At 47.2% G+C, this 57,671-nt stretch carries 52 protein-coding genes and 2 pseudogenes (2 of these 54 running past the window's edge); 20 read left to right on the forward strand and 34 right to left on the reverse strand.

Features of this window, described 5'->3' with window-relative positions; translation table 11 throughout:
- The 5 genes from RGU72_RS19370 to RGU72_RS19390 form a co-directional block, all read right to left on the reverse strand.
- A protein-coding gene (locus RGU72_RS19370; protein WP_322121302.1) for a phosphomannomutase/phosphoglucomutase crosses the window boundary here: on the reverse strand, positions 1-94 show its beginning. The gene continues 1,283 nt to the left of window position 1, outside the view; 94 of the gene's 1,377 nt are visible here — the first part of the coding sequence; its start codon is at positions 92-94; its stop codon lies off the left edge, out of view.
- Between the two features lie 30 nt (positions 95-124).
- Complete coding sequence (locus tag RGU72_RS19375) at positions 125-2,095, reverse strand: nucleoside-diphosphate sugar epimerase/dehydratase (protein WP_322121303.1); 1,971 nt, start codon at positions 2,093-2,095, stop codon at positions 125-127.
- A gap of 141 nt (positions 2,096-2,236) precedes the next feature.
- Entirely contained in the window at positions 2,237-2,797 is a 561-nt protein-coding gene (locus RGU72_RS19380; protein WP_322121304.1) for a sugar transferase, read from the reverse strand.
- A 3-nt stretch (positions 2,798-2,800) separates the two neighbouring features.
- On the reverse strand, positions 2,801-3,775 hold the full coding sequence (locus RGU72_RS19385; protein WP_322121305.1) for an SDR family oxidoreductase: 975 nt from the start codon (positions 3,773-3,775) through the stop codon (positions 2,801-2,803).
- 5 nt (positions 3,776-3,780) lie between these two features.
- Positions 3,781-4,590 carry a glycosyltransferase gene (locus RGU72_RS19390; RefSeq protein WP_322121306.1) on the reverse strand — a complete coding sequence of 270 codons (810 nt, stop codon included), beginning with the start codon at positions 4,588-4,590 and terminating at the stop codon, positions 3,781-3,783.
- A gap of 180 nt (positions 4,591-4,770) precedes the next feature.
- Between RGU72_RS19390 and RGU72_RS19395 the strand changes: the two genes are divergently transcribed.
- Positions 4,771-6,012: a flippase gene (locus RGU72_RS19395; RefSeq protein WP_322121307.1), complete on the forward strand. Its 1,242-nt coding sequence runs from the start codon at positions 4,771-4,773 to the stop codon at positions 6,010-6,012.
- Positions 6,013-6,054: 42 nt separating this feature from the next.
- The gene (locus tag RGU72_RS19400) at positions 6,055-7,014 is read left to right on the forward strand and encodes a glycosyltransferase family 2 protein (protein ID WP_322121308.1); all 960 of its coding nucleotides are present in this window, start codon (positions 6,055-6,057) and stop codon (positions 7,012-7,014) included.
- A 36-nt stretch (positions 7,015-7,050) separates the two neighbouring features.
- Here RGU72_RS19400 and rfbD read toward each other — a convergent pair.
- From rfbD to rfbB, 4 genes and pseudogenes are all read right to left on the reverse strand, one after another.
- Positions 7,051-7,973, reverse strand: a pseudogene (gene rfbD, locus RGU72_RS19405) (dTDP-4-dehydrorhamnose reductase).
- Positions 7,970-8,515, reverse strand: coding sequence for a dTDP-4-dehydrorhamnose 3,5-epimerase (gene rfbC, locus RGU72_RS19410; protein WP_322121309.1), 546 nt, complete (start codon positions 8,513-8,515; stop codon positions 7,970-7,972). The pseudogene rfbD and the gene rfbC overlap by 4 nt, the downstream one beginning before the upstream one ends.
- 25 nt (positions 8,516-8,540) lie before the next feature.
- A complete protein-coding gene (gene rfbA / locus RGU72_RS19415; protein WP_322121310.1) occupies positions 8,541-9,437 on the reverse strand; it encodes a glucose-1-phosphate thymidylyltransferase RfbA in 897 nt (298 codons plus the stop codon).
- Complete coding sequence (gene rfbB / locus RGU72_RS19420) at positions 9,434-10,507, reverse strand: dTDP-glucose 4,6-dehydratase (RefSeq protein WP_322121311.1); 1,074 nt, start codon at positions 10,505-10,507, stop codon at positions 9,434-9,436. Before rfbB ends, rfbA begins: the two co-directional genes overlap by 4 nt.
- 908 nt (positions 10,508-11,415) lie before the next feature.
- On the opposite strand from rfbB, the gene grpE reads away from it, so the two are divergent.
- The 5 genes from grpE (at position 11,416) to can (ending at position 17,177) form a co-directional block, all read left to right on the forward strand.
- Entirely contained in the window at positions 11,416-11,961 is a 546-nt protein-coding gene (gene grpE, locus RGU72_RS19425) for a nucleotide exchange factor GrpE (protein ID WP_322121312.1), read from the forward strand.
- A 142-nt stretch (positions 11,962-12,103) separates the two neighbouring features.
- Entirely contained in the window at positions 12,104-14,056 is a 1,953-nt protein-coding gene (gene dnaK, locus RGU72_RS19430) for a molecular chaperone DnaK (RefSeq protein ID WP_322121313.1), read from the forward strand.
- 110 nt (positions 14,057-14,166) lie between these two features.
- Positions 14,167-15,288: a molecular chaperone DnaJ gene (gene dnaJ, locus RGU72_RS19435; protein WP_322121314.1), complete on the forward strand. Its 1,122-nt coding sequence runs from the start codon at positions 14,167-14,169 to the stop codon at positions 15,286-15,288.
- 348 nt (positions 15,289-15,636) lie between these two features.
- A complete protein-coding gene (locus RGU72_RS19440) occupies positions 15,637-16,257 on the forward strand; it encodes a chalcone isomerase family protein (protein WP_322121315.1) in 621 nt (206 codons plus the stop codon).
- A gap of 251 nt (positions 16,258-16,508) precedes the next feature.
- Positions 16,509-17,177 carry a carbonate dehydratase gene (gene can / locus RGU72_RS19445; protein ID WP_322121316.1) on the forward strand — a complete coding sequence of 223 codons (669 nt, stop codon included), beginning with the start codon at positions 16,509-16,511 and terminating at the stop codon, positions 17,175-17,177.
- A 72-nt stretch (positions 17,178-17,249) separates the two neighbouring features.
- Here the strand turns inward: can and panB are convergent, their stop codons facing one another.
- From panB to RGU72_RS19475, 6 genes are all read right to left on the reverse strand, one after another.
- The gene (gene panB / locus RGU72_RS19450) at positions 17,250-18,062 is read right to left on the reverse strand and encodes a 3-methyl-2-oxobutanoate hydroxymethyltransferase (RefSeq protein WP_322121317.1); all 813 of its coding nucleotides are present in this window, start codon (positions 18,060-18,062) and stop codon (positions 17,250-17,252) included.
- A gap of 141 nt (positions 18,063-18,203) precedes the next feature.
- On the reverse strand, positions 18,204-18,686 hold the full coding sequence (gene folK, locus RGU72_RS19455) for a 2-amino-4-hydroxy-6-hydroxymethyldihydropteridine diphosphokinase (protein WP_322121318.1): 483 nt from the start codon (positions 18,684-18,686) through the stop codon (positions 18,204-18,206).
- A 22-nt stretch (positions 18,687-18,708) separates the two neighbouring features.
- Positions 18,709-20,055 (reverse strand): polynucleotide adenylyltransferase PcnB, encoded by a 1,347-nt coding sequence (gene pcnB, locus RGU72_RS19460; protein WP_322121319.1) that lies wholly within the window; start codon positions 20,053-20,055, stop codon positions 18,709-18,711.
- A complete protein-coding gene (locus RGU72_RS19465; protein WP_322121320.1) occupies positions 20,052-20,729 on the reverse strand; it encodes an HAD family hydrolase in 678 nt (225 codons plus the stop codon). The genes pcnB and RGU72_RS19465 overlap by 4 nt, the downstream gene beginning before the upstream one ends.
- 87 nt (positions 20,730-20,816) lie before the next feature.
- On the reverse strand, positions 20,817-21,500 hold the full coding sequence (gene hda / locus RGU72_RS19470; RefSeq protein ID WP_322121321.1) for a DnaA regulatory inactivator Hda: 684 nt from the start codon (positions 21,498-21,500) through the stop codon (positions 20,817-20,819).
- The gene (locus RGU72_RS19475) at positions 21,497-22,582 is read right to left on the reverse strand and encodes an AI-2E family transporter (RefSeq protein ID WP_322121322.1); all 1,086 of its coding nucleotides are present in this window, start codon (positions 22,580-22,582) and stop codon (positions 21,497-21,499) included. Before RGU72_RS19475 ends, hda begins: the two co-directional genes overlap by 4 nt.
- 210 nt (positions 22,583-22,792) lie before the next feature.
- Here RGU72_RS19475 and purM point away from each other — a divergent pair, with 210 nt between their 5' ends.
- Positions 22,793-23,836, forward strand: a complete 1,044-nt coding sequence (purM, locus tag RGU72_RS19480) for a phosphoribosylformylglycinamidine cyclo-ligase (protein WP_322121323.1) — start codon at positions 22,793-22,795, stop codon at positions 23,834-23,836.
- Between the two features lie 236 nt (positions 23,837-24,072).
- Complete coding sequence (locus RGU72_RS19485) at positions 24,073-24,882, forward strand: SAM-dependent methyltransferase (RefSeq protein ID WP_322121324.1); 810 nt, start codon at positions 24,073-24,075, stop codon at positions 24,880-24,882.
- 274 nt (positions 24,883-25,156) lie between these two features.
- Here RGU72_RS19485 and RGU72_RS19490 read toward each other — a convergent pair whose 3' ends face one another.
- Positions 25,157-25,414 (reverse strand): hypothetical protein, encoded by a 258-nt coding sequence (locus tag RGU72_RS19490; RefSeq protein WP_322121325.1) that lies wholly within the window; start codon positions 25,412-25,414, stop codon positions 25,157-25,159.
- A 292-nt stretch (positions 25,415-25,706) separates the two neighbouring features.
- On the opposite strand from RGU72_RS19490, the gene RGU72_RS19495 reads away from it, so the two are divergent.
- The 4 genes from RGU72_RS19495 (at position 25,707) to RGU72_RS19510 (ending at position 30,762) form a co-directional block, all read left to right on the forward strand.
- Complete coding sequence (locus RGU72_RS19495; RefSeq protein WP_322121326.1) at positions 25,707-27,281, forward strand: FAD-binding domain-containing protein; 1,575 nt, start codon at positions 25,707-25,709, stop codon at positions 27,279-27,281.
- Positions 27,282-27,637: 356 nt separating this feature from the next.
- A complete protein-coding gene (locus RGU72_RS19500; RefSeq protein WP_323503973.1) occupies positions 27,638-27,781 on the forward strand; it encodes a DUF2256 domain-containing protein in 144 nt (47 codons plus the stop codon).
- Positions 27,778-29,199, forward strand: a complete 1,422-nt coding sequence (locus RGU72_RS19505; RefSeq protein ID WP_322121328.1) for a DASH family cryptochrome — start codon at positions 27,778-27,780, stop codon at positions 29,197-29,199. Before RGU72_RS19500 ends, RGU72_RS19505 begins: the two co-directional genes overlap by 4 nt.
- 9 nt (positions 29,200-29,208) lie before the next feature.
- Positions 29,209-30,762 carry a cryptochrome/photolyase family protein gene (locus RGU72_RS19510; RefSeq protein WP_322121329.1) on the forward strand — a complete coding sequence of 518 codons (1,554 nt, stop codon included), beginning with the start codon at positions 29,209-29,211 and terminating at the stop codon, positions 30,760-30,762.
- A 106-nt stretch (positions 30,763-30,868) separates the two neighbouring features.
- On the opposite strand, the pseudogene RGU72_RS19515 reads toward RGU72_RS19510, so the two are convergent.
- From RGU72_RS19515 to rbsK, 11 genes and pseudogenes are all read right to left on the reverse strand, one after another.
- Positions 30,869-31,664: pseudogene (locus tag RGU72_RS19515) on the reverse strand (EAL domain-containing protein).
- 89 nt (positions 31,665-31,753) lie between these two features.
- Entirely contained in the window at positions 31,754-32,635 is an 882-nt protein-coding gene (locus RGU72_RS19520) for a dienelactone hydrolase family protein (RefSeq protein ID WP_322121330.1), read from the reverse strand.
- Positions 32,636-32,770: 135 nt separating this feature from the next.
- On the reverse strand, positions 32,771-33,499 hold the full coding sequence (locus RGU72_RS19525; RefSeq protein WP_322121331.1) for a Crp/Fnr family transcriptional regulator: 729 nt from the start codon (positions 33,497-33,499) through the stop codon (positions 32,771-32,773).
- Positions 33,500-33,917: 418 nt separating this feature from the next.
- The gene (locus tag RGU72_RS19530) at positions 33,918-34,334 is read right to left on the reverse strand and encodes a cytidine deaminase (protein ID WP_322121332.1); all 417 of its coding nucleotides are present in this window, start codon (positions 34,332-34,334) and stop codon (positions 33,918-33,920) included.
- Between the two features lie 165 nt (positions 34,335-34,499).
- Complete coding sequence (locus RGU72_RS19535) at positions 34,500-35,342, reverse strand: 2OG-Fe(II) oxygenase family protein (RefSeq protein WP_322121333.1); 843 nt, start codon at positions 35,340-35,342, stop codon at positions 34,500-34,502.
- 26 nt (positions 35,343-35,368) lie between these two features.
- Entirely contained in the window at positions 35,369-36,373 is a 1,005-nt protein-coding gene (locus RGU72_RS19540) for a nucleoside hydrolase (protein WP_322121334.1), read from the reverse strand.
- A gap of 137 nt (positions 36,374-36,510) precedes the next feature.
- Entirely contained in the window at positions 36,511-37,482 is a 972-nt protein-coding gene (locus tag RGU72_RS19545) for an ABC transporter permease (RefSeq protein ID WP_322121335.1), read from the reverse strand.
- 21 nt (positions 37,483-37,503) lie between these two features.
- Positions 37,504-38,580, reverse strand: a complete 1,077-nt coding sequence (locus RGU72_RS19550) for an ABC transporter permease (RefSeq protein ID WP_322121336.1) — start codon at positions 38,578-38,580, stop codon at positions 37,504-37,506.
- Positions 38,577-40,112 (reverse strand): ABC transporter ATP-binding protein, encoded by a 1,536-nt coding sequence (locus RGU72_RS19555; protein WP_322121337.1) that lies wholly within the window; start codon positions 40,110-40,112, stop codon positions 38,577-38,579. The genes RGU72_RS19550 and RGU72_RS19555 overlap by 4 nt, the downstream gene beginning before the upstream one ends.
- A gap of 241 nt (positions 40,113-40,353) precedes the next feature.
- Positions 40,354-41,358 (reverse strand): BMP family ABC transporter substrate-binding protein, encoded by a 1,005-nt coding sequence (locus RGU72_RS19560; protein ID WP_322121338.1) that lies wholly within the window; start codon positions 41,356-41,358, stop codon positions 40,354-40,356.
- Between the two features lie 245 nt (positions 41,359-41,603).
- Positions 41,604-42,533 carry a ribokinase gene (rbsK, locus tag RGU72_RS19565; protein ID WP_322121339.1) on the reverse strand — a complete coding sequence of 310 codons (930 nt, stop codon included), beginning with the start codon at positions 42,531-42,533 and terminating at the stop codon, positions 41,604-41,606.
- Positions 42,534-43,208: 675 nt separating this feature from the next.
- On the opposite strand from rbsK, the gene RGU72_RS19570 reads away from it, so the two are divergent.
- Together RGU72_RS19570 and RGU72_RS19575 are read left to right on the forward strand one after the other, a co-directional pair.
- The gene (locus RGU72_RS19570; protein ID WP_322121340.1) at positions 43,209-44,330 is read left to right on the forward strand and encodes a carbohydrate kinase family protein; all 1,122 of its coding nucleotides are present in this window, start codon (positions 43,209-43,211) and stop codon (positions 44,328-44,330) included.
- A gap of 52 nt (positions 44,331-44,382) precedes the next feature.
- Positions 44,383-45,294 carry a pseudouridine-5'-phosphate glycosidase gene (locus RGU72_RS19575; RefSeq protein ID WP_322121341.1) on the forward strand — a complete coding sequence of 304 codons (912 nt, stop codon included), beginning with the start codon at positions 44,383-44,385 and terminating at the stop codon, positions 45,292-45,294.
- A gap of 474 nt (positions 45,295-45,768) precedes the next feature.
- Here the strand turns inward: RGU72_RS19575 and RGU72_RS19580 are convergent, their stop codons facing one another.
- The 7 genes from RGU72_RS19580 to RGU72_RS19610 form a co-directional block, all read right to left on the reverse strand.
- On the reverse strand, positions 45,769-47,244 hold the full coding sequence (locus tag RGU72_RS19580; protein ID WP_322121342.1) for a DUF3426 domain-containing protein: 1,476 nt from the start codon (positions 47,242-47,244) through the stop codon (positions 45,769-45,771).
- A 46-nt stretch (positions 47,245-47,290) separates the two neighbouring features.
- The gene (gene prmA, locus RGU72_RS19585; protein ID WP_322121343.1) at positions 47,291-48,202 is read right to left on the reverse strand and encodes a 50S ribosomal protein L11 methyltransferase; all 912 of its coding nucleotides are present in this window, start codon (positions 48,200-48,202) and stop codon (positions 47,291-47,293) included.
- A 24-nt stretch (positions 48,203-48,226) separates the two neighbouring features.
- Positions 48,227-49,594, reverse strand: a complete 1,368-nt coding sequence (gene accC, locus RGU72_RS19590; RefSeq protein WP_322121344.1) for an acetyl-CoA carboxylase biotin carboxylase subunit — start codon at positions 49,592-49,594, stop codon at positions 48,227-48,229.
- Positions 49,595-49,782: 188 nt separating this feature from the next.
- Positions 49,783-50,241 carry an acetyl-CoA carboxylase biotin carboxyl carrier protein gene (gene accB / locus RGU72_RS19595; protein ID WP_322121345.1) on the reverse strand — a complete coding sequence of 153 codons (459 nt, stop codon included), beginning with the start codon at positions 50,239-50,241 and terminating at the stop codon, positions 49,783-49,785.
- Between the two features lie 167 nt (positions 50,242-50,408).
- The gene (gene aroQ, locus RGU72_RS19600) at positions 50,409-50,846 is read right to left on the reverse strand and encodes a type II 3-dehydroquinate dehydratase (protein WP_322121346.1); all 438 of its coding nucleotides are present in this window, start codon (positions 50,844-50,846) and stop codon (positions 50,409-50,411) included.
- A 66-nt stretch (positions 50,847-50,912) separates the two neighbouring features.
- A complete protein-coding gene (locus RGU72_RS19605) occupies positions 50,913-51,452 on the reverse strand; it encodes a TlpA disulfide reductase family protein (RefSeq protein WP_322121347.1) in 540 nt (179 codons plus the stop codon).
- The gene (locus RGU72_RS19610; RefSeq protein WP_322121348.1) at positions 51,449-52,048 is read right to left on the reverse strand and encodes a hypothetical protein; all 600 of its coding nucleotides are present in this window, start codon (positions 52,046-52,048) and stop codon (positions 51,449-51,451) included. The genes RGU72_RS19605 and RGU72_RS19610 overlap by 4 nt, the downstream gene beginning before the upstream one ends.
- 242 nt (positions 52,049-52,290) lie before the next feature.
- Between RGU72_RS19610 and mpl the strand changes: the two genes are divergently transcribed.
- The 5 genes from mpl to RGU72_RS19635 form a co-directional block, all read left to right on the forward strand.
- A complete protein-coding gene (gene mpl, locus RGU72_RS19615) occupies positions 52,291-53,700 on the forward strand; it encodes a UDP-N-acetylmuramate:L-alanyl-gamma-D-glutamyl-meso-diaminopimelate ligase (RefSeq protein WP_322121349.1) in 1,410 nt (469 codons plus the stop codon).
- On the forward strand, positions 53,697-54,269 hold the full coding sequence (locus tag RGU72_RS19620) for a YqiA/YcfP family alpha/beta fold hydrolase (protein ID WP_322121350.1): 573 nt from the start codon (positions 53,697-53,699) through the stop codon (positions 54,267-54,269). Before mpl ends, RGU72_RS19620 begins: the two co-directional genes overlap by 4 nt.
- Positions 54,270-54,281: 12 nt before the next feature.
- Entirely contained in the window at positions 54,282-54,920 is a 639-nt protein-coding gene (locus RGU72_RS19625) for a chorismate--pyruvate lyase family protein (RefSeq protein ID WP_322121351.1), read from the forward strand.
- Positions 54,921-55,022: 102 nt separating this feature from the next.
- Positions 55,023-57,149 carry a ribonuclease catalytic domain-containing protein gene (locus tag RGU72_RS19630; RefSeq protein ID WP_322121352.1) on the forward strand — a complete coding sequence of 709 codons (2,127 nt, stop codon included), beginning with the start codon at positions 55,023-55,025 and terminating at the stop codon, positions 57,147-57,149.
- A gap of 79 nt (positions 57,150-57,228) precedes the next feature.
- Positions 57,229-57,671 carry the start of a TonB family protein gene (locus RGU72_RS19635; protein WP_416200139.1) on the forward strand. 451 nt of this gene lie beyond the right edge of the window, so only the first 443 of its 894 coding nucleotides appear in the window; the start codon lies at positions 57,229-57,231; the stop codon falls past the right edge of the window.

The following is a 57,671-nucleotide window of genomic DNA, read 5'->3' on the forward strand; positions in this document are numbered from 1 at the left end:
GACCAATTAAATAGGCGACATCGGCATCCAAGGTTTTATCAATAATGCCGCGAATGTCGTAGGCTTTAAAAATGCTAGGGGAGAGTAGGGACATGTGGCTTCCTATTTATATTTATTGAGTCAGTTAATGAGTGATATTTGTTACGTTATTCATGTTCGTGATGGTGGCAACTGTAGCCACTGGATTGGCGGATTCGCTGGCTTGCTCTGCTTGCCATAGAAAATCTTCAATGCCGCATTGTGGCTCGTATTCTGCCACTGTTTTTAGCAATATAGTGCGTACTTTTTGGTAATCAAATGCATTGCATGCAACGTCCAGTTGTTGTAATAAAACCTGTAGTTCTGGCCACGGGATTTCTTTTTCTTGTGCCCGCATAATTAGCGGGTGACTCGTGCCTTCTACATTGTCTCCGATGAGCAATTCCTCAAATAATTTTTCGCCCGGACGTAAGCCCACGTGATGGATTTCTATGGTGCCATCTGGCGTCGCATCGCTTTTGATTTCTAGGCCGCTTAAGTGCACCATGCGTCTTGCCAGATCAATGATACGGACTGGTTCGCCCATATCCAGCACGAAGACGTCGCCACCACCGTCTGCTGTCATCGCACCTGCCTGCAACACCAATTGCGCTGCTTCCGGGATGGTCATGAAGTAGCGGGTGATCTCTGGATGTGTCAGCGTGATCGGCCCGCCTTGCATGATTTGCCGGCGAAACAGTGGAACTACCGAGCCAGAAGAGCCGAGTACATTGCCAAAGCGCACCATGCAAAAACGAGTCTGATTTTGTTCCCGGGCAAAGGCTTGCAAAATCAATTCTGCTAAGCGTTTAGACGCGCCCATCACGTTGGTCGGGCGCACTGCTTTGTCCGTAGAGATCAGCACAAAATTACTGACTTTGGCCTTGATTGCTGCGCTTGCCAGAGTTAAAGAGCCGAACACATTGTTACGAATACCTTCAATCGGGTTATGCTCAACTAAGGGCACATGTTTGTAAGCTGCTGCATGGTAGACCGTATCTATAGTGTAGGTTTGGAAAATTTTGTCCAGCTTGGCACTATCGTTGATCGATCCGAGAAATGGCAAGATCACACATGGAATATGTTCATTCACCTGTAAGTTGCTGAGTTCTTGCTCTATCGCATAGAGTGCGTACTCGGACATTTCTAACATCAGTAGTTGTGCTGGTTTTTGACGCAAGATTTGGCGGCATAATTCTGAGCCGATGGAGCCACCGGCGCCGCTGACTAAGACATTTTTATTCGTGATACAGGTAGCCAGTAAGCTTGGATTCGGTTCTACCGTGTCACGACCAAGCAAATCCTCAATCCCGACTTCGCGCACATCTTGTACCCGCAGCTCCCCATTGACCAAACTTTTTATCGAGGGCGTGACTTTAATTTTGAGTTTGTATTGTTCTAGCTCGTCGAGAATTTGCTTTTGTCTGGTTTTAGGAATGGAGGGCATTGCCAACAAAATTTCTTTGATCTGGTGTTGTGGAATGAGTTTGTGTAATTCACTTGAGCTACTCACTTTAATGCCGGCAATCAAAGACGCTTTTTTACTCGGATTATCATCAATAAAAGCGACACAGATATATTCGTCTCCTGAACGTAACGCGGTTGCCAGTTGCACACCTGCTTTGCCTGCACCATAGATTGCTACATTAATCGCATTCTCGTTGCGATTAAAACCCAATAAATATGAGCGTGCCAGTAAGCGACTGGCACCGACATATAAAATTGCTCCGGCCCAATAAATTCCGAATACCGCACGTGATAAAGCCATGATGTGCGTCATCACACTAATAAATGCCAGAACTAAAACCGACATCGTGACACCAAGTACGACGATGTAAATAATTTTTTGATCCAGATAGCGGATCACTGCACGATAGAGGCCAATACGGATAAAAATCGGGATAGAGATGAGCGGAACCGCAGTGATTAGTATGGCGTAATGGGACAGTACGTCAATAGTTAACCCGTCATAACGGAGCCAAATCGCCATCATAAACGTCAGCGGTAAGCAAATTGCATCTGCCAGCGCGGCAATAGCTTGTTTTTTTAAGCGGGGAAGTGCCAGAAGAAATTGCATATCGAGTTCTTTTATTTTTTTTGGATGTACCCAAAATTGACCCAGCAAGGCGTAGCGACGAAGACAATACTTTGGTTTGGCTAGACGCTGCAACGCAGCTGGAGCAGTTTTTCGTAAGTCCTTTTTTTCTTTTTAATTGATCTAATGTGTAACACCGTCCCGCTTGATGACTTTAAAAAAAGTCAAAAACAGGATCCGCATATCTAGGAGAAATGACCGGTGCCGCAGATAGTACACATCCAATTCTACTTTGTCAGGTATTGGTAATTCATCACGGCCATGAATTTGCGCCCAGCCAGTGAGTCCTGGCAAGATAGTGTCTACTTGTTTTGCCGATCGCAAGGCAATTAAATCGTCTTGATTATAAAGAGCGGGACGCGGACCAACAAAGCTCATATCGCCCTTGAGTATGCTCCACAATTGTGGCAATTCATCCAGACTCGATTTTCTGAGAAAAGAGCCAATCGGTGTCAAATACTGATCGGGGTTACCTAGCAAATGCGTTGCTACAGCAGGAGTATCAACGCGCATGCTGCGAAATTTGGGCATTTTAAAAATTTTATTGTACCGACCCACCCTGTCAGACCAATACACGATAGGTCCGGGTGAGGTCAGACTTACGCAAACGGCGACGATTACCACCGGAAGCAGCAAGATGCATGCCGCAATGAGAGCGAGGCTGAGATCAAATACACGTTTCAAAGCTTATCCTTTTGATTTACTATTTTTAATGGCATCCGCCGTTGCTTGCAAGCCCTGTTGCGTGGTGAACGGAGGAGTCCAGCCCAACAGTAGCCGTGCTTTCGAAATATCAACTTGAAGAGACTGACACAAGCGTTCTGCCACTGATTTTTTACCCGCTAAACTAGCGGCATAGAGTAGCAACTTAGGTGGAAAAGGCCAAAGTCTGGACTGTACGTGTAATGCTTGTGCACAGCATTGTAATAGCTGCGCAGTCGATAAATCCTGTCCATCAGAGACTAAAAATACTTGTTGCGCTGCTTTCGGGTGATCAATACACGCCAGAATCAGACTGACCAGATTATCTAAGTACACAAAGCTGCGTCGGTTGTCTATGCTGGCGAGCGGTAGTGGAACACCTTTCTGTACCCAATTCAGCATACTGAGGAAATTAGCTTTGACCCCGGGGCCATATACTAGTGGCGGGCGTATGATGGTAATTGCCATTCCAGTTTCACGCCCCAAAGCCAGCAGGGCAAGCTCTGCTTCATATTTCGACATGCCGTAAGCATCTTCTGGTTGGGGTTTGCTATCCTCGGTGAAGGCTTGGTTATTAATGGTATGTTCACCATTAACTTTGACTGAACTGATAAAGATAAACTGCTTTACTCCTGCTCTAGCTGCCTGACGTGCAAGATTGATAGTCGCATCTACATTGACTTGGCGAAACAGCGCCAACGGATTAGCTGCAGTTTCATTCATCACATGGACTCTCGCGGCACAATGGATAACATGCGTTAATCCTGATAACAGTTTTGTCCAGTCGGTCTCTGCACTTAAGTCAGGGATGCGTTCATAGCGAGTAAGCGTATTTGCGCTGGTAGTCGCTTGTGCTTGGCGACTAACGCAAATCAGTTCCTCACCATATTGTTGTAGTTGATCTGTGAGTCTCCGTCCCACGAAGCCAGTCGCACCAGTGAGCAAAATAGTTCTTCTCATATTGCTTATTTCGCCAAGGGTAAGCTGGCTACCGGATTTTGTCGGGAATAGACAAAGTAGCGTCTAGATAAAAATTTCAGGAAGCTAGAAATAAACCAATAGGCATGCTTAGAAATAAGCTGGCGATTTTTATGTGCTGCCAGATGAATCGCCTTAAATTGAGGGTAGTACAAGACGCCTTTACCTACTATTTTTTGAGACCGGTAGCAAATATCAACGTCTTCAAAATACATAAAGTAGGCTTGATTAAAACCATTTAATTGATTGTAATGCGCTGCGTCAAAAGCTAGAAACGCTCCTGATGCCCAGTCAACATAAGAAGCTTGCATGATGGAGTTTTTATCGTAATGCTGGGTCAGCGACTTTGCCATCATGATTTTTAGCAAGGACTTGTAAGTCGGAAAGTAGCGGATATTGGCATCCGTTAGCTTGTACTCAGCATCTTTGAACAAGTTAATGCTGGCGATTACGCAGGCATCCTTTTTCATTTGTGTCACCAGCGCGCGAATTGTTTTCGGCGTAGTACTTAGATCAGGATTCATCACAATAAAGTAGTCGCCTGGTTGAACGCCGAACTCTGCACTTACCTTTTTAAATAAGAAATTATTATTTTCGCCAAAACCCAAGTTCGGTTTTGAGTTTGTATAACTAATCCCATAATGCGAACAATAATTTTGTAGTTCTGCGTTCGGTCGGTTGTCTTTGATCCAAACCTTAATGTCATCGCCGCTGTGTACGCTATGAAGCAAACCGCCAAGTTGGCTGGCGATCAGTAATTTTTCGTGTCCGTGGCTGATAATGGCGACATGGATCATATGCTCTTGCATCCTTCGGGGAGTATTTTTTATCCGGCATTGCGAATCTTGATATTCGAACTTACTCAAAATTCGCTAGCATTCTCTTTGTAGTCCGTTGTACTGTGTTTCTTTATTGCCTTTCTTGGGTATTTTATGCAAGTCTGTACCAGAAAACCATTCCCACACAGTTTAAAATAAATGACTAGTATTACAAAAAACATATTTTATTTAATCTTAGTTCAAGCAGTGATTTATCTCGCTCCGCTCATTACACTGCCATATTTAACTAGAACTTTAAATGTGAACAATTATGCGGCACTTGGTTTTACGCAGTCAGTAATCCAATACTTCATTCTTATCACTGATTATGGCTTTGGGATTACAGCAACTCGACTGATTGCCATTAATAGTAGTGATAACAAAAATATTTCTTCGGTCATTGCAAACACTATTGCAATCAAACTGTTATTAGCTGGTGCTTCGGGTATTTTTTTACTTATTCTGATCGCTTTTTTTTACGATATTCGTCAAAATACAGCGTTGATATTTGCTTGTTTCATTGGAGTGATCGGAAATGCACTTTTCCCGACTTGGTTATTTCAGGGGCTAGAGCGAATGCGATCTTTGGCGCTCATTACAGGTGCGTCACGCATCCTTCCTTTGCCATTATTTTTCATCTTTGTAAAAAATGCAGATGATGTGGTTACAGCCGCAGTTTTGCAAAATATTCCCGGCATCATTGCAGCAGTACTCTCTTTTTATTATCTATCTTCCAAGAATATTTTCACCAAAACTCAAGTTAATATCAGCAGCATTAAGTTACTATTGAAAGAAGGTTGGCCAGTATTTTTATCTAATATCTCTACTAGCTTTTATACGACAATCAACATTATCCTGTTAAAGATTTTCGCAGGTGCAGATCAAGTGGCCTATTTTGCAGCAACTGACAAAATTCGCATTGCTGCGCAAGGTTTTATTCAGCCGATTGCGGCTGCTCTATTTCCAAGAATTGCGGCCTTGAGCCAAGCTGCTGATAAGGCAGAAGAGTCGAAATCGGTCATTAAGAAAGGTGCAATTTTACTGATCAGCCTAGAGTTTTTTTGCGGTTTAGTGATGTACTTTTTCGCAGAAACTATTGCAGAGCGCTATTTAGGTAAGGCCTTCTTACCTGCTGCGTTCTATCTGAAGTCATTGGCGTTTTTGCCTGTCATTATTGCTGTTGCGACGATTTTGTCTCAGTGGCGGTTTTTAGCTTTGGGCGAAAGCAAAGTTCTTAGCAAGATATATTTAATTGCGGGACCATTGCATGCTGTTTACGCGACTTTTCTTACTTATCAGTATCAGTCAAATGGTTTAATCTCAAGTCTGTACATTACTGAAATTTCTATTACTGTCGCCATGATCGTCGTTGCGAGAAAAAAGAATATTTCTCTGATGTAGAGCTTTTTAGCAGAATCCAGACCACTTTATATTTTTTGAAATATGCCAAAAATTGATATTGCGCTTGCTTCTTATAACGGAAAAAAATATATTTCCGATCAAATCGCTTCGATTTTGGCTAATGAAATTATGCTTAAGGATTTTTCCTTGGGTGACATTATTATCTCCGACAATATGTCAACAGATAGCACAGCGGCTATTGTCTCTGAGATCGCCCGGCAACATCCAAATGTAAGATTGCTTATCAATCAAGAGCGCGGTGTTATTAGTAATTTTAATCATGCAATCAAGAATTCGACCGCAGATTACATTATGTTGTCAGACCAAGACGATATTTGGTTTAGCAACAAAATACATAGAACAATTGAAAAATTGCTTGAGGTCGAGAGCGAAGGAGATCGATCAAGTCCTGCTTTAGTATTCACTGATCTGACCGTCACTGATAGTCAGTTAAACACAATCAGCACATCTTTTTTTCAGTCTCAAAAAATCAAACCAGATGGCTACAAAGCGGCTAAGAATATATTTTTTTCTAATGTTGCTCCAGGATGCACGATGGCGTTTAACCGACAGCTTGTAGAGTTGGCGTTGCCTGTGCCTGAGCAGGCAGTAATGCATGATTGGTGGTTGATTTTGGTAGCGAGCACTTTTGGCAAAGTGTCGCATATCAGCGATCCGACGATCTTCTATCGTCAACACGAAAACAATCAAGTTGGAGCGAAAAAGAGAAGATATCGAGATTTACTATTTTCCCCAAGGGTAAAGTATGCCCTTGCCAAAAACAGTCTTAACAACGCAGCGAAGCAAGCCGCAAGTTTCAAATACCGGTTTGGCTCAATACCAAAACACAGTATCGAGGCGATTGATTTTTTGGTTGAGTTTGGTGGTATGTCAAAGCTAAGACGATTAGCTGGGCTTAAAACAAAAAAAATTGAAAACCGAACTTTTCTCGGCACTGTCATTTTGTATTTATTAGCACTGACAATGCCGACTATAAAGTAAACTGAGTAAATATTCAGGACGTCAAATTCTGCGCGTCTAATTGTTATGAGGCTCTAGGCAAGCCGCCAGTGCATCTTGCCAAGCTGGTGGCAGTATGCCCAATTCATCCCTTAATTTATCACTTGATAAAATAGAGTTAAGCGGGCGTTTGGCTGGTGTTGGATAGTCTGTTGAAGGTATGCCCAATACAACCGGAGCATTTTTTTCAGCAATCTCTTAGCATCTGCTTGTCGCATGATCTCTTGAGCAAAACCACACCAGTTTGTAGTGCCATCTGAAGTAAAATTATATGTCCCTCCATGCTCCTTCCACCAATCCTGAGACCTGCCGGCAATTTGCCATTGACTGACAATATCCGTAGTCGCTTGAGCAATCCAGCCAGCCCACGTTGGCGCACCCCATTGATCACTGACGATTTTTAATTCTTCCCGTTCATTTGCTAAACGCAACATCGTGAGCAAGAAATTTTTACCGAACGTGGAGTAGACCCAGCTGGTACGCAAAATCAGATGATTGCAATTGCTGGCAATGATTGCTTGTTCGCCCGCAAGTTTGGTCTTGCCATAAACATTGATAGGCGCTGTCTGATCTTCCTCTGTATAGGCAATTAGACTGCCGTCTTCTGCATGCTTGCTTCCGTCAAATACATAATCAGTCGAATAGTGAATCAGCGCTCCACCTATTTTTTTGATTTCCTCTGCCATGATGCCCGGAATGTCACCATTAATCGTCTGCGCGAGATTAGCTTCAGCTTCTGCCTTATCCACCGCCGTATAGGCAGCAGGATTAATGATTAAATCAGGCTTAATATCTCGTATCAGTTGACGAACTTGATCTGGATTACTTAAATCCATTTGAGCCCGTTGCGGGGCAATGAGTTCAGTTTGATGCAAGTGTTGCAGAGTACTTAGTAAAGCATTTCCAACCTGGCCAGTGCTACCTGTCAGTAAAATTCTCATTCAAATACCTCTGCATCTGCGAGCAGTTTACCTATTTGATCTTTAGCAGACATCACTGGCTCGTTCTCTAATGGCCATTGAATACCAATTGCAGGATCATTCCATTGCAAGCAGCGTTCATGCTCTGGCGCCCAATAATCGCTTGTTTTGTAAAGAAATTCCGCTTTGTCGCTGGTTACTAAAAAACCATGAGCAAAGCCTGGAGGTATCCATAGTTGACGCTGATTAGAGGCTGATAAGCTAACGCCAGTCCATTGTCCAAAGCGCAGCGAGCTTTTACGTAAATCAACAGCAACATCAAAGACTTCGCCAGAGATGACCCGTACTAATTTGCCTTGAGCTTGCTGGATTTGATAGTGCATACCACGCAGTACGTTTTTTGCCGACATGGAGTGATTATCTTGTACGAAATTTGTTTCTACGCCAGTGAGTTCTGCAAATTTTTTGGCATTAAAGCTTTCGTAAAAAAAGCCGCGATCATCGCCAAACACGCGTGGCTCAATGATCATTACTTCAGGCAAATTAGTTGGGGTAACTTTCATAATCTCTTCTTAAGTTGAAATGTATTTAGTATGCTTTGTTATTGAGTAGTTGAAGAAGATAGCGACCATATTCATTCTTTTTAAGTGGCTGGGCCAACTTTTCTAATTGAGCATCGTCAATATAACCCCGACGGAAAGCAATTTCTTCAGGGCAAGCGACTTTAAGGCCCTGACGTTTTTCTATCGTCGAAATAAATTGACCTGCTTCTAACAGGGACTCATGCGTACCAGTATCTAGCCATGCCATGCCGCGTCCCATCAATTCTACTTTGAGCTGCGCTTGCTTTAAGTAAACATTATTGACATCGGTGATTTCTAGTTCGCCTCGGTGTGATGGTTGTATATTGCTTGCGATATCCACCACCTGTGTATCGTAGAAATATAGCCCGGTAACAGCGTAGTTAGATTTCGGCTTTTCTGGCTTTTCTTCTATGCTGATGGCTTGCCGATGTTGATCAAAATCGACTACGCCATAACGTTCCGGATCATGAACGTGGTAAGCAAAAACCGTCGCGCCATTGTGATTGCTATCGGCTTGTTTTAGCTGAGTTTCAAAATCATGGCCGTAATAAATATTGTCACCAAGGATGAGTGCGGATGGCGAGTTGCCGACAAATTCTTTGCCAATAATAAATGCTTGGGCCAATCCGTCGGGACTGGGTTGAATCGCGTATTGCAAGCTGATGCCCCATTGCGATCCGTCTCCCAATAACTCCTGGAAGCGCGGTGTATCTTGTGGCGTGGAGATAATCAAAATATCTTTAATACCCGCTAACATGAGAGTGGTCAGCGGATAGTAAATCATCGGTTTGTCGTACACAGGCAATAATTGCTTGGAGACCGCTTGGGTTACTGGATAAAGCCTAGTCCCTGAACCACCAGCCAGAATAATCCCTTTACGTTTAGTCATAGTTGAGCTCATGCGACCACCTCTTTGTCATTTTTATATTGCAAATCAACCCATTTTAAATACTCGCCTGACTGTACTTGGTTGACCCATTCGTCATTGGCTAAATACCATTCCACCGTTTTACGTAAACCCGTTTCAAAGGTTTCTGCTGGCTTCCAGCCCAGCTCTTTTTCTATCTTGCGCGCATCAATCGCGTAACGACGATCATGGCCAGGTCTGTCTTTGACGTGTTTGATCTGATCACGATAACTGCCATTGGCTTTTGGTTGCAATTGATCCAGTAAATCGCACAAGGTATGAACGACACTTAAATTGCTTTGTTCATTCCAGCCGCCAACGTTGTATGTTTCGCCCAGACGACCATCGGCCAATACGCGACGGATCGCTGCACAATGGTCGGTAACGTAGAGCCAGTCACGCACTTGCTGGCCGTCGCCATACACAGGCAGGTCTTTACCCGCACGGGCGTTGGTAATAATTAACGGGATGAGCTTCTCGGGGAAGTGATAAGCGCCGTAGTTGTTAGAGCAATTAGTAGTCAGCGTAGGCAAACCGTAAGTGTGATGATAAGCGCGTACTAAATGGTCTGACGCTGCTTTAGATGCCGAGTAGGGGCTATTGGGCGCGTAAGCAGTAGTTTCAGAGAACGGCGGATCTTCTGCACTTAAAGTGCCATAGACCTCATCGGTGGATACATGCAAAAAGCGGAAAGCAGCTTTTTCTGGTACTGCTAAATTTTGCCAATATGCACGAGTAGCTTCTAACAGACTGAAGGTGCCATTAATATTCGTTGTGACGAAAGCAGCAGGTCCGAGAATAGAGCGATCGACATGACTTTCTGCAGCAAAATGCAAAATAGCTCTTGGCTTATATTTTTCTAAAAGTGCCGTTAAAGTGGCACCATCATTAATATCACCCTGTACAAACAAGTGACGAGCATCTTGCCGCAAGTCCTTAAGATTGTTGAGATTGCCTGCGTAAGTCAATTTGTCGTAATTGATTACCGGCTCATCATGTTGCTTTAGCCAATCGAGTACAAAATTGGCACCAATAAACCCCGCTCCGCCTGTTACTAAAATCATGCTTGTATCCTTTTCCAAAAACCATGATTTTACGCGACTCGCTATCTATTTCGTAGTGCTAAGAATAATTTACATTTCAGTGAAATTAAATTATGGACTTTAAAGTTACTATTTGAGGCCAAATAGAGCAGTTTTATCGTCTGATAATACATTCTAAGAAGTTGATGCTAAAAACTCTATGTTTGCCTTGATTTAATATCAGGGCGAGAGAGGGGGCGTAAATGATGTTTTAGATAAGAACTATACAAAATCGCCCTAACTGGGCTGTGGCGGCTATTTGTGCTAAACCTTGTACTAAAGTACCGACTTTATTGTAAGGTATCGCGGGGAAATTTGTGTTAATTCTAAGGTAAGGATTAAATATACCCACTGTAAGTATATTTAAATCGCCAAATGAATATATGGGGAATGTGATGGTTTTTGGATGGATTATAGGGAGTATATGATTTGACAGTACTGAATTAGTATATAACCCAAATAATAGTGATGGAAACGCAGATCTACATTCCTATGTTGAATTCATGCAGTGACCAGCCTCCGGTCAAATCACATTAGTTTGTGAAGTGCAAATCCAAGCAACTATCACTAATGCGTAAGCAAAAACGATAATGGAAGCGATGGAGAGTTTCATGGTTATTTCCCTCAGATATAAAATGCGATACTTAAACGACATCGTAGAAAGTAATATTTTTTGCAATTGTCTATCGAATTCATAATAGGAGATGTTGCTGATTTTTTCAGCAACAAATTGTGTGGAAATTGTAACGAAATATATTTCAATATTAACTTTTTGGCAGCATAAACTGATGGCGATCGGGCTCCGCTTAAAAAGTTCGCTAATACCCCTTGAAATGACATGGATACCCCCCAAATCAATTGTCTATCTGTAATTGATTTGGAGATGAGCAATGCAAGAGCAAGAAAAACCGTCAGAAGTGACTAATCCTGAAGAAGCCGCTGTGTCAGAAATCCCTCAAGACGCACCAGCAGGACAAGAGTCAGTAGTTGATACCTTGGCTCAATTAGAAGCAAAAGTATCGGAGTTGCAAGATGCGTTTATGCGCGCAAAAGCAGAGGGCGAAAATATTCGTCGTCGTGCCCAAGAGGATATTGCGAAGGCGCATAAATTTGCGATTGAGAGCTTTGCTGAGGCAATGGTGCCAGTCAAAGATAGCTTGGAAATGGCGCTCAAAATTGAAACTCCTTCAATTGATTCATTAAAAGAAGGCGTGGAAATGACGTTGAAGCAATTAAGCTCCGCGTTTGAGAAAAACCGCCTGCTTGAGATTAGCCCTGTAACTGGTGACAAGTTAGACCCAAACAAGCATCAAGCAATCTCTATGGTTCTAGCTGAGCAAGACGCTAACACCGTCGTTACAGTGTTACAAAAAGGCTATACGATCGCAGATCGGTTATTGCGCCCAGCTCTGGTTACGGTCGCACAAGCTAAATAAGAAAAATAAGTAAAAACCCCTAAAAAATGCTTGAAATTAGGGTTTTTTGCCCGATATCCAAACCAATAGAGCGAAAATGCCGATGTAAAACTGAGGTATAGAGCTCAAAAATAGTGAATAAATAAACTCAAAGGGAAATATCATGGGAAAAATGATCGGTATTGATTTAGGAACAACTAATTCCTGCGTGGCCATTATGGAAAACGGCCAGCCAAAAGTAATCGAAAATGCAGAAGGTGCGCGTACTACACCGTCCATTATTGCTTACCAAGAAGATGGCGAAATTTTAGTCGGCGCATCCGCTAAACGTCAGGCTGTGACCAACCCGGTCAACACTTTGTACGCCGTTAAACGTTTGATTGGCCGTAAGTTTGAAGAAAAAGAAGTTCAAAAAGATATCGGTCTGATGCCTTACTCCATTTCTAAAGCAGACAATGGCGATGCATGGGTTAGCGTACGTGACAAAAAATTAGCGCCACCGCAAATCTCCGCAGAAGTTTTGCGTAAGATGAAAAAAACGGCTGAGGATTACCTCGGTGAAGAAGTGACAGAAGCCGTCATCACTGTGCCTGCTTACTTTAATGATGCACAACGTCAGGCAACTAAAGACGCTGGCCGTATCGCTGGTCTGGACGTAAAACGCATCATCAATGAACCAACTGCCGCTGCATTAGCATTTGGCTTGGATAAAATTGAAAAAGGCGATCGCAAGATTGCAGTCTACGATTTGGGTGGCGGTACCTTTGACGTTTCCATCATTGAAATCGCTGATGTCGATGGCGAAAAGCAATTCGAAGTATTGTCTACTAATGGTGATACTTTCCTCGGCGGTGAAGATTTTGATCAACGCATCATTGATTACATCATTGAAGAATTCAAAAAAATCAATGGCCTCGATCTGAAAAAAGACCCAATCGCATTGCAACGTATTAAGGCATCTGCAGAACGCGCCAAGATTGAATTATCCAGCGCGCAGCAAACAGAGATCAATGAGCCGTATATTGCGATGGCAAATGGCGCACCGGTGCATTTGAACTTGAAAATCACTCGCGCCAAATTAGAAGCCCTAGTTGAAGAATTGATCAAAAAAACGATAGAGCCTTGCCGTATCGCGATCAAAGATGCAGGCGTTAAAACCAGCGACATCGATGACATCATCTTGGTCGGTGGTATGACACGTATGCCTAAAGTACAAGAACTGGTGAAAGAATTCTTTGGTAAAGAGCCACGCAAAGACGTTAATCCAGATGAGGCAGTTGCCGTCGGTGCAGCGATCCAGGGTGCGGTATTGTCTGGCGAGCGTAAAGATCTGTTGTTGCTGGATGTAACACCTTTATCCTTGGGTATCGAAACTCTGGGTGGTGTAATGACCAAGATGATTCAAAAGAACACAACGATCCCGACTAAGTTCAGCCAAGTGTTCTCGACAGCGGATGACAATCAACCAGCGGTGACGATCAAAGTGTTCCAAGGTGAGCGTGAGATTGCCGCCGGTAATAAAGGTTTGGGCGAATTCAATCTGGAAGGTATTCCACCATCATCACGTGGCACGCCACAAATTGAAGTAACTTTTGATATCGATGCCAATGGTATTTTGCATGTAGGTGCGAAAGATAAAGCAACTGGCAAAGAAAACAAAATCACTATTAAAGCAAACTCCGGTTTGACGGAAGATGAAATCCAGAAGATGGTGAAAGATGCTGAGCTGAACGCTGACGAAGACAAAAAAGTCAAAGAATTGGCTGAGTCTCGTAATCAAGGCGACGCCTTAGTTCATTCAACCAAAAAAGCTTTGAGTGAGCATGGCGATAAGCTGGATGCAGGCGATAAAGAAAAAATCGAGGCTGCAATCAAAGATTTGGAAGAAATTCTGAAAACTGGCGATAAAGCTGAGATTGATACCAAGATTGGTGCTTTATCTACTGCATCGCAGAAGCTGGGCGAAAAAGTCTATGCCGATATGCAAGCTCAACAGGCTGCTGCCGGTGGTGCGGCGGCAGGCGGTTCTTCTTCTAACGCTGGCGCATCCGATGCCCACGCTAAAGATGATGATGTCGTTGATGCTGACTTTAAAGAAGTTAAAGACGGCAAGTAATTAGTCCGGCGGGAGATTCCCGCCATGACTCGCCGGGCAGTTAATCGTGTTGACGATTTCCTGCTCGGCGTTTTTGCTTAATTCGCTGATATAAAACAAGGTGCAAAGAGATGGCGAAGCGTGATTTTTACGAAATTCTGGGCGTCGCAAAGAACGCGACAGAAGACGAAATCAAAAAGGCTTATCGTAAATTAGCGATGAAGTATCATCCAGATCGCAATCCGGATAGTAAAACCTCAGAAGAGAAGTTCAAAGAGGGTAAAGAAGCATATGAGATGCTGTCTGACCCGCAAAAGCGTGATGCATATGACCGTTACGGACATGCCGGCGTCGATCCGAATATGGGGGGCGGCGGAGGTGGCGGTGGTGCTGGTTTTGCAGATGCTTTCGGTGATATTTTTGGTGATATTTTTGGTGGTGGTCGTGGTCGTAGCAATGGTCCGCAAGTGTATCGCGGTGCTGACTTGCGTTACAACTTAGAGATTTCATTAGAGCAAGCCGCGAATGGTTTTGATACCACGATCCGTGTGCCTAGCTGGGATGAGTGCGATACCTGCCATGGTTCTGGTGCTAAGCCGGGTACACAGCCGGTCACATGTACTACCTGCGGCGGGCATGGACAAGTTCGCATGCAGCAAGGTTTGTTCAGTATTCAGCAAGCTTGTCCTAAGTGTCATGGCACTGGCAAGATGATTCCTGAACCTTGCACCACTTGTTCTGGTGTTGGTCGCATCAAGCGCAATAAAACTCTGGAAGTTAAAATCCCAGCAGGTATTGATGATGGTATGCGGATTCGCTCATCAGGCAATGGCGAACCTGGCGTCAATGGTGGTCCTCCGGGTGATTTGTATGTGGAAATTCACATCAAACAACATCCGGTGTTCCAGCGTGAGGGAGACGATTTGCATTGCGAAATGCCGATTTCTTTCGTCAAAGCAGCTTTGGGCGGCGATATTGAAGTGCCAACCCTGAGCGGTAAAGCGTCTTTTACTATTCCTGAAGGCACGCAGTCTGGCAAGACATTCCGTCTGCGCAGCAAAGGCGTTAAAGGGGTTCGATCAGGTTATGCCGGTGATTTGTTCTGCCATGTTGTGATTGAGACGCCAGTCAAACTCACAGACAAGCAAAAAGAGTTGCTACGTGATTTTGAACAATTAACTGTCGAGGGCGGAGCGAAGCACAATCCGCAAAGTAAGACTTGGATGGATAAGGTTAAAAAGTTTTTTGAGTGAGCTTGAATAGCTTTAAATGAAATATCTTTATTTGTTAAAAACAGTTTGTCATCAATGACGATAAGCGCTAACCCCATCAAATTATTTTTGATGGGGTTTTTTATTAGCGAAAATAATTAAATCATATCAAATCCTAAACTCCGGCTTGTTCAGGATGAAAGTCTTTGTTTAATAGATTGAGTGGTGTGATGGATTTGGTGGAATAAAACCACTTTTCCAGTAATCGGATTCCTTGTGGCGCTGTGGCAACGTATAATAAGATGCTGTTATTAAACAGTTTTATATTGATTTAGCATAGCCTAAGAAAACGCCCACGCATTTATAAGGGTGAAATTAATGGAGACAAAAATGATTTTGAATACAAGTAAGCGCTTGTTAGCGGGCTTTGCATTGCTTGCCCTAACTAGCATAGCAACACATGCGGCCCCGATGGAAGTGGCTGGTGTCAAATTTGATGACACAGCACATGTTGCCAACACAGATTTAAAGCTCAATGGTGCCGGCATTCGCTACAAAGCGATTTTTAAGGTCTATGCTGCTGCACTCTATTTAAAAGACAAAAAAACTACCGTGCCTGACGTGCTTGCCACGACTGGCCCGCGGCGTGTTGCAATCGTCATGTTGCGTGAAGTAAGTAGTGATGAATTTGGTGATGGTTTTATGTCAGGTGTTCAAAAAAATACTGACAAATCTGAAAAAGTGAAACTGACGACGCAATTTTTGCGCTTGGGCGAATTATTTGCGTCAGTTCCACTATTGAAAAAAGGCGATATCATCCTGACGGATTGGGTGCCTGGTATCGGCACTATTTTCTATCTCAACGGTAAAAAATTAGGCGAACCCTACCCCGATATTGTTTTTAATAACGCTATATTGCGTATTTGGTTGGGTGAGAAGCCAGTCGATTCATCGCTAAAAAAAGCGATGTTAGCGCCGGAAGTGACTGAGGATAAAAGTAGTTATCGTTAGTCTGGTGATGCTACATCATTCATGTTTCTAGCCTTGTTTTAAGCTGGTTTTGGATAGATTTACTTATTGTAAAAAAACGCGGATGACGAAATTGTCGCCGCGTTTTTGATTATTTATACCCGGATAATCACATCCAGATTTTTTCTTAAGCTATCGGGGCAAAAGTTTTGTCTGCTATTTGCTTGTGGGGATATCCGGGTTAGAGTGCATTCCCGGTTAGAATGGCGCCTATCGAAAAAGAAAGAAACAGTATGAGCGTCCATGATAAACCGAACCTTACTCCCGAGCAACTTCTCCAAAATAATCGTCAATGGGCTAATGCTATCGTAGCCAAAGATGCTGGTTTTTTTAAAAAACTAGCAGATCAACAAACCCCGGAATACCTCTGGATAGGTTGTTCTGATAGCCGCGTCCCGGCCAATGAATTACTGGGATTGTTGCCAGGCGAATTATTTGTTCATAGAAATATCGCTAATGTAGTCGTGCATAGCGATTTGAATTGCCTCTCCGTATTGCAATTTGCGATTGATGTATTACGCGTTAAGCATATTATTATTTGTGGTCATTATGGTTGCTCAGGCGTGCATGCAGCGTTGACGCGCCGCCGTGTTGGCCTGGCTGATAACTGGTTGCGCCATGTTCAGGACGTACAGGAAAAACACGAAGCCTACCTAGGTGATGTGTTCACTGAAAAAGAGAAAAGTAATCGTCTTTGTGAACTCAATGTCATTGAGCAAGTAGTCAATGTTTGCAGAACTAATATCGTTCAGGATGCTTGGGAGCGATCACAGCCATTGACGATTCACGGTTGGGTATATGGTTTGCAGGACGGCTTATTACGCCAATTGGGTATGACGGTGAGTTCGCCAGAAACCTTATCGGCACATCTTGAAACCAGCCTTGCTCGTTTTAAATCTTAAAACGCACTGATACGTCACTGGTATTGGATGGCTGTGGCACAGAGACTGCCGCAGCCACTCACAAAAGATTAATTAAAAACAATGTTCCGGCGCAGGAAACGATTTGTCTTTTACCGCACCGACATAAGCCGTTACTGCTGCATCAATCGTCGTTTGCCCATCCATAAAATTCTTGACGAAGCGTGCTTTGCGTCCGGGGAAAACGCCCAGCAAGTCATGCATAACCAGCACTTGTCCAGAGCAATCTGGGCCAGCACCGATGCCAATGGTGGGGATTGCCAATAGCTCGGTGACTTCTTGGCCGAGTGCGGCGGGGATCGCTTCCAGTACCAAGAGGCTTGCGCCAGCTGCTTGCAGGCCGAGCGCATCGGATTTGAGCAAATCGGCCGCGGCACTGGTTTTCCCTTGCACTTTATAGCCACCTAATTGATGCACCGACTGCGGTGTCAGACCTAGATGGGCGCATACCGGGATGGCTCTTTCTGTCAAAAATTTGATCGTCGGTGCAAGCCAGTCGCCGCCTTCTAGCTTCACCATTTGCGCACCAGCCTGTATCAATTGTACGGCGTTGTTGAAGGCAGATTCTGGCGTCGCGTAACTGCCAAACGGCATATCGGCGACTAGTAGTGCATTTTTATTGCCACGCGCTACGCTAGCGGTGTGATACGCGATATCTTGAATTGTTACCGGCAATGTTGAATTATGCCCCTGGCAAACCATGCCAAGTGAATCGCCAACCAACAATATTTCGACACCACAGCGATCCATCAATGCCGCAAAGCTGGCGTCGTAGCAAGTTAGCATGGTGATTTTATTGCCTTGTTGGGCTTGTATCGCTAGGCTCGGGATGCTGACAGCTTTACGATCTTGCAAATATTCAGCCAAAATAATTCTCCAATAAATGAGTGATATTAGGCATTTTATGGGGAGTATGCCTTTGTTTTGGTAAGTCGTCCATATATTATATGGGCATTAATCCTGCTAATATAGGTACTATGGGGTAGTATGTTATTTCAATAAGTTGGTTCAAGAAGTTAGCTCAATAATCACCTGCTCTGCAACTACACCAGCGAAATTTTGTGCCGCACCTTTACCAGGTATCGTGATTAAAGGACTAATTTGTAACAGCGGCAGCAACACAAATGCCCTCTCTGTCATGCGCGGATGCGGCACTGTTAAAGCATCGGTATGGATTTGCTCTAAGCCATACAGTAGCAAATCCAGATCAAGTGTGCGCGGCGCGTTGCGGTAGGGGCGTTCGCGCCCAAATGCCAATTCAATCTGCTGCAGCGCTAGTAGCAAGTCGGTCGCGCTCAAATCTGTGCGGAGCTCTGCTACGGCGTTGATGTAATCATCACCAGAGGACTCAATTGGCGCAGTCTTAAATAGACTGGATTGCGCAATTAAAAGGCTGGCAGGCAAATCAGCTAAGTGCAGAATTGCCTGTTCTACGCTACCACGTGCATCACCCAGATTGGCGCCTATGCCGATGAATGCTTGTGTCGTCATCTCTGACCTAACAATATAAAGTTTATTCTGCTACGGGTTTGCGTGGTGCGCGGCGACGTGGCGGACGCTTTTTCACCAATCCGGTGTCTTTCGGTTTAACAGTCAACAAGTGTTCTCGTTGTTCACTATCGCCTTCCATAAATGCCGTCCACCATTCGCCTAATTCTGCATCCAGTTCACCCGATGCACAACGCAGTAGCAAGAAATCATAGCCAGCCCGCAGCCTAGGATGTTCTAGCATTTTGTACGGTGTTTTACCTACGCGTTTTTCAAACCGGGGTTGCATCGCCCAGATGTCGCGCATGTCTGAGCCGATCTTGCGTTGCAGGGCAAGACTATCGGTTTGCTTATTCAGTACGTCGTCTGCTGCGAGGTGCAGGGCAGGGATGGCAAACTCGCCTGCGGCTTTATAGGCATCCCATTTTTCTACTACCTGATGCCACAGCAAAGAGGCGAACAAAAATCCAGGTGACACGGGTTTGCCCTGGCGTATGCGTTCATCGGTATTCGCCAGCGCCAGAGTGACAAACCGTTCGCCCATCGGCTGCTCTAACACGACATCTAATAAAGGCATTAAGCCATGATGCAGACCTGCTTTGCGCAATTGCTGTAAGCATGCCATAGCATGACCGCTCATCAGCAATTTCAACATTTCGTCAAACACCCGTGCTGTTGGTACGTTGTTGATCAGGGGCGCCATGACGGGAATCGGCGCGCGGGTTGCCTCATCAATCGTAAATTGTAATTTGGCAGCAAAGCGCACTACACGCAGCATACGCACCGGATCTTCACGATAGCGTTCTTCTGGCACGCCAATGATGCGCAGCGTTTTTTTACGGATATCGGCAATCCCGCCGTGGTAATCCAGCACGCTCTGTGTCGCCGGATCGTAGTACATCGCGTTAATCGTAAAATCGCGCCGTGCGGCGTCTTCAAATTGCTCGCCAAACGTATTGTCACGTAACACACGACCATGTTCGTCCTTGGGCGCGCTATCAACTGCCGCACCGCGGAAGGTGGTGACTTCCAGTAGGTCTTGTCCAAACATCACATGCACAATTTGAAAGCGCTTGCCGATGATAAAAGCACGACGGAACAGACGTTTAACCTGATCTGGTGTGGCGTTGGTGGCAATGTCAAAATCTTTTGGCTTTACACCCAATAACAAGTCGCGGACTGCACCGCCGACGACAAAAGCCTTAAAGCCATTTTCTTGCAGTGTGGAAGTGACGCGGATCGCGTTGGACGACAACAATTGCGGATCGATGCCATGTTCTTTTGCATTGAGCACCGTGGGTTTGCGCTTGGCTGCTGCGGCTTCTGCCGGGCTTTTAACGCCCAAGATTTTGCGGATAAATTTCTTGATCATTGCTCGTCAAATAAGTGAATAATCGGCCAGCCTTGGGTTTCGGCATGGGCACGCAGTTTGGTGTTGGGGTTGGTCGCAATCGGATCAGTGACGATGGATAATAAAGGAATATCGTTTTGCGAGTCGCTATAAAAATAGCTGCGTGGAAAATCGTCCAGATGCATGCCTTGTTGCGCTAGCCATTGCTGCAAATGAGTGACTTTACCTGCACCAGAAGTTGGTACGCCTAGCAATTTTCCCGTGATATTGCCGGCTGCGTCCAGCTCAGGTTCTGCGGCGATCAAATGTTCTACACCAAAAGCATGTGCGATCGGTGCCGTAACAAAGCGATTGGTGGCGGTGATGATGACGACCAGATCATCATCGTCTAAATGGCTTTGTACCAGATCATGCGCAGGCTGTAATAAGGCTGGACGGATGACCTCATCCATAAATTCTTCATGCATCGCATCTAGTTCAGAGCGCGGAAATTGTGCCAGCGTGCCGAGTGCAAATTCTAGATATTCCACCGGATCTAAAGTACCTGCCTGATATTGCGCAAAAAATTCGCGATTGCGACGTTCAAAGGCCTTGGCATCGACCGCGCCGGTGCGGGCCAAAAATTGCCCCCACTCATAATCCGAATCGATGGGAAGCAGCGTGTGGTCCAGATCAAATAAAGCAATATTGCGCATAGTGTTAGGGGAGTGCCTTATTTATTTTGTAGTAATACTGCATGGATATTGTAGCGGCTGAGTAGGCGACAAACTAAGTACATATTATTAATGGTCATACGCCTGCTGTTGTTGCAGTAGTTCCCGCAGCAGCGGTAGCGTGATTGCCCGCTTGGTCTCCAGCGAATAATGGTCTAACTGATCCAGCATGTCCGTCAGTGACAACATATCACGCCGGTAGTGCGTAATCAGATAGGGTAAGACGCCGCCTGAAATAACGATCCCTCGTGCCTGAGCAGATCGCTCCAAGGCATCGATTTTATCCTCATCTGTTAAACCATGAACCTGATAAATCAGGCCCCAGCCTAAACGGGTACGTAAATCATCCCGTACATTCAAAATCATGGGCGGCTGCTTGCCTGCCGCGACTAAAAAACCGTCATGCGCACGTGCTTCATTAAATAAGTTGAATGCATCAATTTGCGATTGTGCTGGCAGATTTTCACAGTCATCCAGCAAGTACAAACTGACCTCCGGCGTATGATCAAAGGCGCTGCCAGGTGCATCAGCACTGATGTAGCGCGCTTGTCCGCTATTCGCCAGCGCATGCAGTAGATGAGTTTTGCCCGCGCCAGCTTCGCCCCACAAATATACAAAACGCTCGCCATATTGACTTGCAGTACGGGTAGAAAACAAGCTCAGCAGTTGCGCCAGTTCAGCATTTTGGCCGACGACAAACGTATCTAATGAAGGCGGTTGTTCCGCATCCAGATCTAGCAGTAATTGCCTCATGACTGACGATAAACCGAACTATTGAGATAAGCAATGCGCAGGTGTTTGGCCGCTACTGCCAAAATTGCCGATGTCGGCAGGGCAACCAGAATGCCGATAAAACCAAATAACTGACCAAATGCTAATAAGGCAAAAATCACTGTCAACGGATGCAGGCCAATACGCTCACCGACTAAACGCGGTGTCAAAATAAAGCTTTCCAATACTTGACCAACACCATAAATAATTGCGACAGAAATCAAACCGTGAAAACCATCAAATTGTAAAAATGCACCGATCAAAGCGAGTGCCAGACCCAGCCCAAATCCCAGATACGGGATAAACACTAAAAAGCCAGTAATAATACCAACTGGCAGTGCCAGATCAAAACCAGCAATCGCCAGCGCACCAGAGTAATAGATCGCCAGCACAACCATCACCATGATCTGACCGCGCAGATATTGCGCCAGAATACTATCTACTTCTGAGGCACCGGATTTGACGCTGCCGACCCAGCGCCGTGGGATAAAATTTTCCAACCTGTCCATCAAAGGATGCCAGTCAAGCAAAAGATAAAACAATACAATCGGTATCAGCATCAAATTGGCGACCATGCCCAATACAGCGGTGCCACCAACGCGGATGGAGGCTAATACTGCCTTGCCAATCTCGTCACCACTGGTGTCAAGCTGCTTGGTGATCATATCTTTAATGCCAGCACTATCTAATTGAATATGAATGCCCAATTTGCCTAACATCGGGCCTAATAATTCATTCGCTTTATCAAAAAAACGAGGTATTTGGTCTTGCAACTGCGGTATCTGCTTCTGCAAAATTGGCGTCATCACCAGTACCATTGCCAGTATCAACATGATCACCAACACAATCAGCAAAGTCGCCGCTAGTGAACGTGGTAAATGGATGCCTTTTAATTGCAAAGCGCACAGGCGATCTACCCAAGGATTAAGGATATAAGCCAAAATCGCCGCCACAATAAATGGCATTAAGATTGGCCCCAATAATAAGATCAAAATCAGTAGTGCCAGCCCAAGCACGCACCATAAGGCGGTCTGTTTTTGTTCAGGGGTAAATGAAAATGACATAGTGGATATAAGTTTCTCTTCAGAAAAAAACTGGGGATGAAACCAGAACATGCCGCAAAAAGTCCAAAAACTAGCTGCGACTCGGGTCGATTTGTTAAAATAGCGGTTTTTGTTGCAGAAATCTGCTTGAATTTTCTGAAGCGTATTAGAAAATCATCAAATTCAGCAATCCTTCTATTTTACCGCCTCACGCCTCTATTGACGACTATCATGAGTACTCCAAGCAATGTTTCCCTTTCTTACCGTGACGCTGGCGTCGATATGGTCGCTGGCGATGCGCTAGTTGACGCGATTAAGCCTTTCGCCAAACTTACTATGCGCGAAGGCGTCATGGCTGGCATCGGCGGTTTCGGTGCCATGTTCGAAATTAGCAAAAAATACAAAGAGCCTGTTCTGGTGTCTGGCACCGATGGTGTCGGTACCAAGCTAAAGCTCGCTTTCCACCTGAATCGTCACGACACCGTTGGAATTGATCTGGTCGCCATGAGCGTGAACGACATTTTGGTGCAAGGTGCCGAACCTTTATTCTTCCTGGATTATTTCGCCTGCGGCAAACTCGATGTTGCTACCGCGACAGATGTCATCAAAGGCATCGCCTTTGGTTGTGAGCAAGCAGGCTGCGCCCTGATCGGTGGCGAAACTGCCGAAATGCCATCCATGTACCCTGAAGGCGAATACGATCTGGCGGGTTTTGCGGTCGGCGCAGTAGAAAAATCTAAAATCATCGACGGCAGCAAAATTGCTCCCGGCGACGTCATCCTCGGTCTGGCATCGTCCGGTATCCATTCCAACGGCTTCTCACTGGTACGCAAAATTATCGAAGTTGCTAACCCTGACCTGAATTCGGATTTCCACGGACGTACTCTGGCAGATGCCTTGATGGCACCGACCCGTATCTACGTCAAACCATTGCTGGCATTGATGGAGAGCATGGAAGTCAAAGGTATGGCGCATATTACCGGCGGTGGCTTGGTAGAAAACGTCCCTCGCGTGTTAGGAGATAAGTTGACCGCGATCCTTGACAGCAAAGCCTGGGCCATGCCACCACTGTTTACCTGGTTGCAACAACACGGCGGCGTGGCAGATGCAGAAATGCACCGCGTCTTCAATTGCGGCATCGGCATGGTTGTTATCGTCTCGCAAGAGAATGCGGATACAGCGATGGCGCAACTGCTTGCCGCTGGCGAAACCGTTTCTCGCATCGGTACCATTCGCGCCCGCGAAGGCGATGAGCATCAGACGATCGTGGTGTAAGCTTGATATCAACTTAGTACCGATGATGATCTGTCAGTTTAATACTGGTAGAGAGTATTTTTAAAAGGTGCAGGTATATCCTGCACCTTTTGTCTATTTGGCCTCCAAAAGATGGGAGTATATTTTTATTCGACACGGATTCTTTATTTAATCGATACTCTTGAGTTCATCTCGTCTTGCCGGGATAATTTTGCGTAAGCCCTATCAATAACAAAACCAAATCACAAAATCATCCAATGAATCCTATCTCAGACACAGCGTTTTATACCTGCGGCGTACGTGCTCAGGATGCTCAATCAGCACAGCCTTTATGTGGCGACGCGTATGCGCATTTATTTATGACGGATCACGGAAATACGATTTTTGACCAGCTTAAAACCGATGTCAGACCCAATCAGAGTATTGCGGTACGGCATAGGATGATTGACGATTTTTTGCGTGAGCGTTTAGCTCAACAGCCAAAAACGAAAGTGATACTGATCGGCGCGGGGTTTGATGCGCGGGCTTTCAGGCTGGATCACGGACATTGGTTTGAGATTGATGAGCCACAGGTCATCGAGCATAAAAATACCTGTTTGCCAGTAGCGTCCTGTGCCAATGCCCTAGAGCGTATCGCAATAGATTTTTCGCAAGAAACCTTGACCAATAAATTGCCAAAAAATGATGGCATGCCGGTCATTATTGTGATGGAAGGTGTGTTTGGATATTTGACCGAGACCCAAATTAAGCAAACCTTGCAGGCATTGCGTGCAGCATATCCAAAACATAGTTTGATGTGCGATTTGATGAGCAAACATTTCATCCAAAAGACGGGCAAGAAGCTCACAGACAGGATAGAAAAGTTGGGCGCAAAATTCCGGTTTTTCCCGGAGAATCCTAAAGATATTTTTGAGCGTTGCGGCTACCAGCATGCGACCAGCGAATCCATCGTGGAAGAAACTTTGATAGTGCAAAAACAGCGCTTCCCTTTGTTTTTATTGCGGACATTTTTCAAGCGCATTATGCACGGTTACACGATGAACTTGTTTGAAGCGAAAGTGCACTAGCGCTAAACCGGAGACAGATTCAAAACAACACAACACCAAAGACAGCGCTGGAATAAAAAGTAACTTCAAAAAAAAATCGGCATCCGTGTCACACGCGATGCCGATTTTTTTTACGATCTGGGGCTTAGTAAGCTTATCTCATGCTGGACGACATAATCAGATTCCAGTCGTTGTGGGTATAAATACGGCATTAATACACTACGAATACAAAGCTGTTTTGAATCTCCTTAATGAAGATTAAAATTCAGCAAATTTAAATTCAACAGATTTAAAACTAAGCACTCACGTTGATCACTTGCCCGATTTTTTGCCCGTCCGTATTCACAGAAGGGCTTGGCGGTGGTGGCGCTTGATTTTGAGTTTGTGCTTGAGCCTGAATTTGAGCTTGTGCCTGCGCTTGTGCAGTTGCCTTGACGTTATCGTCATTACTGGTTTTGGTGTTGTCTGGCTTTTGTGCCTGCAACTGATCCGTAGGACGCGGAGTAACCGGCGTTGGGGTAGTTGTGCTGCTGCTGACTGAACTAACGCTCATGATGAACTTTCTCTATTGTTAAGCGTGGTGGATATTATTTTGTTAAATTAGTTAACTCATTGAAATGACATCTTGAAAAGTATTTAAGCAGTTATCTTAAAGACCGATGGTAATTCATCGCAATTCATAATAGATCATTCTATAGCATAGGCAATAAGCAGCGACAATCAAGGCAAATTACTCCATCAACTTAAAAGTATGTCCCGTAATTGACTCACTCTTCACGGGTTTTGTACCTCGATTTAGCCTCTATCTAAGCCTGTATTTCTCAGTGCATTCGTATAATGATGCCATGACTTATCGCATCGTTTGGTTTAAACGTGATTTGCGTTTGCATGATCACATCGCCTTGCACACCGCAGCAAGCCAAGGGCCTGTGCTGTGTCTGTACGTGGTCGAACCCTCTATTTGGGCGCAGCCTGATGCGGCAAATCAGCATTACCAATTTTTGTTAGAAAGCCTGCGCGATTTATATGTCGCCTTGCGCCAACGTGGCGGACAGCTGCATATTTTAACGGGCGAAGTTACCAGCGTATTCGATCAGCTTTTTGCCAGCGCGCCTTTTTCCGCTATTTATTCGCATGAAGAAACCGGTAACGATGCCACCTACCAGCGCGACAAAGCCGTTGGCCGCTGGTGTCGTGCCCATCAAATTGCCTGGCATGAGTTTGCGCAATTTGGTGTGGTGCGTCGTTTGCAAGATCGTGATGGCTGGCAGCGACAATGGAATGCGCATAACGACCTGCCTTGTGTGCCCGTGCCCGAGTTGACTGCGGCAAATTTTGCCGCGCTGCCGCCATTATTGGCGATGCCGCAATTGCCTGCTTCGCCACAAGAGCTGGGCTTGGATGCCTACGATCCGCCGCAACGGCAACGCGGTGGCCGGCAGTGTGGCTTGAGCATGTTGAACAGTTTTTTGACCGACCGCAGCAACCAATATCGTGGCGGAATTTCTTCACCATTATCCGCGCCGACCGCTTGTTCTCGTTTGTCGCCGTATCTGGCGTTTGGTTGTGTCAGCTTGCGAGAAATCGTGCATGCTACTCGACGGCAAGTCGCTTCGTTATCGCCGTTGTCACCATTATCGCCCGGTACCAGCCGCCAAAAACAAGGTTTGAATGCTTTTGTCAGTCGCTTATATTGGCATTGTCATTTCATCCAAAAACTAGAGAGCGAGCCGCAACTAGAGTACCGCAATCTGCATCGGGGTTATGACGGTCTGCGTGAGCATGACTGGAATCAGGCGCACTTCGAGGCACTGACCTCGGCGCGCACTGGCTGGCCTCTAGTAGATGCTTGCGTGACCATGTTGCATCAGACTGGCTGGCTTAATTTCAGAATGCGGGCCATGCTGGTTTCAGTCGCCGCTTATCCGCTGTGGCTGGACTGGCGGCCAGTAGGACATTGGCTAGCGCGGCAGTTTTTGGATTATGAACCGGGCATCCACTGGAGCCAGATGCAAATGCAGTCTGGTACGACCGGTATTAATGTGCCGCGTATTTACAATCCGATTAAGCAAGCCAGCGACCATGATCCGCATGGGCGCTTTGTACGCCGCTGGCTACCTGCAATGCGGCGCGTACCCGACTCATGGTTGTTTGAACCGTGGCGTATGCCGCCCGATGTGCAGGCGGCTTGCGGCGTACAGGTGGGTGTCGATATCGCCATGCCGGTGGTCGATATTGATCTCGCCACCCGCGAAGCCAAAGCACGTCTGTTTGCCTTACGCGCCCAACCCGGTGTGAAATCAGCCAAGGCAGCGATTGTAGAAAAACATGGTTCACGCAAAAAAGATATCGGCAGAACGCGACGCAAATCAGCCGCCAATGCGGCGCAGCAGAATAGCCAGTTAGATTTAGGATTTTGAAGCAGGAAGACAATTGCAGAATTGCAGTGCTTACTCCAGCTGAAATTGATCTTGCTATAGCGGATGACGGTACATATCGGGCCAGGATTTTAACCCCCTCTCCCGCAAGCGGCAGAGGGGAATAAAGTCTAAAAAACGTAAAAAAGAATTTAGGATAATTTATATACTGATGGTAAGTATATTTTAAGTGTCCATATATTAATTGGACATTCTGGCATATTTAGTAAAAATAATGGGGAGTATATTAATTTCCCCTGCAATGAGTGAAGCAAAGCACCAGCAGAAAGTCACCCTGGCAAGTGAGCTTAGTAATACCGTTTTTCTTCATCCGCTCAACAAGGAAAGATCACATGCGCATGCGCAAAAAATCGGATTTGCCGACCAAACTCTGCCCGCAATGCAATCGCCCGTTCGCCTGGCGAAAAAAATGGGAGAAGGTATGGGATGAGGTGAAATATTGTTCCGAACGCTGCCGCCGCGATAGCAAGGCTAGCGTATGACCTCTACATCATTCATCCCGACTGCCGCACCAAAAGCCGCACCAAAAGCCGCGCCAGAGACGACCGTGATCTACTGGTTTCGTAACGATCTGCGCCTGGACGATAATCCCGCGTTGACGCAAGCCTGTCATCATGCGAGTAACTTAGTCCTCGTGTACTGCCACGATCCCGTCATAGAGAAAATGACACGCTGGAATGTGCCGCGCACCAGCCAGCACCGCCAGTATTTTTTAGCATCGGCCTTAGCCGATTTAAATGCGCAACTCAGTTTGCAAGACAGTCAATTGCTAGAGATTAAGGGTAGCGCCGCAGAACGCCTGCCCGCATTCGCACGTGATATCGGTGCCACCACAATTTATTGCGAAGAGATCGCCGCGCCGGAAGAGCAAGAGGAAGTTGCCGCTTTGCGCGCAGCTGGTTTGACAGTGCATACGATCTGGCAATCCAGCCTGCTTGACCCCTCCGATTTACCGTTTGCGGTTGATGCTTTGCCTGACGTTTTTACCAGCTTTCGCACCTCGGTCGAGCGACATGAAGTGCAGCCACCATTGCCGCTGCCAAGACCGGAGAAGATTCCGGCCTTGCCACCGGCTTTCGCTGCTGTACTTGCACAAAGGAATAAGGCCGATCTGTTGATATCGCGGGTGCTTACCACGCACACAGAGTCTGCACTTCAAGCTGAACTTCAAGCTGAACTTCAAACTCAAATTTACGCAGACAGCCGCTCATCTTTTCCGTATTTTTTACCTGCATTTGCTGGTGGCGCAACTATGGCCTCTGCACATTTGCAGCAGTATTTTGAGCGTAAGCTGGCGCACACCTATAAGCTGACACGCAATGGTTTAACGGGAACAGATTATTCCACTAAATTTTCGCCCTGGCTGGCGTCTGGCGCAATGTCGGCGCGCAGTGCTTACCTGGCGTTGAAAGAATTTGAAGCAACTCACGGCGCCAACGACAGTACTTACTGGATTTGGTTTGAGTTGTTATGGCGTGATTATTTCCGGCTGTTGCACCTGAAATATGGACGGCGACTTTACCTTGCTCAAGGTCTGACTAGCTTGCCGCCACCGACTCATTGTGCACGCAGATTTGATACATGGTGCCAGGCCAGAACCGGCGAGCCGCTGGTCGATGCTGGTATGGCAGAACTTGCTGCTACCGGTTATCTATCCAATCGCTTGCGCCAGATTGTCGCCAGTTATCTGATCCATGATCTGGGTTGCGACTGGCGTGCCGGTGCCGCCTGGTTTGAGTCGCAATTGATTGATTACGACGTTTATAGCAATCAAGGTAACTGGTTATACATTGCTGGACGTGGGACTGATCCCCGCAATGGGCGACGATTTAATATTCAAAAACAAGTCCATGATCATGATCGTGACGGTACTTACCGAGCGCTATGGAATGCACAGTAAAGAATGATGATGACCACAACGCAAATGACATCCCAAACCACACTCAGATTGATACTCGGAGACCAGCTTAATTTGCAGCATCGCTGGTTTAGAGAGGTCGATGGTGCCACCGTCTATGTTTTGATGGAGGTGCGGCAAGAGACCGATTACGTGCTGCACCATGCACAAAAGATTCTGGCTATTTTTGCCGGGATGCGCGATCTGGCGCGGCAGTTGCGTGAGGCTGGTCATCGTGTACATTACCTCGCCATCGATGATGCGCGCAATCTGCAATCCATGCCAGCCAATATTGATGCGCTGATCGCGTACTACCAAGCCACGGCGTTTGAATATCAGGCTCCGGACGAATGGCGTCTGGATCAGCAGCTGTACCAGCATGGCCGTCGTTCGCACATTCCGTGGAGGATGGTCGATAGCGAGCATTTTTATACGACACGCAATCACGCGGCAGACATCTTCACCGGACGCAAACAATGGTTGATGGAGTTTTTCTACCGCCAGATGCGGGTACAGCATCAAGTACTGATGGAAGACGCCAAGAAGCCAGTCGGCGGCCAATGGAACTACGATCACGATAACCGCAAGCCTTGGCGTGGCGCGCCTGCAGAGCCACAAGATGCACGCACCTTGCATGATCATTCTGCTTTATGGAAAACTATTGTCGATACTGGAGTAAAGAGCTTTGGTAATCCCAAAGCTGATCAATTGGCATGGGCACTCAACCGTGATGAAGCCCTGCAACAACTAGACGCATTTATCAAGAATGCGCTACCGCAGTTTGGGGATTTTCAAGATGCGATGAGCGTCAAAGCGTGGCGCTTATTTCACTCATTATTATCGTTTGCCTTAAATGTAAAAATGCTGAATCCGCGCGAAGTCGTTGCCAAAGCCGAGGCGGCGCATCATGCAGGTCATGCGCCATTGGCTGCGGTAGAAGGTTTTATCCGGCAAATATTAGGCTGGCGAGAGTACGTGCGCGGAGTGTATTGGACGAATATGCCGGAGTACGCTGAGAAGAATTTTTTTGGTCATAACCGTAAGTTACCAAGCTGGTTTTGGGATGGTAAAACCAAGATGAATTGTCTTTCGCATGCGATCACGCAATCGCTGGAGCAAGCACATGCACATCACATTCAACGCCTGATGGTAATCGGCAATTTTGCGCTGCTGGCAGGCTTAGATCCGGCGGAGGTCCATCGCTGGTATTTGGGTATCTACATCGACGCATTTGAGTGGGTAGAACTACCCAATACCATTGGTATGAGTCAGTTCGCTGATGGTGGATTATTAGCCACCAAGCCTTATGTTTCCAGCGCTGCCTACATCGATCGTATGAGCGATTATTGCAAAGGTTGTCACTACGATAAAAAAGTACGGATTGGTGAAAACGCCTGTCCCTACAACGCATTGTATTGGGATTTTTTCCATCGCAATGAGAAGACGCTGGCGAAGAATCCACGTATCGGTATGGCTTACCGGCAGTTAGAAAAAATGGACGAGGGAGCGATTGTAGATTTTCAGACGCAGGCTGCGGGGATGTTGGAGAATTTGGATTTACTTTAATGTTCTGAGGTAAGACCCACTTCAAAGCTGAGTAACTTCCGGATGTAGACTACCTCTCTTAAGGTTGGGGTAGTCATTTCCTTACATAAATTGGAGGATGAATCTGTTATTCCCATACTGACGGATCAATGTTGGCGAGTCCCTTAAACACGGGTTTAGAAAACCAATACCCTTGCATCAATTCAATGCCGGAAGCGAACAAAAAATCACGCTCAGCGCGGGTTTCTATCCCTTCAGCTAGAACTTTAATATTCAGTTTTTTGCAGATAGAGGCAATTCCCTCAACAATGGCCTGACGCGGTAAGTGATGATCTACACCACGGATTAAATCCATGTCGATTTTGACAAAATCCGGTTGATACTACTGATAGTAAATTGAGGCCGGCGTAACCGGCGCCAAAGTCATCAATCGCCGTTTGAAAACCAAAGTTTCTATACTCACGGATGATATGTACCAGATGCGGCCGGTCTTGTACCCGCTCTCCTTCGGTAACCTCAAATATAATTTTCTCTACCGGAAAATTATATTTCCGTGCAGCCTCAAGCGTGGTACGGATACAGACTTCAGGGCGATACACTGCATTCGGTAAAAAATTGATCGATAAAAATTCTCTCATACCCAGTTTGGCTGCACCCTCGACTGCTTTCATGCGGCATAACTGATCAAAGCGGTAGCGATTGTTATCGTTGATTTGCGCCAGAATGCTGGCGGCGGATTCACCGTTTGGGCCGCGCACTAATGCCTCATAGGCGACGATGGAGCGGGTAGCGAAATTGACTATCGGTTGATAAGCATATTCAAATTCGATTTCAAAAGGCTCGTTACTTTGACAGCCAACACAAGCTCCTCTGACATCCTCATTGCTATCGCTATCTGACTTGGCGGGTAAGATTGAGATCATTGTGTACTCATTTTCTTTAAAATCACCAGCATTGAAGGTTGGGCTGAAAAGCCATTAGCCCAACTTGGAGCTTGCAGTTGGTATGGCAGTTAGGTTACGCCATTTTCTTTAAACCAGGTCAAGCAACGCATCCAGCCATCTTTGGCATCTGCCTCTACGTAGCTCGGGCGGTAATCGGCGTGGAAAGCGTGACCTGAGTCAGTATAGACTTTAAAGACTGATTTGCTGGTGCCTTTTTTGAGTTCGGTTTCCATCTTAAAAATAGACTCAACGTTGATGCCTGTGTCCTTGGCACCGTATAAACCAAGGATCGGTGTTTTTAAGCCCGCTGCTATGTCGACAGGATTGGTTGGCGATAACGGAGTCGAGTCTCCTACCAAACGGCCATACCAGGCAGCGCCGGCTTTTACATTGGGATTGTGCGCGGAATACATCCAGGTGATGCGGCCGCCCCAGCAGAAGCCTGTGATCGCTAATTTGCTGGTGTTGCCGCCATTGGCTTTGGCCCATGCAACAACTGCGTCCAGATCCGTCATGACTTGTGCATCTGGTACTTTAGACACGACTTCTTTGATCAGTTCGCCAATATTGGGGTATTTGCTTGGATCGCCTTGGCGTACGAATAATTCTGGTGCCAGCGCCAGATAACCTAGTTTGGCGAAGCGGCGGGCGACGTCGGCGATATGCTCATGTACACCAAAAATTTCTGAGATGACCAAAACGACAGGCAGATTGGTTTTGCCTTCTGGCTGAGCGCGATAGACAGGGACTTTTTGTCCGTTGACTTCGACCATCACAACCCCGGCAGTTAAACCGGCCGTATCGGTTTTGATCATAGTTTGTGCCATCACAGGCATCGCTGCAGCGGCAAAACCGACGCCTACCGCAGTTTGAATAAAGGTGCGACGGTCAACCCCATCGCTTAATTTTGACTTGCCTACCAGACTATCGAAATCCTGTTGATTCTGCATGAGTATCTCCTGATGGAATGATTGTGGTTGTGGAAAAAACAGCAATTAGCATACCGCAAAATCAGATATCGTATTGAGAGTGCGCATGTCATTCAATGAGACTGGAATGGTTTTGCGCAAGTTGGATTATTTAGATTATCTATCTGAGGGAAGTAGCCGCTCGTACTCTTCTTTGACGACGGAATAACATTCGCAGACACGTTGCTCTAATTTTTTTCTATTGGTGACGGTGATGCGACCGCGGGCACGTTCGACCATGCCATCTTTCTGTAATTGTCCAACTGCTTCAGTAACGCTTTCACGCCGTACACCTAACAAACTGGCTACCATTTCTTGAGTGATGATGATTTCATTATCATGCAGCCGGTCGATGGTCATTAATATCCAGCGGCAGAGTTGTTGATCTAGTGAGTGATGTTGATTGCACACAGCAGTTTGTGAGGTTTGGCTAATCAGCGCCTGGGTATATAAGAGGGAAAGTCGCTGTAGTTCACCAGCCGACTCAAACTCTTGCTTCATGATTTTGCGACTCAATTTAAACGCAGCGCCAGCACTTTGTACTTCGGTACTGGTGGGCATGCTTTCACCGCCCATAAAAATCGAGATGCCGACCATACCTTCGTCGCCGACCAGCGCGGTTTCGCTAGTAGAGCCATTTTCTAAGGCATAAATCAAAGAGACGATGCCACCGATAGGGAAATGTACGAAATCCACATGATCGCCTGATTCAGACACGGTCCAGCCTAGCGGCATTTCTACATATTTAAGATCCGGCAATAGTCTTTCGTACTCAGATTTGGGAAGAGCAGCCAGTATGCGGTTTTTCCGTGGATCGGGTTCTGGCGTGGTCTCTGATTTTGACATAGTGTGGAATCGATTAATTTTGTAATGAAGGGCGATGTAAAACTACTTCAGCAAGTTGTCGCGACGATATTGCGAATGCTACGAATAGTGCGTTTAGGAGCCAATTTATTTAACGGCGACAAGTTCTAAGTGTAAGAGATTTGCACTTAGATAGCAGCACCAATTAACACCAGCATATTCCACCATTTAGCGGGCGTGAAGTAAATTTTGTAGACCTAACTAGTTACCAGATAGCTCGGAGGGCGAAACCTGATGTGATTGGCAGCGCTAGCGAGAGCGTGCGAGGCGAATGGCGGGGGAAGCCGATCGGTGCCCAGAATAGCCGGTGAATTGTTGCAAATCTAAATAATCGGGGACAAGCATTCGCCTTGCCCCGTTGTCATAAGTGCGTCACGCATCAACAGCGCTCGAGCCTGGTTTAATCAGCTTGTGGCACCAGATAAAACGCATCTGGCAATTGCTCGCCAGCGGTAGTCTGTTTGATGTCGCCTTTTAAATTGGTCAGCACAACAGCTAGTTGAGGGCCACCCAATTCGATGATGACCTGGCGGCAAGCACCGCAAGGGGCGATCGGAGCGTCGGTGTCGCCAGTGACGGCGATGGCGGCGAAATCACCCGGACGATATCCGGCAGCGAGTGCGCTGAACAAGGCGGTACGCTCTGCGCAATTGCACAGACCGTAGGAGGCGTTTTCAATATTGCAGCCATGGAAAATTTTACCGTCTTTGGTTTGTACCGCCGCACCGACTTTAAATTTGGAGTAGGGCGCATAAGCCAACTCGCGTGCTTTGTGCGCTTCTGCAATCAGATTAGGGATGATGTCTTGGGTCGTCATGGGAAATTCTCAACGTATTTGTAATTGGGTAGTAGGTTGCTAGTAACCGGTAGGGAAAACTACGAATGATTCAATATTATTGAAATTGGATGTCCATATATTCTGCGGCTTACAGAGCAAAAATAGCCCGTAAGCCGCAGAAGTATTGGACATGCCTCTTAAGATTTATTTCTTTACGCCTAATTCGATTAGCCGTTCACTCAAATAACTACCCGCTGTGTGGCGCGCCGATAAGACGACTTCTGGTCTTGGGTGTAAAAACAGCGGTAGCGAGATGCGTGATTTTTTCGCTTCCTCACCTGTTGGGTTTAGCACGCGGTGAATAGTGGATGGGTAGTAACCTTCCGATGCTTCATCCAGCATGTCGCCGATATTTACGATCAACATACCGAAGTCACAAGGGACGTTATGCCATTCATCATCCTTACCTTTGACTTGCAAACCGGCTTGCGTTGCGGCAGGTAACAAGGTCAGCAAATTGATGTCACCATGGGCTGCTGCACGCACTGCATCCGGCTCTTCATCGCCACGCAATGGCGGGTAGTGCAAGACGCGCAGTAAGGTGTGATCGCTACCCGGTATCATGTCCGACAGCGGCATAGAATACTTGGCTTTGATGTCGGCTGGTGTGTGATCTTCTACCCATTGCAGTAATTCGGTAGCGAGCTTATTACCTTGCTCGTAATACTGACCTGCAGCATCAGATACTTCAGCGGGATAACGGCCACCCGGATAGATATGATAAAACTCTTTCAGATCCCGCTTGGTATTACCCTTGGCGGTTTCTGATACCTTCGGTGAGAAATAACCATCCATTTTGACTGCATCAAAATTGTATTGATTCTTCGCGTCAGTCTGGAAGAACTCGTACCATTCTTTATAAATGGTCTCTAGCAAAGGTTGCGATAAAGGATGGTTAGTCAACACGCCAAAGCCAGTGCGATGCAGACTCTCGGTAAATTTTTGTGCCGCATCCGGGCTGCGATAATCAACTGGTTCGATAAACATAATATCTCCTCAATGTGCGCGATGAATTAACGCAAGGCTGGCAACAACCAGTCGCTGCTTAATATCGTATCAATCAGACTGGCGCATGCCTTGGCATCGACTTCCATGCAAACACGCGTCTCAGGTTTATCTGCTTCCCATCCAGATTGTGGATACGGAATCGCCAGTTTTGCCATCATGGTCTGGCCATTGGCGATGCCTTCTTTGGCAACGCGTACGCGACCGGATTGAGTTTTAAATAATTCTGGAGCAACCAGCCAGACAAACGCCAGGACATCATGTCCGTAGCAAGCATGGCCCAGATCAGGGCGGATACTTTGGTAGAAATTCGCATAAAAATTGACTGCGTGACTTAAGGTATCTGTTGCGATATGTTGATGTTGTTTCGCCAGACCTGTGAAGAAAGTCGATGGCAAAACCACGCGATGCGTTACATCCAGACCAACCATTGTCAAATCCCAGCCCGCAGTGAAGACCAGATCAGCCGCGTCTGGATCATTCCAGACATTGGCCTCTGCCACTGGTGAGACGTTACCCGGTTCATCTACGGTACCTGCCATCAAAACCACTTGCTTTAAGAGCTTAGGCAATTGTGGTTCTAGCTTTAATGCCAGTCCCAGATTACCAAACGGACCTACCGCAACCAGCGTGATTTCGCCCGGATGCTGGCGCGCCATTTTGACGATAAATTCTGCCGCGCTTTCAACTTCTGCTACGCCACCCGCTTCTACCCGGCTAGCTAAATTGCCCAAGCCATCTGCGCCATGAATAAACGCCGGCGGTGTGCCAGGATCTTTTGCCAGAGGCACAGGTACGCCTTGAGCTACCGGAATACTGCGGCCAGCGATCCGGGTTAAGTACAGTGCATTGGCAGTGGCCTGTTCGACGGTGACATTGCCAAACGTAGTAGTGATACCGATTACATCGATATCTGGATGAGCGAGCGCGAAGTACAGCGCCATCGCATCATCGACGCCAGGGTCGGTATCAAAAATGACTTTATGTTTTGCAGGACTAGAGTTGGTGGTCATGGAGGTTCTCCAAAATTACTTCGCCTGGCCATTAACAGAACCCAGGCGAAGTGACTTATTGCGGTTGGCCCGGTTCAAGGAGGCCGAATCTTAATGTCTTATTTTGATCTCTTATTTTTACGACGTATTTTGATCACTTAGCGAGACTTAACAAAAGGCACACCAATCGCTTTTGGCGCGACTGATTTTGCCATTAAACCTGCCAATACAATGACGGTCACAACATAGGGAATCATCTGTATCAATGAGCCTGGCACTTTGCCGATCACCGGGAAGACGATACCTTCGATCTGCACTTGCAGCGCTGCAAAGAAGCCAAACATCAGGCAACCCATCGCCGTGTAGAGCGGACGCCAGTTGCCGAACACCAGCGCGGTTAAGGCTAGGTAACCGTTGCCTGCCGACATATCACGCAAGAAGAAACCGCTTTGTACAATAGAAAGATAAGCGCCGGAAAATGAACACAATACGCCAGCGCATAACATCGCTAAAAAACGGGTACGTTCAACGTTGATACCGGCGGCATCGGCAGCATGGGGATTTTCGCCCACGGCCCGTAATCGCAAACCAAAACGGCTGTGGTAAATCACCCAATGTACGACTGGGATCAATGCAAATGCCAGATAGACCAGTGCACTATGGCCACCGATTAATTTGCCGTAGAACCAGCCAACAAACGGAATACTTTCTAACGCAGCAGTACCTGGCAAGACGATATCAAACAAGCGAGCCTGGCCGAGATCGGGCGTGCGCCCACCCTGAGAAAAGAAAAACTGCGCCAACACAAATGTCAGTCCGCTCATGGCAATATTGATCGCAATCCCTGCGACTAATTGATTTCCTTTTTGCGTAATACTGACAAAGCCTTGCAGCAATGCGATAGCGACAGATACACCAACACCAGCCAAGATGCCCAGCCACGGATTTTGCGTGGTGAACGCCACCGCAGCCGAGACAAAAGCCGACGCCAGCATTTTGCCTTCCAAGGCCAGATCGACTACACCGCTGCGTTCCGCAAACAAGCCCGCCATCGCAGCAAAAATTAATACCGGCGCATTGCGGATAGTGGAAACCAGTATGCTGGCGAAATGAAAATCATCAAACATCATTAACTCCGATTTAGTTTCGCTTTAGTTTCGTTTCAGCAGACGCGCTAAGGCTGGCGCATACAGATTTTCCATGGCACCGCAAAATAAAATAATCAGGCCTTGGATGAAGATAAAAGTTTCAGTCGGGATATTTGGTTTTTCTAGCGACAGATCAAAACCACCCTGAATCAACGCGCCAAACAAAATAGACGATAGCAAAATACCGACCGGATGCTGACGCCCCATTAAGGCAATCGCAATCCCGATAAACCCAGCACCCGCCGGGAAATTCAAATTTAGATAATGTGTCGATCCCATCAAGGAATTGACCGATGCCAATCCAGCCAGTGCACCAGAAATCAACATCGCAACGATGATCGTTTTAGAGATGGAAATACCTGCGTAGTGTGCCGCATGCTGATTTAAACCCGTAGCGCGCAACTGATAACCCCAGGCCGAACGCCATACTGCAATACCATAAATCGCCAGCGCGATTAGCGCCAGAATAAAACTGATATTCAACGGCGTCTCACCGAGAATCGGGAATATTTTATTCAGTGTCGGTAACCAAGACGCCTCTGCAAATACGCGGCTGGCGGGATTTTGCTGGCCGGTCGGGATCAGATAAGTCACAATCAAAAAGTTCATTAAACTGGCAGCAATGAAGTTAAACATAATCGTCGTGACGACGATGTGACTACCGCGTTTAGCTTGCAGATAACCTGGCAAGTAAGCCCAGGCCGCACCAAATATAGCGCTGCCAACAATCGCTAGTGGAATTAACAACCAGCCAGGCAGACTGGAATCGAGCAACAATAAAACTAGTGTTAACCCAAGGCCACCGACATACATCTGTCCTTCGCTACCGATATTGAACAAACCCGCCTGCATCGCAATGGAGACCGACAAACCAGTAAAAATAAAGGTCGCTGCATAAAATAATGTGTAGCCCAACCCTTCTGGGTTCAATACGGCGGAGTTGACCAGAATGCCCAGCGATTCTATTGGACTCTCGCCCAACAAATAAATCACCAGCGCAGCAACCAGCAGTGCCGACAGCAAATTGAGTAAGGGAAGTGCTATGGCAGTTGCCCAGCGTGGAAGTTCTGAATTAGTCATACTGATGATTTATGTAGTCCACCCATGAGCAAACCTATGCGTGTGGCATCAAACTCTTCCGCCATCAATTCGCCCGTGATACAGCCGCTAGACATGACCAGAATTCTATCGGCCAATGCCCGAACTTCTTCCAGTTCTACCGATACCAGCAGAATGGCAACGCCCGCATCGCGCATGGCGAGTAGCTGCGCATGGATGCTTTCTATCGTGCCGATATCAACACCACGGGTAGGCTGGCCTACCAGCATGAGTTTTGGTGCTGCAGCAATTTCTCGAGCGATGACGACCTTTTGCTGATTGCCACCGGATAGCAGGGCGATGCGTAAATGTGGATCGGACGGACGTACATCGAACTTTTTTAATAGTTCGGTGCATTTGCTGAGAATGCTGGCGAAGTCGAGTAAACCAAAGCGTTTTTTAGTCTGTTGCTGATAACCAAAAAAACTATTCATCATGACCGAAAAGTTTTTAACTACGGCATCACGCAGTCGATCTTCTGGTACATGACCGATACCAAGCTTACGAAAAATGGCAGGCAAACCGTCGGCATCTTTGCGTTTTGCGATTGGCAGCAACTGTCCCTGCATTTGTATCTCGCCGCTGCTTGGCAAACGCATGCCGGATAAAATTTCTAGTAGCTCGCTTTGACCATTGCCAGAGACGCCGGCGATGGCGACGATTTCACCAGCGCGTATGTTGAAGTTGATATCTTTCAGCAGATCGACCGCTTGCTTGCTACGCAAATTCAATCCTTTTACCTCAAGCACAGACGCACCCGGCGCATAGGCAGCCCGTGGCAATTGCGTTTGTATCGGGCGACCTACCATCAGATTGGCTAGTTCTTCTTTGTTGGTGCCAGCGGTGGCAACGGAGCCGACCACTGTGCCTGCGCGCATTACCGTCACCTGGTCGGTGATGTCGAGAATTTCTTGCAGCTTGTGGGTAATCAGGATGATGGTCTTGCCTTGCTCTTTGAACAGTCGCAAGACTTCAAATAGCGACGCCGTTTCTTGCACGGTCAGCACCGCGGTTGGCTCGTCGAGTATCAGAATATTGGCACTACGGTAGATTTGTTTGAGAATTTCTACCCGCTGTTGCAAACCAACCGACAAGTCTTGGATTTTGCTCAGCGGATCAACATCTAAAGAATAGCGCTGACAAATTTCACGCAGCTTTTTCTCAATATCGGTGCGATGAGCGGCGAGTCTGAATCCACCCTCTGCGCCCAGCATGACGTTATCAAGAACCGTCATATTTTCTACTAGCATAAAATGCTGATGCACCATGCCGATCCCAAGTTTGATTGCTTCCTGACTATTACGAATATGTTGTGGCTGACCATTGATCAAGAGCTTGCCGCTATCCGCACGGTAGTAGCCGTACAGGATGCTCATCAAGGTTGATTTGCCTGCGCCGTTTTCTCCGATAACGCCGTGGATGCTACCGGGCGCAATAGAAAAACTCACATCGCGGTTGGCGTGTACGGCGCCAAAGCGTTTGGAGATTTGTTGGAATTCTACGGCTGGCTGCATACGGAGGCGGGATAAAAATTAGCTAGGGTTTGATCGGCGATGTTAACGAACTTAACGAACTCAGCGAACTTGCTGAACTTACTGAAATTGCTAGATGATAGAGACCTGACGCGACGATTGATTGCGCTGAGGTCTGCTTACATCATTTGGTTTTGCGCTTAGCTTAAAAACGTAGAGAATAAAATTCAATTAGAGCATGAGCGCAAAACCAAACTGAAACAAGACAAGATAAGACAAGACACTAAACCGGGCATTTACTTCCGTCGCGCGAGTCAATCACTTTGACTTTGCCGCTGATGATGTCTTGTTTTGCTGCGTTGACACGCTTTTCAATTTCTGGCGTGATCAGGGCGCGGTTATCTTTATCAACAACCCAATCAACGCCACCTTCTTTCAGGCCTTTGTTGATGATGCCAGGCTTCCAGTCACCGTTTTTGATTTGCATAAAGCTATCGTAAATCGCCTGGTCAACCCGCTTAACCATCGAGGTCAGCATCGTGCCCGGATACAAATAATTTTGATTGGAATCAACACCGATGGCGAGCTTGCCTTTTTCTTTGGCTGTCTGCAACGTACCCATGCCGCTGCCGCCTGCTGCTGCGAAAACGACATCAACACCGCGTTCGAATTGCGCGCGCGCTAACTCGCCACCTTTGGCCGGATCATTCCAGGCGGAAGTGGTGGTACCTACCATATTGCTGGTGACCTCAACCTTGGCATCAACTGCTTTAGCACCTTGTGCGTAGCCGCAAGAGAAGGTGCGTATCAACGGAATATCCATACCGCCGACAAAGCCGATTTTTTTAGACTTACTAGCCATTGCCGCAGCAACACCAACCAGATAAGAGCCCTCTTGTTCCTTGAACAGAACTGAGCTGACATTATTGCCTGTGGCAACGCCATCAATCACGACGAATTTAGTATTAGGGAATTCTTTGGCGATGTTTTGCACTGCCTGACTTTGGGCAAAACCAATCGCTGCGATCAGATCGATTTTTTTGCGTGCCAGATTACGTAACACTTGCTCTGTTTGTGTATCGCTGGCGACCTGGACTTCCAGGAAAGAGATTTTGGTCTCTTTTTTAAAGCGTTCTGCACCTTCTGATGCGGATTGATTGAAGGATTTATCAAACTTACCGCCTGCATCATAAATGACGGCTAACTTAGGATCGGCTGCAACAGCGCTGGCAGCGCTGACAACAGCAAACAAGCTCATTATAGTAAGGCAGAGACGCTTGAGTTTCATGGTGATTCCTTGTCGGTCGCAATTGTGTCGGAAGTGTCGAAAATATTGAAAGTATCAGGTCATTGATGTTAGTGCTTTTCAGCCTTGCTATTCAAGGTTCGGTATTACCCGCTGTTTTGAATAACGGCTGCTGAGCACCACTGATATAAATAAAGGATCAAGGGCCAGCAAGCCTAACATGGTCTAACTATTTCAGTAGTTTACTAATAAAAAAACTTTATCGAATTTTAGCTTGCTCTGAACCTTCAGGCAGCCTTCTGTTTGTGCATAAATTCCAGCACGTCATGCCGGTGCGGAATTGATGTTTGAGCACCCAGTTTAGTTACCGTTAAAGCCGCTGTGTATTGCGCTTCGCTGCTGGCGTCTACGATATTTAATCCGTTCGCCAAGCCGACTGCCAGCGCACCCACGAAAGTATCGCCTGCCGCCGTAGTGTCAACCACCTCGACCTTAATAGCAGGCAAAAAGTTGCTCGAATCTTTAGTCGTAATCACGACACCGTGCTCACCCATGGTCAGTAATACTGTGCCGACGCCGCGTTTTAATAACTGTTGCGATGCCAATTTAGCGCTGGCCTGGTCGATGACCGTAGTGCCGCTCAATTGAGACGCTTCGGTTTCATTCACAATCAGATAGTCGACCAATCCCAATAACTCATCGCTTAAATCTTGCGCAGGCGCAGGATTGAGGATCACACCGACCTTGTGCTGATGCGCAATCTGGATGGCGCGCGTGACACTAGCTAAGGGGGTTTCTAACTGGCACAACAAGAGTTTTGCTGTGGCGATGCTGGCGGTCGCCGCCTCTACTTGGGCAACTGAGACGCTAGCGTTGGCACCTGCGGCCAATACGATGCTGTTGTGTCCGCTGTCGTCCACCAAAATACCTGCAACGCCGGTGGCGATGCCTTGTACGGTCGCCAGATTGGCTAGCTCTATGCCTTCAGTCGCGAGACATTGTTTTGAGAAATCGCCAAAGCCATCATTGCCAACAGCGCCGACAAAACTGACATCAGCGCCTTGTCGTGCAGCGGCGACGGCCTGGTTGGCACCTTTGCCACCGGGAATTTGACGGAATTCATGACCATGCATCGTTTCACCGATTGCAGGCATGCGCGGTGTGCGGAACACGAGGTCCATATTGACGCTACCAACAACGGTAATGCGTGGCTTCATTTTGACAATCTCTTGGTAAAAAAATGGTCGCGCAATCGTTTGCGCAACCGATTTCCTATTTAACTATGGTGCGCTTATGCAAGTCAAGAACTAATCTGCAAAGCAATGATATTTTGATTTTTTAAAAATGGTGGCAAATTTTGGACGCTATCTTTTTTGTTGTCAAATGCCAATCAAGGCAATTGTCTTATGTGAACGAATTTGAGCAAATTAAAGCGATTTTGTGATTAATAGGAAAACTTCATTGCAAAATTAATCCGTATTTTTGGATAGTTTCTTGATTGTAATAAGACATATGTTTATAATTTAAAACATATGTTTGTTTTGGTTTGAATTCAAGCGTCTTGCCCGAGATTAATAAGACTGGCTTTAGTTTTGCCATGCTGTTGTTTTTTGTTCGTTATTTGGCCTGTACACCTGTCTGAAACAACGCTCTTTTCAATGAAGCTTAGTAAGGTAATAAATTAAGAATAAATAATACTCACGGTGAGTATTATTTATTGTCTATATGTTTATTGGCCTTCATCTTAATTTTCATAAAAGAGCTGGGGAGTATATGGATTTAATCGTGAGCAAAGCTTCATTTTAAGTCTCTCACTATTTTTGAATTCCCTAAATTACGATTACCTTTGTTTCTGCTTTCATTCCGCCTATCCGTACCTCAGCCTACAGCCCATGTCCGAAATTTCGAAAAAAGATCAGTTGTTTGATATCATCCGCGCCCATCCCTTTGTGTCGCAGCAAGAGCTGGCGCAGCGCCTTCAGTTATCACGGTCGGCGGTGGCAGGACATATCGCCAGTCTGATCCGTGAAAAGCGCTTGCTGGGTCGTGCCTACGTATTACCCGAGCGCCGGCCAGTCCTGTGCATCGGTGGCGCCAATATCGATCGTAAGGTGCGCACCTTGGCGACCTTACAAATGGGTACCTCAAATCCTGTCAGTCAACATGAAAGCTTTGGCGGAGTGGCACGCAATATCGCTGAGAATCTGGCGCGTTTGGGTTGCGTGACTGCCTTACTCTGCGCGACCGGCGATGATGCCGTTGGCGCTGATTTGCTGGCACAAGCCCAGGCATTGGGCATCGACACCAGTGCCAGTTTGCAATTGCCAGGGCAGGGCAGCGGTAGTTATACCGCCGTGCTGGATGCGGATGGCGAGATGCTGTTGGCTTTGTCGCATATGACTTTGTGTGAGTCCCTGGATGCCACTTTTTTAGCAAGTCGCCAGGTGCAATTAAATACTGCGCTGATGACGGTGGCGGACTTAAATTTACCGCAAAGCAGTATTCAATACCTGATAACGCAAGCCAATCAACATGCCAGTCCACTGATACTGGTCGCTGTATCTCAACCCAAAATGGCGCGCCTGCCGGAGGTATTGGAAGGCGTGCGTTTGCTGATACTCAACTTGGGTGAATTGGAGACTCGCGTCGGCTCTCGTCTGAGCGCAGATGGTGAGGAAAAAATCAACGAGGACAAAATACAGCGCGCCTGTCGCCAGTTACAACAGCAAGGCGCGCAGGATGTGATTGTCACCTTGGGCGATGCTGGCGTGATGCTGACCAGCGGTACGGACTGGCACCGTTTGCCAGCGCCGTTGCTAGTGGCATCCGATGTTGTGGATGTGACGGGTGCGGGCGATGCTTTTGCGGCAGCAGTGTGCTGGTCCTTGTATCACAACAATGCAGATCTGTTATTAGCAGCGCAGCGCGGCTTGCATCTGGCGGCCTTGACTTTGCAAAGTGCAGGCACGGTTTGCCCCGATCTGACGCCGGATACGCTGATGGCACTCACTTAATTTACTGCCGAATTTAACTCAATAAAAACTACGCCAACATTTAGGAAATCTCATGCAAAACTACCTCGTATTTTCAAAAGAAGTCGCCCAAGCCAAAGCGGACGGAAAAGCTATTGTGGCCTTAGAATCCACGATTATTTCGCACGGCATGCCTTATCCGCAAAACGTCCAGACCGCACGCGAAGTTGAGCAATTGATCCGTGATAACGGCGCAGTACCCGCGACGATTGCGATTATTGGCGGCAAAATCTGCGTGGGTTTGTCTGACGCAGAACTAGAGCAATTAGCCAGTGCACCAGAGGTAATGAAAGTCAGTCGTCGTGATTTACCCTATGTTTTATCGACGGGTAAACTGGGCGCAACAACCGTTGCCGCAACGATGATTTGTGCGGAGTTGGCAGGAATTGCCGTGTTTGTCACCGGTGGCATTGGTGGTGTGCATCGCGGTGCAGAAACCAGTTTTGATATTTCTGCTGACTTACAAGAGCTGGCGCAAACCTCGGTCGCGGTGGTCTGTGCCGGCGCAAAATCGATTTTGGATTTGGGCTTGACCCTGGAATATTTAGAAACCCATGGCGTCCCGGTAGTGAGCGTAGGCCAAGCTGAATTCCCCGCATTTTTTACTCGCGGCAGTGGCTTTAAAGCCGATTTTCAGTTGGATACAGCGACCGGGCAAGCCGACTTTATCCGTTGCAAATGGGCGCTGGGTTTGCGTGGCGGCGTGGTGATTGCCAATCCTGTTCCAGAAGCTTACGCCATGCCAAAAGCAGAGATAGACAGCATCACGGAGCAGGCTTTGCAAGAGGCGGACGCGCAAGGTATTAATGGCAAAGCAGTGACGCCGTTTTTATTAAATAGAATCAAACAACTGACAGACGGCCGCAGTCTGGTGACGAATATCGCGCTGGTAAAAAACAATGCGATTGTCGGTGCCGCTTTGGCTTTGGCTTTGAAAAATGGTTGATCAGCTGCATTGCGCTGATACTTTGACGCAAGTTGAAGTCGTTTTTTAGCAAGAACTTTGCAGACTACGATTATGGTAATTCAACCCAGATTTTCCATTGGAACAGCGACAAGTGTGCCTTTGGCGAACTGACTGGCTAGACGCGACGACGACGCAAGCTGCATCTTGCTAGGAGGAGCAACAACGCCAGGCAGTTCGCCAAAGGTGCAATTGTCGCTGTAGCGTTCCCACTCAAATCGCGGTGGCGCTATCCCTCTGAAGACCGCACGCCGTCTGCGTTTTTGCGAAGTGGTAGCGGTCTAATGGGAAATCTGGGTTCAATATACTCCCCGTTATTTTTTTAGAAAATGCCTTAATGTCCAATGATCCTATGGATACTTTAGATATACCAATGGGAGTATTTTTTTAATTGAGCGGGAATATTGCTAGCCCGGCGTTGTGTCGCAACACCGCATTCAACGCAAAAAAATAGAATTAGGGATAGAAGATGCTGAGGTGATAACCGGATGCTTTGGTCTGAGATAACTCGAAATACAGTTTGATTTGCTGGTCGCTGGCGGCGCTAAAGCCTTTACTCAACTGGTTTGCTAAATCAGTTTTGTTGTCGAGCTTGGAGTCTAATTTATTACTATCTGACTTAGTGTCGAGCCTATTGTTTTTGTCACTCAAGTACTCTTCGGGCTTAAATACTTTACGCAAGACAGGTTTATCTTTAGCGTCATTTAAAATCAGTTCCACCATTGGCCATGCTTGTGCGGTGGCGCTTTTATTTTGTAACTGTATCGCTAGCGAAAAGACATTCTTATCCGTTGATAAGGCTTGCAACTCATTTGATTCCAGCGAGATTTGATCGATTTGGGCGAGCAAGCTAATTTGGCAATGCAGTAATTTGCAGGCATCGGCCAGCATCGGTTTAGTTTGCGGCACCCAGGCTGCGATGTGATTGCGTGCAATAAATACGCCTTGTCCCAGCAGCCCGACAAACAGGACTAACGACAAAGTAATCATCAAGCCGCGCAGGATTTTGCTACGTCCTTTACGTTTTTCCGCCGCTAAAATAAAGCCCGGTGTTTCGAGATCACTCTCTGCGCTTGCATCCGTCGCTGGCGATGTACCGTCTGATAAATCGTCAGTGATGGAATCTGCTTTACCAGTCGTGTCAAAAGCCAGGCCGTCATGCAAATAAGCCTCTGGTTCACCAGCATAATCATCAGCTTCGGGGTTTGAGTGTCCAGGCTCATCTGCGTTGACGGTAATGTCGGCGCTTGCAGGCTCATACAAATAAGGTTCTTGCTTGTGGTCTGCGGCGCCAGTCTCTTCTTCCGCCTCTGTCGCAGACCATCCTGGTTCATCCATCAAGGCAATGCGAGTTTGTAGTTCTACTTGCCCGATTGCTTCATCATCTAAATTGGTGTCGTCAGAGAGTGTGGTCTTATCGTGCTTGGCAGGTGAGCTGATGTCCTCATCCATCCCGAGATCAAAATCTAAGGAGTCAGCGCTAATTTCTGCTGCTGGAGATTCGGTCACCAGCGCGGTGTTGGCTGCGGTAGTGACTGCGGTACTGACTACCTCGCTGATTGGTGTCTGAGGCGGTGTTTGATCGATGCCAGACGACGAATCTGCTACAGAAACTGCTGTATTCAATTCAGCAGTTTGGAGCAGGCTAGATTCTGCTTTTATCTCTGTTGTAGTGATTTCATGATGCTCAGCGATATGAGAATTGACGTCGGTATTTAAATCACTATCAACATTGACAAGCACTACCGGCGCAACTTGCACCTCGAGTGCGACCGTTGGCGCTGTTTGCACCGTCGGCCCGAGCAGATGCTCGATCCCGTTAAACGTCTGCTGGCAAGAGCCGCAGCGCACCAGCCCGCCATGCAGTTTTAACTGATCATTGGCGACTCTGAAAGTCGTTTGGCAGTGGGGGCATTGGGTGGCGAGTGCCATGTGATGTCGATGCTTAGTTTTTACTGATTAAATTACTTTGTGGGGCTTAGCTAGGTTTTTTTCCGGAGAGCGCTACCCAGCCCTCATGTTCTGCCCAGACTGTGAGTGCAATAAACGGCGCATAAGCTGCGGCAACTTCTTCTGCCTGACGGGCTAAAACACCGGATAAAATCAAAGAGCCACCAGCCGCAACTCGACCAGATAACATCGGTGCCATCACCTTTAATGGGCTGGATAAAATGTTCGCGACTACGACATCAAATTGCGTTCCAACTGGATGGGATGAGGAGAATTGCTCAGGCAGTGTGTAAGTAATATCGCAATGATTGCGTTCAGCATTAAAGTTGGCTGACTCGATCGCTTGAGGGTCAATATCCACGCCGACAACGGCTTGCGCACCCAGCTTTTTTGCCACCATCGCTAAAATGCCAGAACCGCAACCGTAATCCAATACAGATAACTCTTTTGGCGCGTGCGCCTCTAGCCACTCCATGCAGAGGCGAGTAGTCGGGTGACTACCGGTGCCAAACGCCAGACCGGGATCCAGCTCCAGTACCAAAGCCGCAGGGTCGGGAATCTCGTGCCAGCTCGGTACTACCCAAATATTTTTGCCGATGTGGATAGGCTCAAACTGCGATTGGGTCAATCTCACCCAATCCTGATCTTCCACATGGCGAGTCGTGTAGGCTGGAATTGTTGTCAATGCAATCGCTGCTGACGCTTCTGCCAAAATTGCGGCAGCATCGGCGTCGGCAGCAATTAACGCCACCACCCGACTACGATCCCAAGCCGCTTCTTCCGGCTCCATACCTGGCTCACCGAATAACGGTTTCTCCGCATCGGTACCTTCATCCGCATCTTCTACCGACACCGATAAAGCACCCGCTTCCATCAAGGCGTCTGACAGGTTTTCAGCGTGTTCACGCGCTACTTCGATGAGAATTTCTATCCAGGCCATGTTTGAATCTTTCTGCTTACTAATTTACTTCGCTTTTTTGGACAGATCCGGCATTTCTGCCAGCTTATGTTCCAGATAATGGATGTTGGTGCCGCCTTCAATAAAGCGGGCATCTACCATCAATTCACGATGCAAGGGGATATTGGTTTGTATGCCTTCTACTACCATTTCGGATAAGGCGATTTGCATGCGGCGGATGGCTTGCTCACGCGTTGTGCCGTAAGCAATCACTTTGCCGATCATGGAATCATAATTTGGCGGTACAAAGTAGCCCGCGTATGCATGTGAATCTACCCGAATCCCAGGGCCGCCCGGTGTATGCCATGACGTGATGCGACCTGGTGACGGGACAAACTTAAACGGATCTTCTGCATTGATACGACACTCAACTGCATGGCCTTTGAACTCGATGTCGGCCTGGCGGAAACGCAATTTTTCGCCGAAAGCGATATGAATCTGCTCTTGTACGATATCGACACCAGTGATCATTTCTGTCACAGGGTGTTCTACTTGCACGCGAGTATTCATTTCGATGAAATAGAACTCACCGTTTTCATACAAAAACTCAAACGTACCAGCGCCACGATAGCCAATTTTGCGGCATGCAGCGGCGCAACGTTCGCCAATTTTTTCTATAGTCTTGCGAGGAATACCCGGTGCCGGTGCTTCTTCAATTACTTTTTGGTGGCGACGTTGCATGGAGCAATCGCGCTCGCCTAACCAGATCGCATTGCCGTGCTGATCGGCCAGAATCTGGATTTCCACATGGCGTGGATTTTCCAGAAATTTTTCCATATACACTTCAGGATTGCCGAAAGCCGCACCTGCTTCTGCTTTGGTCATTGTCACTGCATTGAGCAAAGCAGCTTCGGTGTGTACCACGCGCATACCGCGCCCACCGCCGCCGCCAGCAGCTTTGATGATGACCGGATAGCCGACTTTACGCGCTGTTTGTACGATTACCTTAGGATCATCCGGTAAAGCGCCTTCAGAGCCTGGCACACAAGGCACGCCAGTTTTGATCATGGCTTGCTTGGCAGAGACTTTATCACCCATCAGGCGAATGGATTCCGCACGCGGTCCAATAAAGACAAAGCCGGATTGCTCAACCCGCTCAGCGAAATCTGCATTTTCAGATAAGAAGCCGTAGCCAGGGTGAATCGCTTGCGCATCGGTCACTTCTGCTGCACTGATGATCGCTGGCATGCTGAGATAGCTCAGATTGGATGGCGCTGGCCCGATGCAGACGGACTCATCGGCTAGCTTGACGTATTTGGCTTCACGGTCGGCTTCGGAATGAACGACGACGGTTTTGATACCCATTTCGCGGCAGGCGCGCTGGATACGTAGCGCGATTTCACCCCGGTTGGCAATTAGAATTTTTTCAAACATGATATGAATTTTACGGTGGCAGTGCTTGCAGCGTTGCAGGCAGTATTTTTATAAAGCACTGATTTCTTTAATGAGATCATATAAAAAAACTGGGTTTAGCTGTGGCTTTAGCTGTGAGACTTTAGCTGTAAATTTAGCCAGGAGTAATCGTAGTGTTCGCCGAGAGTGATCTTGCGGCGATCTTACAACTATCCTACGATAAACAAGGGCTGACCGTATTCAACAGGTTGGCCGTTTTCCACCAAAATCTGTTTGATCGTGCCAGTAAAATCGCTTTCGATTTCATTCAACAGTTTCATTGCTTCGATGATGCAAAGAGTTTCGCCTTCTTTAACGCTTTTTCCGATTTCTACAAACGCGGCATTACCAGGCGCAGAGGAGCGGTAAAAAGTACCAACCATAGGGGATTTGACTACATGACCATCGGGAACTACCGGTGCTGCCGGTGCGCTTGCTGCTACTGGCGCTGCTGCCATTTGTTGAGGCATTTGCTGCATATGTTGCGGCTGCATCATCACAACTTGATTTTGCGGCATTGCAGAAGATTTAACGATGCGGACTTTACCTTCGCCTTCAGTGACTTCGAGTTCTGCAATATCTGACTCGGCGACGAGATCGATCAAGGTCTTGAGTTTTCTTAAATCCATGTGAAATCCCCTAGTGAAGATGTTTCTGAGCGAGCAAAATGGCTCAGAAAACGTGATTAGAACAAGCGCATCAGCGCAATAACTAGCTCAGAAAACAAGCATTGAATGGACATAATTATATGTCATATCAAAGATAATATGGGTAAATTGCGTGAAGATGCAAGAATTTAAAGATTTTTTAGGCTAAAGTCAATCGCTAATCGATAGCCTTCAGTGCCAAGTCCGAGGATCACGCCTGTGGCGACGTCGGACAGATAGGAATGGTGCCGGAAGTTTTCTCTTTGGTGCACATTGGAAATATGCACCTCAATAAACGGAATTGCCACACCAACCAAAGCATCGCGCAAAGCGACGCTGGTATGTGTGAGTGCGCCGGGATTAATAATGATCGCGTTAACTTGCTCTAATCTTGCTGCATGGATGCGGTCAATTAAAGCGCCTTCATGATTACTTTGAAAACTTTGCAGTTCCGCCCCAGCTTCCGCGGCTTGCAATTTTGCTGCACTTTCTACGTCTGCCAAGGTAACTGAACCATAAATATGCGGCTCACGAGTCCCGAGCAAATTTAAATTCGGACCATTCAGCAGCAGCAGTTTGCTTGCCATATTATCAATTCTTTTTCACGAAGATAACGCATTTTGCCGCTATTTACTTGGTATTGGCAAGGAAAACTATTTTGCTACGTTAGATAGTTTTGCAATATCAGCGCGCAATTCCTCCATTTTTAAGCGTCCCAGATACTGTTTTGCAATACTGCCATCCGCCGCAATCAGCACTGTAAATGGCAATCCACCGCCTTGATTGCCTAGCTGGCGCGATAATTCTGTGCCTTCCATCCCAGCCGAAAATACTGGATAAGTAATCTGATATTTTTTGGCAAACTCAGCAATATTGGTCGGACTATCGATGCCTAAGCCTAGTAATTGAACATTTTTTCCAGATAGCTCCTTTTGTAGCGCAGATAACTCAGGCATTTCTTGTACGCAAGGACCGCACCAGGTCGCCCAGAAATTAACGACTAAAAACTTACCCTGCCATTGCGCCAGTTTCTGAGCCTGGCCTTTGCTGTCAGATAGTGTGAGCCCCATCAATTGCGCCACACTGGTATTTTTAGGTGCTACGGGCGCCAATTGCTTATTGGCGGCGACGACGCCTACAGTTGCTGAGGCAATCGCGATCAGTACTGCTGCGATAAGAAAACGTTTATTCATTCCTGACTTTCTGTGATCAATGCTTTAACTGCGGCGATAGAGGCGCGCTCATTGCGTCCGCCATGTTTGATGTCGTCCTGGTTGTATAAAGCCAGATGAACACCTTCCTGTTTGTACATGAAGCTGAGTGTTTCAACTTGTTCACTACGTTTATGGGCACGATTCCCCGTACTATTTTCGGATACTTCAAAGCGGATATCTTTGTTCAGCAAAAAAATCGTGACATCCTTGCTATTGTCGGTAAATAAATGCAAATGAATATCAGAATGCTCGCCGGCGGTGCCATTTAGCGCGGCACCGACCAGGTAGGGATTAAACTTCTCCAGTTCTTGCATGACCTCAACAGCAATTTTTCGTAATTCCAGCAAACGTTGCGGCTGTGTGTCACCAAAGAAAATCGCATTGTATTCACGGACTTCCTGCTCAATTTCTTGATTATCTGGCATCACATCGCCACGAATTTTTTGGTTGCCCAGCAACTGTTTGGCAGCACGCCGCTTGGCAGATCCATAGTCTGCACCATCCTCAGCGATCATACGGGCTGCCAGCGCAGCGATTTCAGCGCGCAGGGAGTCGGGTTCGTTTAGGCTGCTCATCATCATAGGGGCATCATAAACCAAAATACTTTGTGATGTTTCCAGTCGTACGGAATCTCTTGACGGATGTCTTGAGGCGGTCGTCTGTCAGGTAGAATTGCGGGATTCTAAAATTTGCAGGATTTGTGCCAAATCGTTTTAGTCTGTTTGATCGTTTTGATCACACGGAATTATTCTCACGGTCTCGCTAATTCCTGTATTGCACTTATTCGCTTAGGCGCTTCAATAGCGCGATAAAAACCATGCATATTCATATATTAGGTATCTGCGGCACATTTATGGGCGGTCTGGCGGTCTTGGCGAAGGAGGCCGGACATAAAGTTACTGGCTGCGACGCCAATGTCTACCCGCCGATGAGCACCCAGTTGCAAGAGCAAGGCATCGAATTGACGGAAGGTTTTGCTGCGGATCAAATCGCGCTGGAGCCGGATTTGTTTGTGATTGGTAACGTGGTCACACGCGGCAATCCGCTGATGGAAGAAATATTAAACCGCGGTTTGCCCTACATCTCTGGTCCGCAATGGATGGGCGAGCATATCTTGCGCGACAAGTGGGTACTGGCGGTAGCGGGTACACATGGCAAGACCACAACGTCGGCGATGCTGGCCTGGATACTGGAGTCTGCTGGCTATGCGCCAGGCTTTTTAATCGGGGGAGTGCCGCTCAATTTTGGTATTTCTGCCCGACTCTCCGGTTCGCAAGCCTCGGATTTTTTTGTGATTGAGGCGGATGAGTACGACACAGCGTTTTTTGATAAGCGCAGTAAATTTGTCCATTACCATGCGAAGACCGCGATTTTAAATAACCTCGAATACGACCACGCAGATATTTTTCCTGACGTGGCGGCGATCGAAACCCAGTTCCATCATTTAGTGCGCACCGTGCCCGGTGTCGGGCGCTTGATTGTGAACGGGCAGGAAGCCACTTTACAAAACGTGCTGCAACGCGGTTGCTGGAGTGAGAAAGAATTCTTTGCGACCGACGCGTCGGCAGACCAGCAAGGCTGGTTCTTGTCGCTGCAAGAAGGTGAAGATTTTGAGGTGTTTTTCAATGGTCAATCCCAAGGTGTGGTGCAGTGGCAGCTTAACGGTGCTCACAATCGTCTGAATGCTTTAGCCGCGATTGCTGCTGCACGCCATGTCGGCGTCACTCCTGCGATTGCGATTGAGGCGCTGGCGCAGTTTGTCAACGTCAAGCGCCGTATGGAAGTGCGTGGGGTTGAGGGTGGAGTTACTGTCGTTGATGATTTTGCACACCATCCTACGGCAATCACGACAACGGTTGCGGGTTTGCGTCGCAAGGTCGGCGCCGGGCGTATTTTGGCCGTACTGGAGCCGCGCTCCAACACCATGAAGTTGGGTAGTATGAAGCAAGCCTTACCCGGTAGTCTGGAGCAGGCTGATTTGGTGTTTGCCTACGCAGCTCCAACTACTTTTGCAGGAGGTAAGCCGGTGATAGGGTGGGATCTGGCAGAAACCTTGAGCCCGCTGGGCGCCAAAGCATCTGCCTTCAATGATCTGGATAAGTTGGTTAGTGCTATCGTCCAGCAAGCGCAAACGGGTGATCACATTCTGGTGATGAGCAACGGCGGTTTTGGTGGAATTCATCAAAAATTGCTGGATGCGCTGGCAAGCAAAACGGTCACCGTATGATTTTATATCTGCATGGCTTTCGCTCCTCTCCGCAATCATTTAAAGCGCGAAAAATGGCGGAATACATGCACAGCCTGGGGCGTGCAGACGAATATGTTTGTCCTCAATTGTCGGCATCGCCTTTGCTGGCGATTCAGCAGGCAGAGCAACTGATGTCAGCTTATGCTCCAGAAGATATCACCGTGATTGGCTCGTCGCTTGGTGGTTTTTACGCGACCTGGCTGGCAGAAAAATATGGCTGCAAGGCGATCTTGCTCAACCCAGCCGTCAAGCCGCCACGTGATCTGGAAAAGTATGTGGGTGTCACGACCGCTTATCACAGCGACGAGGTGTTTGAGTTTAAAGCGGAATACGTGCCGCAATTGCGCGCATACGAAGTGGCGGCAATCACACAAGCCGAGCGTTATTTTTTGCTGGCTGCGACCGGTGACGAAGTGTTGGATTGGCGCGAAATGACAGCGCATTATCCGGCTGCCAAACAAATTGTGATCGAAGGAAGTGATCATGGCATGGCGGATTTTGTCGATTATCTGGATCAGGTTTTATTGTTTTGTGACGCGGGAATCTGATCTTGGTTTACTGTGTTTGCGATCAACGATATGAGTGACGGCGGCGTGAGTAGTGCTACTTTGAACGCTACCATTTTACGTAGTCATTCGCCTGCTTTTGCCCATTGGCTATCGCATGTTAATGGTGTTCAGGCTTCCGCAAAAATGGTTGATTGGCTAACCAATCGCTCCTCGCTGACGGCCAAGCTAGTAGCCTGTTCAGAGCAATTTAGAGTACAGCGTTTGCATCAGCGTCGGGCAATTTGTCTGACAGATGAGGCGATGCAGATTGGTTTGCCGCGCCGCGCCAAAGTATATGAGCGGGAAGTGTTGTTGCGCTGCGATGGCGAGGCGGTGGTGTACGCACACACTGTGCTACCGTTGACCGCAACTGCCAGTCAGTGGCCATTATTTAGTTCGCTTGGTGAGCGCTCTTTGGGCTCAACTTTGTTTAATGATCCTTTGGTGCAGCGTGGTGATTTGACGTATGCGCGTTTGCGGAAAGCACATCCGCTGATGCGCAGAATCGCTGCCGTAGATGGATTAGATTTGGAGCAATCTGCCAGTCTCAGCCTGTTAGCGCGTCGCTCGGTATTCCGGCGCAAAGGTGGTTGTTTGTTGGTGACGGAGGTATTTTTACCTGCGATTGCTAATTTAAAGAATAGATACTAGTAGGGTGTATTTTTAATCGTCCAGAGAATCATTGGACGTTAAGTAGTATTTTTTCAGATACTCCCATAAAAATGATTATTTTGTAGAGAAAAGAAGTATTGCATGAATTTATTTTTTGAAGAATCCGGTGATTTTAAAGCGGGTAGTGTGATGTCCCAAACCGGCGAGGCATATCAGGTAGAACTCGCCAGCGGCAAGCGCAGCAAAGTGCGCGTTAAAGATGTGCTACTGCAATTTGCTTCACCCGATGCCAGCAGCTTGTTCACACAGGCAAAAACCTTGGCGGCAGAAATTGATCTGGAATTTTTATGGGAAGTCGCAGGCGAGGAGGAGTTTGGGTTTGCCGAACTTGGTGCCGAATATTTTGGGCATGCACCCAAACCGGAAGAAGCCGCAGGTCTGATCTTGGCCTTGCATGGTGCACCGGTTTATTTCTACAAAAAAGGTCGCGGTCGTTATAAGGCGGCGCCAGAGGCGTCGTTAAAAGCCGCATTGGCTGGGATAGAGAAGAAAAAGCAGCAAGCGATTATCCAGGCAGGCTATGTAGAAGAGTTAAAGCAGCATCGCTTGCCAGATGCGTTCAAATCACTGGCCTTGCAACTGCTGTTTAAGCCAGAAAAAAATGGCATCGAATATAAAGCCTTTGCCGAAGCCTGCGATGCACTGCAAATGTCGCCACAACGCTTGATGCTGGCTTGCGGTGGCGTGAAGAGCGCTAAAGATTTGCATTTCTCCAAGTTTTTGTTTGAGAACTTCCCGAAAGGTATTAGCTTCCCGCAAGCGCCTATTCCTGCCTTGCCGGTGGATTTGCCCATAGCGGATGTGCAAGCGTTTTCGATTGATGACGTGACCACGACAGAAATTGACGATGCATTTTCCGTCGTCATGCTGGCTAATGATCAAATACGTATCGGTATCCACATAGCGGCACCAGCGCTGGGCATACAACGCAATGATGCACTCGACATGATTGCGCGCTCGCGTATGTCGACCGTGTACATGCCTGGCGATAAGATCACCATGTTGCCAGATGCCTTGGTAGAGACTTATACCTTGGGCGAGGGGCAGACTCGTCCGGCGCTGTCCTTATATGTGACGCTCAATACCAGCGACTGGAGTGTGATCTCGACGGAAACCAAGTTGGAAGCCATTCCGATGGCATCCAATTTGCGCCACAATGATCTGGACGCCTTAGTCACCGAAGAGAATCTCGCCAATGATGCTGGTGACTATCCGCATAAAGCCGAGATCGCGCAGATCTGGCAATGGGCGCAAGTATTGGAAAAAGGTCGCATGGCGAAGCGCGAAGGTTTTGGTTTAAAGCCAGAACAAACCAATCGCGTCGATTTCAATTTTTATGTAGAAGATGATGTCGTATCCATCGTCCGCCGCAAGCGTGGCGCGCCTTTGGATAAGATGGTTGCCGAGCTGATGATTTTTGCCAATAGTACCTGGGGTAAATTCATGGCAGATCATGGTATCCCCGGTATTTACCGAGCGCAGGGTGGTGGCTCCGGTGGTTGGGCGGCCAAGATGCAAGTGCGCATGGTCACGCATGCTGCGCCGCATCAGGGCTTGGGCGTGGATCAATATGCCTGGAGCACTTCACCACTGCGTCGCTATACCGATTTGGTCAATCAATGGCAGATCATTGCCTGCGTCCAGCATGGTGTTACTGCGCCGCTGGTTGCGCCGTTCAAGCCAAAAGACGCCGACCTGTTTGCGATTGTGTCCGGTTTTGATGCCGCCTATGCCGCCTATGCCGATTTCCAAAATAATATGGAAAGATATTGGTGCTTGCGTTGGTTAGGGCAAGAGAACGCACGTCAGGTTGAGGCAGTCGTCTTGAAGGATGAAGTGCTGCGTCTGGTCGATATTCCATTGATTATCCGCTTGCCGGGTATGCCGCAAATGGCGCGTGGTGCACAAGTCAAACTGGATATTCTGCGTTGGGATGAAGTTGATCTCAGCGTCGAGGCGCGGGTTCTGGAAATGCTTTCCAGCGTCACCGATGAAGGTTTGGGTGAGATGGATGAGAGCGATGACGATACTGCCGCTGCGGTTGATACTGAGGTTGATACTGAAACTCAGACTGCACCAGAAAACGAATCACTGGATCAGTCTGGCAGCATCGATAACAACGCTGATACCTCAGAAGATCAGAAACTTGAAGCCGATACGGTAACGGCCGATGTAAAATCAGATCCAGATCTGGTGGCAGATAATTAATAAAAAATTAGTCAGAACCTGGAAGCTCATAGTTCTGACTAACGTAAAACAAAGCTCTTTCAAAACGACGATATTATTTGTGAAATCCATCTTAGACAATCTGATTCTCTCCATCGCTATCATGGTCTCGTTGGTATTGCATGGGACGATATTGCTACTGCATTTTGTCGCGCCACATCCGGCAGAAGTCGTGGCCGCTGACCCTGGTTTAGAAGTCATCTTGGTCAACGCCAAACACGATAAAAAGCCACTCAAAGCAGAAGCATTGGCGCAAGCCGATCTGGATGGTGGCGGCGCCAACGACAGCGGACGTGCTAAATCACCTTTGCCTGATATGCGTAAAACTGAAAACGGCGACAGCATCATGGTCGCCAAGCGCAAAGTAGAGGAATTAGAAGAGCAGCAAAAAAAATTGATGGATCAAGTCAATTTAAAAACCCGCGTCAACACACCGCCCCCAACCGACAACAAGCCAAACGACGCTAAACCGACCAGCAATGGACAAGATCATGTCGACAGCAC

This window comes from Undibacterium sp. 5I1 (genome assembly GCF_034314085.1).
In the GTDB taxonomy this organism is placed as follows: Bacteria; Pseudomonadota; Gammaproteobacteria; order Burkholderiales; family Burkholderiaceae_D; genus Undibacterium.

Bases quoted from the DNA above. Each gene is read 5' to 3' on its own strand.
- rfbA (WP_322121310.1), bottom strand. From the start codon at position 9,437: ATGAGCTCAACTATGACTAAACGTAAAGGGATTATTCTGGCTGGTGGT.
- dnaJ (WP_322121314.1), top strand. From the start codon at position 14,167: ATGGCGAAGCGTGATTTTTACGAAATTCTGGGCGTCGCAAAGAACGCG.
- RGU72_RS19610 (WP_322121348.1), bottom strand. From the start codon at position 52,048: ATGAGCAGCCTAAACGAACCCGACTCCCTGCGCGCTGAAATCGCTGCG.
- grpE (WP_322121312.1), top strand. From the start codon at position 11,416: ATGCAAGAGCAAGAAAAACCGTCAGAAGTGACTAATCCTGAAGAAGCC.
- rfbB (WP_322121311.1), bottom strand. From the start codon at position 10,507: ATGATTTTAGTAACAGGCGGAGCGGGGTTTATTGGTGCCAATTTTGTA.
- rbsK (WP_322121339.1), bottom strand. From the start codon at position 42,533: ATGAAGCCACGCATTACCGTTGTTGGTAGCGTCAATATGGACCTCGTG.
- dnaK (WP_322121313.1), top strand. From the start codon at position 12,104: ATGGGAAAAATGATCGGTATTGATTTAGGAACAACTAATTCCTGCGTG.
- RGU72_RS19525 (WP_322121331.1), bottom strand. From the start codon at position 33,499: ATGTCAAAATCAGAGACCACGCCAGAACCCGATCCACGGAAAAACCGC.
- aroQ (WP_322121346.1), bottom strand. From the start codon at position 50,846: ATGGCAAGCAAACTGCTGCTGCTGAATGGTCCGAATTTAAATTTGCTC.
- RGU72_RS19575 (WP_322121341.1), top strand. From the start codon at position 44,383: ATGCAAAACTACCTCGTATTTTCAAAAGAAGTCGCCCAAGCCAAAGCG.
- RGU72_RS19535 (WP_322121333.1), bottom strand. From the start codon at position 35,342: ATGTTTATCGAACCAGTTGATTATCGCAGCCCGGATGCGGCACAAAAA.
- RGU72_RS19570 (WP_322121340.1), top strand. From the start codon at position 43,209: ATGTCCGAAATTTCGAAAAAAGATCAGTTGTTTGATATCATCCGCGCC.
- RGU72_RS19555 (WP_322121337.1), bottom strand. From the start codon at position 40,112: ATGCAGCCAGCCGTAGAATTCCAACAAATCTCCAAACGCTTTGGCGCC.
- can (WP_322121316.1), top strand. From the start codon at position 16,509: ATGAGCGTCCATGATAAACCGAACCTTACTCCCGAGCAACTTCTCCAA.
- folK (WP_322121318.1), bottom strand. From the start codon at position 18,686: ATGACGACACAAGCATTCATCGGCATAGGCGCCAATCTGGGTGATGCA.
- accC (WP_322121344.1), bottom strand. From the start codon at position 49,594: ATGTTTGAAAAAATTCTAATTGCCAACCGGGGTGAAATCGCGCTACGT.
- RGU72_RS19400 (WP_322121308.1), top strand. From the start codon at position 6,055: ATGCCAAAAATTGATATTGCGCTTGCTTCTTATAACGGAAAAAAATAT.
- RGU72_RS19630 (WP_322121352.1), top strand. From the start codon at position 55,023: ATGAATTTATTTTTTGAAGAATCCGGTGATTTTAAAGCGGGTAGTGTG.
- hda (WP_322121321.1), bottom strand. From the start codon at position 21,500: ATGAGGCAATTACTGCTAGATCTGGATGCGGAACAACCGCCTTCATTA.
- RGU72_RS19510 (WP_322121329.1), top strand. From the start codon at position 29,209: ATGACCACAACGCAAATGACATCCCAAACCACACTCAGATTGATACTC.
- purM (WP_322121323.1), top strand. From the start codon at position 22,793: ATGAGTACTCCAAGCAATGTTTCCCTTTCTTACCGTGACGCTGGCGTC.
- RGU72_RS19540 (WP_322121334.1), bottom strand. From the start codon at position 36,373: ATGACCACCAACTCTAGTCCTGCAAAACATAAAGTCATTTTTGATACC.
- RGU72_RS19375 (WP_322121303.1), bottom strand. From the start codon at position 2,095: ATGCAATTTCTTCTGGCACTTCCCCGCTTAAAAAAACAAGCTATTGCC.
- accB (WP_322121345.1), bottom strand. From the start codon at position 50,241: ATGGATTTAAGAAAACTCAAGACCTTGATCGATCTCGTCGCCGAGTCA.
- RGU72_RS19385 (WP_322121305.1), bottom strand. From the start codon at position 3,775: ATGAGAAGAACTATTTTGCTCACTGGTGCGACTGGCTTCGTGGGACGG.
- RGU72_RS19530 (WP_322121332.1), bottom strand. From the start codon at position 34,334: ATGACGACCCAAGACATCATCCCTAATCTGATTGCAGAAGCGCACAAA.
- pcnB (WP_322121319.1), bottom strand. From the start codon at position 20,055: ATGATCAAGAAATTTATCCGCAAAATCTTGGGCGTTAAAAGCCCGGCA.
- RGU72_RS19465 (WP_322121320.1), bottom strand. From the start codon at position 20,729: ATGCGCAATATTGCTTTATTTGATCTGGACCACACGCTGCTTCCCATC.
- prmA (WP_322121343.1), bottom strand. From the start codon at position 48,202: ATGGCCTGGATAGAAATTCTCATCGAAGTAGCGCGTGAACACGCTGAA.
- mpl (WP_322121349.1), top strand. From the start codon at position 52,291: ATGCATATTCATATATTAGGTATCTGCGGCACATTTATGGGCGGTCTG.
- RGU72_RS19485 (WP_322121324.1), top strand. From the start codon at position 24,073: ATGAATCCTATCTCAGACACAGCGTTTTATACCTGCGGCGTACGTGCT.
- RGU72_RS19390 (WP_322121306.1), bottom strand. From the start codon at position 4,590: ATGATCCATGTCGCCATTATCAGCCACGGACACGAAAAATTACTGATC.
- RGU72_RS19500 (WP_323503973.1), top strand. From the start codon at position 27,638: ATGCGCAAAAAATCGGATTTGCCGACCAAACTCTGCCCGCAATGCAAT.
- RGU72_RS19490 (WP_322121325.1), bottom strand. From the start codon at position 25,414: ATGAGCGTTAGTTCAGTCAGCAGCAGCACAACTACCCCAACGCCGGTT.
- rfbC (WP_322121309.1), bottom strand. From the start codon at position 8,515: ATGAAAGTTACCCCAACTAATTTGCCTGAAGTAATGATCATTGAGCCA.
- RGU72_RS19395 (WP_322121307.1), top strand. From the start codon at position 4,771: ATGACTAGTATTACAAAAAACATATTTTATTTAATCTTAGTTCAAGCA.
- RGU72_RS19545 (WP_322121335.1), bottom strand. From the start codon at position 37,482: ATGATGTTTGATGATTTTCATTTCGCCAGCATACTGGTTTCCACTATC.
- RGU72_RS19440 (WP_322121315.1), top strand. From the start codon at position 15,637: ATGATTTTGAATACAAGTAAGCGCTTGTTAGCGGGCTTTGCATTGCTT.
- RGU72_RS19620 (WP_322121350.1), top strand. From the start codon at position 53,697: ATGATTTTATATCTGCATGGCTTTCGCTCCTCTCCGCAATCATTTAAA.
- RGU72_RS19505 (WP_322121328.1), top strand. From the start codon at position 27,778: ATGACCTCTACATCATTCATCCCGACTGCCGCACCAAAAGCCGCACCA.
- RGU72_RS19560 (WP_322121338.1), bottom strand. From the start codon at position 41,358: ATGAAACTCAAGCGTCTCTGCCTTACTATAATGAGCTTGTTTGCTGTT.
- RGU72_RS19605 (WP_322121347.1), bottom strand. From the start codon at position 51,452: ATGAATAAACGTTTTCTTATCGCAGCAGTACTGATCGCGATTGCCTCA.
- RGU72_RS19580 (WP_322121342.1), bottom strand. From the start codon at position 47,244: ATGGCACTCGCCACCCAATGCCCCCACTGCCAAACGACTTTCAGAGTC.
- RGU72_RS19550 (WP_322121336.1), bottom strand. From the start codon at position 38,580: ATGACTAATTCAGAACTTCCACGCTGGGCAACTGCCATAGCACTTCCC.
- RGU72_RS19520 (WP_322121330.1), bottom strand. From the start codon at position 32,635: ATGCAGAATCAACAGGATTTCGATAGTCTGGTAGGCAAGTCAAAATTA.
- RGU72_RS19495 (WP_322121326.1), top strand. From the start codon at position 25,707: ATGACTTATCGCATCGTTTGGTTTAAACGTGATTTGCGTTTGCATGAT.
- RGU72_RS19475 (WP_322121322.1), bottom strand. From the start codon at position 22,582: ATGTCATTTTCATTTACCCCTGAACAAAAACAGACCGCCTTATGGTGC.